The organism is Lutibaculum baratangense AMV1, assembly GCF_000496075.1.
Lineage (GTDB): Bacteria > Pseudomonadota > Alphaproteobacteria > Rhizobiales > Tepidamorphaceae > Lutibaculum > Lutibaculum baratangense.
Map to the genome: position 1 here is coordinate 53,296 of NZ_AWXZ01000014.1, position 48,237 is coordinate 101,532.

The following is a 48,237-nucleotide window of genomic DNA, read 5'->3' on the forward strand; positions in this document are numbered from 1 at the left end:
GCGACATGCCGGAGGGCAAGACCGGCATCGGCCACACGCGCTGGGCCACGCATGGCGCTCCCACGGAGCGCAACGCCCATCCGCACATGGCCGGCCGGGTCGCGCTGGTGCATAACGGGATCATCGAGAACTTCGCGGAACTCAAGCGCGAGCTCTCGTCCGTGGGGGCGGTCTTCGAGACCGATACCGACACGGAGGTGGTGGCGCATCTCCTGGCGCGGGAGCTCGATGCCGGCAAGTCACCGAAGGACGCGATGCAGTCGGCGCTCGGGCGGCTCCACGGGGCGTTCTCGCTCGCTGTCCTGATCGCCGGCGAAGAGGATCTCCTGCTCGCGGCGAGGCGCGGCAGCCCCCTTGCGATCGGCCATGGGGACGGTGAGATGTTCCTGGGATCGGATGCGCTGGCACTCTCCCCCTTCACGAGCCGTGTGACGTATCTGGAGGACGGTGATTGGGCGGTGCTGACGCGGGCGGGCGCGCGGATATTCGACGCAACCGGCGAGGCGGTCGAGCGGCCCGTGAAGCAGGCGGCGATCAGCTATTCGATGATCGACCGCGGCAACTACCGGCATTTCATGTCGAAGGAGATCCACGAGCAGCCTGAGGTCGTGTCGCACACGCTCGCCCGGTACCTCGACATGTCGACCGGTCGCGTCACGCTCCCGGAAGGCTTCGTCGAGCAGCTGGGGCGCGTCCAGCGTCTCTCCATCGCCGCCTGCGGTACGGCCTACCTGGCCGGCCTCGTCGGCAAGTACTGGATGGAGAGATACGCGAGGCTTCCCGTCGACGTCGACATCGCCTCGGAGTTTCGCTACCGCGAGCCCATCCTGGGGCCCGGCGGGCTCTCGCTGTTCATCTCGCAGTCCGGGGAAACCGCCGATACGCTCTCGAGCCTGCGCTACTGCCGGGAGGCGGAGCAGACGGTCGCCTCGATCGTGAACGTCGAGGATTCCACCATCGCGCGGGAATCCGATCTCATCCTGCCGACCCTGGCGGGACCCGAGATCGGCGTCGCCTCGACGAAGGCCTTCACCTGCCAGCTGTCGGTTCTCGCCGCCATCACGATCGCCGCCGGCCGGGTGCGGGGCGTCCTCGGAGAGGAGGACGAAGCGAAGCTCGTGCGCGCGCTGATCGAAGTGCCGCGCCTGATGACGCAGACATTGCGGCTGGAGGAGCAGATCGAAGGGATCGCGAGGGAGCTCTCCCGGGCGAAGGATGCGCTTTATCTCGGCCGGGGCATGAACTACCCGATCGCGCTCGAGGGCGCGCTGAAGCTCAAGGAGATCTCCTACATCCACGCCGAGGGATACGCGGCGGGCGAGCTGAAGCACGGGCCGATCGCGCTCGTCGACGAGAATATGCCGATCGTGGTGATAGCGCCGTCCGACATGATGTTCGAGAAGACCGTCTCGAACATGCAGGAGGTTGCGGCGCGTGGCGGACGGATCGTGCTCCTGACCGATGCCGAAGGAGCGCACGCGACCGGGGAACAGCCTTTCGCACGAGTGATCCTGCCGCGGATGTATCAGTTCGTGCAGCCGCTCATCTATGCCCTGCCGATGCAGTTGCTCGCCTATCATGCCGCCGTTTCCATCGGCACGGATGTCGATCAGCCGCGGAACCTCGCCAAATCGGTCACCGTGGAGTGATATCTCCTCTCCGTGGCCCGGCGACATGATATAAAAGGCATGGTGCTGCGTGCTGCAGCGCGGCAGTGCGGGTAGGACATGAACGAGACGCAGGCGGACCCTTCAGGCGACCCCGAGCACGGCCACGGTCCGCGACGCCACCCGCTGATGGCGCGGCTGAGGAACTACCTGCTGACGGGCATCGTCATCGCCGCCCCGTTGTCGATCACCCTCTACATCACGTGGACGCTCGTCCGATGGGTCGACGACTGGGTGAAGCCGTGGATCCCCTGGCGGTACAATCCCGACAACTATCTGCCGTTTCCGGTCCCGGGCTTCGGCCTGATCGTCGCGATCGCCGCGCTCATCTTCCTCGGCGCGGCGACGGCGAACCTGTTCGGGCGGACGATCGTGGGCTGGGGCGAGTCCATGCTCGACCGCATGCCGCTCGTGCGCAGCATCTATCGCGGGCTGAAGCAGATCTTCGAGACTGCGCTTTCGCAGTCGAACAACACGTTCCAGAAGGTCGGGCTGATCGAGTATCCCCGGAAGGGCATCTGGTCGATCGTGTTCGTCTCCACGGATGCGCGGGGCGAGGTCGCGGCGAAGGCCGGGAAGGAGCCGGGCGAGCCGCTCTACAGCATCTTCCTGCCGACCACGCCTAATCCGACGTCCGGCTTTCTCCTGTTCGTGCCGAAGGAGGACGTGATCCTGCTCGACATGACGATAGAGGAGGGGGCGAAGGCCGTCATCTCGGCGGGCCTCGTCGTCCCCGAACACCAGGCCAAGGCGTTGCCGCCCCGGCCGCTCTGGCCACAGAAGCGGCAGCAAGAGCCCGACAAGACACCGGAAACGGTCTAAGCGGCCGTCGCCCGCTCAGCCTGCGCCGAGAAGCGCCATGGCGCTGTCGCGCCGGAAGAGCTGCAGCAGGATGCGCACCGCCTGGCCGCGAGCGGTCTCCAGGCTCGGGTCCTGATCGAGAAGAAGCCGCGCATCCTGGCGGGCCTCCTCCACCAGGTCGAGATGGCTTTCGAGGCGAGCCACGCGGAACTCCGGGGTCCCGCTCTGGCGCGTGCCGAGGACCTCGCCGCCGCCGCGCAGCTTGAGGTCCTCCTCCGCGATCCGGAACCCGTCGTCGGTTTCGCGCATCGTCTGCAGGCGCGACCTTGCGTTCTCGGAGAGCTGGGCGCCGTAGAGAAGCAGGCACGCCGAGGCGCTCGTGCCGCGGCCGACACGCCCGCGGAGCTGGTGGAGCTGCGCGAGGCCGAAGCGCTCCGCGTTCTCGATCACGATGACGCTCGCCTCCGGCACGTCAACGCCCACTTCGATCACCGTCGTCGCGACCAGGATGGCCGTCCGACCCTCGACGAAGGCCTGCATGGCCGCGTCCTTGTCGGCACCCGAAAGCTGACCGTGGACGAGGCCGACCTGGCCGGGAAACGCCTTGTCGAGCGAGGCGAAGCGCTCCCCCACTGACACGACGTCCACCGTCTCGGAGTCCTCCACGAGGGGGCAGACCCAATAGACGCGGTTGCCCTGCGAGATCGTGCGGCCCAGAGCCGCGATTACTTCCGGCAGCCGCTCCTGTGACACGAGGCGTGTCTCGATCGCCTGGCGGCCCGGCGGCTTCTCCGCGATCCGGGTCACGTCCATATCGCCGTAGTGCGTCAGAAGAAGCGTGCGCGGGATCGGCGTTGCGGTCATCACCAGCATGTCGACCGCTCGCCCCTTCGCGGCGAGCGACAGGCGCTGGTGGACGCCGAATCGATGCTGCTCGTCGATCACGGCGAGCCCGAGATCCCTGAACCCCACATGCTGCTCGAACAGGGCATGCGTGCCGACGAGGATGTCGAGATAGCCCTCGGCCGCCGCAACGAGGATCTGGTCGCGTGCCCGGCCCTTCTCGCGACCCGTCAGGAGGCCGATCCTGAGCCCCGATCCGGCCGCGAGCTTCCCGAGGGTGGCGTGATGCTGGCGCGCGAGGATCTCCGTCGGCGCCATGAGCGCGCACTGCGCGCCCGTTTCGATCACCCGCGCCATCGCCAGCAGGCCGATCACCGTCTTGCCGCTGCCGACGTCGCCCTGGAGCAGGCGAAGCATGCGCTCGGGCGCGGCGAGGTCGGCCTCCACCTCCGTGAGCGCGGCCTGCTGCGCCGCCGTGAGCTCGAACGGCAGTCCCGCCAGGATCGAGCGGACGATCCGCCCGTCGCCCTTGCGCGCCATGCCCGCGACCTTGCGAAGCCGGCTGCGGGTCAGCGACAGGGCCACCTGGCCGGCCAGGATCTCGTCATAGGCGAGACGCGCGAGAGCAGGGCTTTCCGGTTCGAGGTCCTCCGCCCGCTGTGGCAGGTGCAGGGCGGTGAGCGCCGCGGAGAAACTGCGCCAGTGATGCTGGCGCAGGACGTCCGAGCGCTGCCATTCGGGAAGGGCCGGAACACGGTCGACGGCAGCGCGCACCGACTTCGACACGCCGCGCAGGGTGAGCCCGGCCGTCAGCGGGTAGACCGGCTCGACCTCCGGTAGCCTCTCCGCCTCGTCCTCCGCGACGATATGATCGGGATGGACGATCTGAAGCATGCCGTCATACATCTCGACCTTGCCGCTGACCCACACGCTCTTGCCCAGCGGCAGGACACCTGCGACCCAGCGCGGCTGGGCGTTGAAGAAGACGATCGTCATGCTGCCGCTCTCGTCCGACACGACGACCCGGTAGGGCGCGCGCGATCGGCCGGGCGGCGGTGCCCGGTGCTCCTCGACCGTGACGAGCATCGTCGCGAGGTCGCCCGCCAGTGCGTCGCGCACCTTCGGCCGGTGGCGCCGGTCGATCAGGCCCGTCGGCAGGTGGAAGAGGAGATCGACCACCGCTGGCATGTCGCCGTCTCCCTCGGGCAGGAGCCGGCGAAAGAGAGCGGCGATCTTCGGCCCGACGCCGGGCAGGGAGGTGATGGGCGCGAAGAGGGGATTGAGGGCAGGGGGGCGCATGATCAGGCGACTATTCCGCGGTCGCGGCCGCGGATGCAACTCCGGAACTGCCTCCCGCGTCTGGCGGGCGGCGGTCGCCGGAGCTATATGCAGGCCCTGCGACATCTTTCAGCCGGAACGATCTCTCTCATGCCTTCGACGGACGACCTCGACCTCGTGCGCCGCCGCCTGCTCTACCGCTGCTGGCATCGCGGCACGCGCGAGATGGACCTCCTGCTCGGCCGCTATGCCGAAGTGTATATCGCCGGCATGGACGAGGCGCAGCTCGGCGACCTCGAGACCCTAATGGAGGTCGACGAGAAGGAGCTGTTCGCCTGGCTGACCGAGACGAAGCCCATGCCGGACGGCGCGGAAGGGGAGCTTGTTCGCAGCATCCGCCGCTTCCATGCCGAGCATCCGGTGGCGCAGGACTGACGACATGAACGCACCGACCCGGGTCAAGTCTTTCGACCCCCGCATGTTGCGAGGCACCGGCCACGTCACGCTGGCCCATGTCGCAGAGGGTTTCGACGCCGTCACGGTCGCCGACGCCGCGCGCGCCCTGGCCACGGGCGACAGCCCGCTCCCGCTCGTCTTCGTCGCCCGCGATGCGCAGCGTCTCGCCGCGTTTCGGCAGACGCTTCAGTTCTTCGCGCCGGGCCATCGCTTCCTGTCGCTGCCTGCCTGGGACTGCCTGCCCTACGACCGCGTCTCGCCGGCGCCGGAGATCCTGTCGGAGCGGCTGGCGACGCTGGCGAACCTCGCGACCGCCGACTTCCAGACGCCGACGATCGTCGGCACCACGGTCAACGCGCTCATCCAGCGGGTGCCGACCCGCGACTGGATCGGCCACCAGTCGCTCGTCGTGCGGCCCGGCAACATGCTCGACATGACGTCGCTCGCCGAATGGCTCGGCCGCAACGGCTTCGAGCGCAGCGGCACGGTTCGCGAGAGGGGCGAGTTTGCGGTGCGCGGCGGCATCGTCGACCTCTTCGCGCCGGGCCACGAGGCGCCGCTGCGGCTCGACTTCTTCGGCGACACGCTCGAATCGATCCGTCCCTTCGATCCCGAGACGCAGCGCTCCACGGGCCAGCTCAGGGAGCTGTCGCTCGTGCCGATGAGCGAGCTCACGCTCGACGAGGAGTCCGTCAAGCGCTTCCGCCAGAACTTCGTCGCCCGCTTCGGCGTCGCCCGCAGCGACGACGCGCTCTACACTGCCGTCAGCGAGCGGCGGCGCCACCAGGGCATGGAGCACTGGCTGCCCTTCTTCCACGAGAGGATGGCGACCGTCTTCGACTACCTGCCGGGCGCCCCCGTCATGCTCGACGCGCTGCTCGAGGAGGCGCGGGCCGAGCGCATGTCGCAGATCCGCGACTACCACCAGGCGCGCGTCCAGGCGCAGGAGAACACGAAGGGCGAGGCGCCCTACAAGCCGCTCGATCCGCACGAGCTCTATCTGTCGGACGACGACTGGAAGGCGTGCCTCTCCGAGCGGGCGCACGTCTCTCTCACCCCGTTCGACGTGCCGGAGACGGAAGCGACCGGCCCGGTCTTCGACATGGGCTCCAAGGAGGCGCGAAGCTTCGCTGCGGAGCGCACCGCCGCCGACGCGAGCCTGTTCCAGGCGGTCATCGACCACGACCGGGCCCTCAACAGGTCGGGGAAGCGGGTGATCGTCGCCTGCTGGAGCGAGGGCTCGCGCGACCGCATGGGCGACATGCTGCGCGACCACGGCCTGACGGCGATCGAGAACGTCGACAGCTGGGACGCGGCCCAGGCGCTCGGCAAGGGCATGACGGGCCTCGCGATCTTCGGCATCGAGCGAGGCTTCGAGGCCCCGAGCCTCGCCGTCATCGGCGAGCAGGACGTCCTCGGCGAGCGCTACCTCCGCGCCAAACGCAAGAGCCGGAAGGGCGCCGACTTCCTGACGGAGGTCACGAGCCTCTCGCCCGACGACTATGTCGTCCATGTCGACCACGGCATCGGGCGCTTCGTCGGCCTCAAGACGATCGAGGTCACGGGCGCGCCGCACGACTGCCTCGAGATCCACTATCACGGCGGCGACAAGTTGTTCCTGCCCGTCGAGAACATCGAGCTCCTCTCGCGCTACGGCTCCGAGGACACCGTCGTGCAGCTCGACCGGCTGGGCGGCGGTGGCTGGCAGGCCCGCAAGGCCAAGATGAAGGAGCGCATTCGCGAGATGGCGAATGCGCTGATCAAGGTGGCTGCCGCCCGCGCCATGCGGGACGCGCCGAGGCTCGATCCGCCGGAAGGCGCCTATGACGAGTTTTGCGCCCGTTTCCCCTACGAGGAGACGGACGACCAGCTGAACGCGATCGACGCCGTGCTCGAGGATTTCCACGCGGGCAAGCCGATGGACAGGCTGATCTGCGGCGACGTCGGCTTCGGCAAGACGGAGGTCGCGCTCCGCGCGGCGTTCGTCGCCGCCATGTCCGGCCGGCAGGTCGCGGTCGTGGTGCCGACGACGCTGCTCGCCCGCCAGCACTACAAGACCTTCTCCGAACGCTTCCGCGGCTTCCCGATCAACGTTGCGCAGGTTTCGCGGATGGTGAGCCAGAAGGAGGCGGCCGCGGCGAAGAGGGGGATCGAATCGGGCGAGGTCGACATCCTCGTCGGGACGCACGCCCTCCTGTCGAAGTCGATCAAGTTCCGCGATCTCGCCCTCCTGATCGTCGACGAGGAGCAGCATTTCGGCGTTGCCCACAAGGAGCGCCTGAAGGAGTTGCGGGCCGACGTGCACGTGCTGACGCTCACGGCGACGCCGATCCCGCGGACCCTCCAGCTCTCGCTGACGGGGATCCGCGAGCTCTCGATCATCGCCACGCCGCCGGTCGACCGGCTTGCGGTGCGCACCTTCGTCACGCCCTTCGACGGCGTCGTCCTGCGGGAGGCGCTGCTGCGCGAGCACTACCGGGGCGGCCAGACATACTTCGTGGCCCCGCGCCTGAGCGACCTGCCGGACATCGAGGAGTTCCTGAAGGAGCAGGTCCCGGAGGTGAAATACGCCATCGCCCATGGACAGCTGTCCTCGAGCCGCCTCGAGGAGGTGATGACCGCCTTCTACGACGGCCAGTTCGACGTGCTCGTCTCGACGGCGATCGTCGAATCGGGGCTCGACGTCCCCACGGCGAACACGCTGATCGTGCACCGTGCCGACATGTTCGGCCTCGCCCAGCTCTACCAGATGCGCGGCCGCGTCGGCCGGTCGAAGGCGCGGGCCTACGCCTACTTCGCGGTGCCGGGCGGCAAGAAGCTGACGAAGGGAGCGGAGAAGCGGCTCAAGGTGCTTCAGTCGCTCGACACGCTCGGCGCGGGCTTCATGCTGGCGAGCCACGACCTCGACATCAGGGGCGCCGGCAACCTGCTCGGCGAGGAGCAGTCGGGGCACATCAAGGAAGTCGGCTACGAGCTCTACCAGTCCATGCTGGAGGAGGCGGTCGCGTCCCTGCGCGAGGGTGGCGGGCCCGTGGAGGAAGACGGGCAGTGGTCGCCGCAGATCGAGCTCGGCACGCCGGTGCTCATCCCGGAGCACTATGTCACCGACCTCGAGGTGCGCCTCGGCCTCTACCGCCGGCTGTCGCAGATCGAGGACGCCTCGGAGGTCGATGCCTTCGGGTCCGAGATGGCCGACCGCTTCGGGAGGCCGCCGAGCGAGGTCGAGCACCTGCTCGACATCGTGCGCATCAAGATCCTGTGCCGCGAGGCCGGCGTCGAGCGCGTCGAGGCTGGGCCGAAGGGCATGCTGTTTGCCCTGCGCAACAACCGCTTCGCCAACCCCAACGGCCTCGTGGACTTCGTGTCCAAGGAGGGCAGGCTCGCGAAGGTGCGGCCCGACCACAAGATCGTCCTTCAGCGCAGCTGGGAGTCGCCGGAGGAGAGACTGAGGGGCGCGATGCAGGTCATGCGCACGCTGGCGGGCCTGGCGCAGAAGGCAGCCGCCTGAGACTGCTGCCTTCGTTGCGGAGGTCGAGCCGGCATCCGCCGAGCGGGCGGCCGCTCCCTATTCCGCTGGCGCCTCGACGCGCGCGCGATCGATCGCTTCCGCGAGCGTTTCGGGCGACTGCGCGCCTACGACGCCGAACCGGTCGGCGAGGATGAAGCAGGGCACTCCGGTCACGCCGAGCTGCTGGGCGAGCGCGATCTCCTTCTCGACGAGGTCGCGATCCGCATCGCCCGCGAGCAACTCCGCGATCAGGTCGCCGTCGATCCCGTTCGTTTCCGCGATCGCCGTCAGAACCTGCGGGTCCTCGATGTCCCCGCCTTCGGAGAAGTAGTGGCGGAAGAGGTCCTCAACGACGTCAGACTGGCGGCCGGTTGAGGCCGCCCAGCGGATCAGGCGGTGCGAGTCGATCGTGTTCGGCGTCCGCGCGATCCGGCCGAAGTCGACCTCGAGCCCTTCCGCATCGGCCGCGGCCTCGATCCGGCCGTAGATCTCCCGGGCCCGCTCCGGGCCGCCGAACTTGTTTTCGAGGTACTGCTGCCGATCGACGCCGCCGCGTGGAATGGTCGGGTCGAGCTGGAACGGTCGCCACCTCACCTCTGCCTCCACGTCCGGGCGCATGGCGAGCGCCTGCTCGAGCCGCCTCTTGCCGATGTAGCACCAGGGGCAGATCGTGTCGGACACGACGTCGATCGTCAGCCTGCCGCCGGCCCCGGTCGCTGTTTCCGTCATGGCTTCGTGTCCTCCTCTGCCGTTCGGTCCCACCACGTCTCGAGGGCGTAGCCGTAGAGGGGCGGCGTCTCGGGATGCGCGAACCGTTCTTGGTAGGCGACCCAATGGCTCGGTCGGTGAAACAGTGGCACGACATAGTGGCCGGAGACGAGCAGCCGGTCGAGGGCACGCACGGCCGTGACGAAGTCGTCCCTGTCGTGGGCTGCGAGCAGTGCGTCGATCGTCGCGTCGATGCCGGGGCTCGTGACGCCCATGTAGTTGCGCGTCCCCGGCTGGTCGGCGGCCGCGCTGCCCCAATAGAAGCGCTGTTCGTTGCCGGGGGAGAGCGAGCTGAACCAGAAGTGGTGGGTGACGTCGAAGTCGTAGCTCTGCTTGCGGCGCTGATACTGAGCCGAGTCCACGGAGCGAACCCGCGCCTCGATGCCGGCCCGGTCGAGCGCGCGTGAGAATGCCAGCGCGAGGCGTTCGTGCTCGCGGGTGGCGACGAGGATCTCGAACGACATGCGCTCCCCCGTCTCCGCATTGACCAGGCGCCCGTCGCGAAGCTCGAAGCCGCCCGCCTTTAGCAGACGTAGCGCCTCCCGAAGGGCTCGCCGATCGTCTGCGCCGCGCCGCTGGCCGCCAAGGTCACCTTCCAGGACACGCTGGGGAACCTCGTCGATCCACGGTGCGAGCAGTTCGCGTTCGTGGTCGGTCGCCGGACGCCCCTCGGCCGAAAGCTCGGATCCGTCGAAGAAGCTGTCGGTGCGCTCGTACAGGTCCCGGTAGTAGGCGCGGTTCACCCAAGCGCCGGGGAAGAGGAGGGAGAGCCCCTCCCGCACCCGAATGTCGCCGAAGGGCGCCCGGCGTGTGTTGAAGACGAAGGCCGACATGCCGCGGGGGGCTCCGTTGGGCAGTGCCTCCTTGACGATCTCGCCGCGCCTGGCCGCCGGAAAGTCGTAGGAGAGAGCCCAGCGCGACGGGTCCTCCTCTTCGCGGAAATCGATGATTCCCTTGCGAAAGGCTTCCAGAGCGGTTTCCTGGTCGCGGAAGTACTCGTAGCGGATCGTGTCGAAGTTGTACTGGCCGCTGGTCGCCGGAAGGTCGTTGCCCCACCAGTCCTTCTGCCGGGTCAGGGTGATGGAGCGGCCCCGGGCGACGTTCGAGACGACGTAGGGTCCCGTCCCGACGGGGGGCGACAGGCCGAGCTTGTCGAAGGTCTCCACGTTGTAGACGTGCGACGGCAGGACCGGCATGAGGCCCATGATCAGTGGCATCTCGCGCTCTGCCTCGGGAGAGAACGAGAAGCGGACGCTCCGCTCGCCGGTCGCCCGTGCGGAGTCGACTAGCGCATAGTAGCTGCGATGATTCGGTCGGCCCCGGTCGCGGAGCAGGCGCCATGAGGCGATCACGTCGTCGACGGTCACCGGCTCGCCGTCCGAGAACCTGGCGCGCGCATCGATGGTGAACTCGATCCATGACCGGTCTTCCGGCATCGTGACGCTCTCCGCGATCAGCGGATAGAGCGCGAACGGCTCTCCGAGGCTGCGGGCGAGGAGCGGCTGGAAGACGTAGCCGCTGAGGTTGCGAGCTTCCTGCCCCGTCACGGTGAAGGGGTTGAGCGTGTCGAAGGACCCCACGACGGATATGCCAATCCACCCGCCCTTCGGTGCGTCCGGATTGGCATATCCGAAATGGGTAAAGTCGGGCGGTTCCTTCACATCTCCGTGCATGGCGATGCCGTGGCTCGGCTGCGGTTCGGCGGACGCCGAGGCGAGCTCCGGTGCTGCGGTCACCGCGGCCGCGAGCAGGCCCGGCAGGAGGAGGCGGACGGCGCGGTGGTGTGTTCTGCGAATCATCGGGCCAGTCTTGCTGCGCCGGCTGGAAAAACTATGGCACAAGCGTTATTCCGGGCACCCGTAGGCGCAATCATCCTGTTGCCGCATTCGGCATGGAGGTAACGCGCGACAGTTAACGCGATTTGCCGCCGCCTCGATAGGGCGGTCCCCTCTCGCAAACTTCGAGGACGTACATGGTATTCGACATCGCCAAGATTCGCCTTCGGGCGCTCGTCTCGACGGGGCTGACGGCGGCTGCCCTCATGGCGGCGGCGAGCTTCGGCCCGGCACATGCGCAGAACCAGCAGCCGGCAGCAGGCGCCGAGAACCTCGGCAACTGGATCAAGATCTGCACGAAGGATCCCCAGGCCGACAACAAGAATGTCTGCCTGGTGACCCAGGAGGTCCGTACGGACGCTGGCGAGTTCCTGGCCTCCGTCTCCGTCCGCGAGGTCGAGGGCGAGGACGGCAAGACGCTCATGGTGGCGGTGCCGCCCGGCACGCTCCTGCAGCCCGGCATCCGCGTGCAGGTCGACGAGGGCGAGCAGCAGGCCGGGAAGTACGTGATCTGCCTGCCGAATGCCTGTTACGCCGAGTTGGAGATCGCGCAGGCCTTCGTGAACAAGATGAAGGCCGGCAAGAACCTCGTCGTCTCGGTGATCAACAACCAGGGCAAGGCGGTCGGCGTCGGCCTTACCCTCGTGGGCTTCACCAAGGGTTATGACGGCGCGCCCGTCGACACCGAGGTGCTCGCGCAGCAGCGCCAGAAGCTGCAGGAAGAGCTTCAGAAGCGGGCGGAAGAGGCCCGCAAGCGCCTCGCCGATCAGAACGGCCAGCAGCAGCAGGGCGACAACGCGGGGCAGAGCCAGTAGGCGCTCGCGAGCGCCTTTGCCGGACGGGGCGCGGCAGCCTCCGCGCCCCTTCCAGGCGTCATATCGTCCGGACGCGCTGTCAGTTCAGCGAGGTCGCGGAGCTTCTGTACTGGCCGTTCTCGTGCGAGTCGAAGGTCTCCGCGACCTGCGGGTGGCGCACAGGCTCCCCGGTCTCGTCGGGCAGGAGATTCTGCTCCGAGACGTAAGCGATGTACTCTGTCTCCGCGTTTTCGGCGAACAGATGGTAGTAGGGCTGATCCTTGTCGGGGCGAATATCCTCCGGGATCGAGAGCCACCATTCCTCCGTGTTGGAGAAGATGGGATCCACGTCGAAAATGACGCCGCGGAAGGGGTAGACGCGGTGTCTGACGACCTGGCCGATCGTGTATTTTGCGGTTCGTGCCTGCATTCTTCGATAGCGTCGCTTTCGGACGCGTCCTGACGTTCCGTTCGTTGAAATGATTGTGTCATGTTGCAGCGTGTCAAGCCATGCGGGATTTCTTCGACAGGATCTTCCGCATAGGCTGCACCGCAACGCTGGTGGGTGATGGCGAAGCCGCGGCCCGCCGTCCGACATTCCTCCAGCCTCGTCCAAACCCCTTCAGCCGGAGCCCCTCTTGCAGCAGGTCATAGCGCTTGCGGCGCCGTTCTTCGGCCTGATCCTGCTCGGCTTCGTCGCCGGGAAGCTCGTCCGGCACCCGCCGGAAGGGCTCGCCTGGCTCAACACCTTCATCGTCTACCTCGCGCTTCCCGCGCTGTTCTTCCAGCTGATCGCCCAGACGCCGTTCGAGCAGCTGAAGCAGTGGTCCTTCGTGATCACCACGACCACCACGACGAGCATCATGTTCGTGGTCTCGGCCCTCGTGGGCTATGCGTTCACGCGCAGTGGCCGGGCTGCGGCGATACAGGGTGCGGCTGGCGCTTACGCGAACGTGGGCTATATGGGGCCGGGCCTGACGCTGGCGACACTCGGGCCCGCGGCGACCGTGCCGACGGCGCTGATCTTCAGCTTCGACAGCGCGCTGATGTTCACGCTGGTGCCGCTCATGATGTCCCTGGCCTCCGGGAAGCCGATGTCCGAGTGGGCGCTGGCGCTGCAGATCGCGGGGCGGATCCTCCTGCACCCCTTCATCCTGGCGACGCTCGCCGGCGTGTTGGCCGCCTATCTCCAGTGGCGCCCTCCGGAGGCGATCGACACGATGCTGACCTATCTGCGCAACGCCGCGGCGCCCTGCGCGCTCTTCGCGATGGGCGTCAGCGTCGCGCTGCGCCCGATTCGACGAATTCCCGGCGAACTGCCGCTCCTGGTGCTCTTCAAGCTCGTCGTGCACCCGGTTCTCGCGCTCGTCCTCCTCAGTTTGGTGGGGAGCTTCGATCCGGTCTGGGTGAAGACCGCCATCATGATGGCGGCGCTCCCCCCGCCTCAACGTCTTCGTGCTTGCGCAGCAATACGATGTCTACGTGGAGCGGGCATCCAGCACGGTGCTCGTGGCGACCGCGCTTTCCGTGCTCACGCTGACGACCGTCATGTATCTCGCTGCGACGGATCGTCTCCCCGTCGATCTGTTTCCCTGACCTGCCCCCAAAGGGCTACGGCCGCCTCTCTCCCCCCAGCGGTCGCCTGCGGTCGTCGCGGTCGCGCATCATCGTCGGCAGCGAAAGGTGCGGCTTGATGCCTTCACGCATCACCGCGCGGCGCAGCGGGCCGAGGCCTCTGAGGGCAGCGAGGCCCATCGCGCGCGCCGCCTGCACGGGAACGAGGCCGGCGATCAGGGACCGGTTGAGGACTTCGACACCGCCGACGCGCACCCAGACATCCGCCCGCCTGTCCCGGTCGTAGTGCGACAGGACGGAGCTGGAACCCGGATCTTCGCGGCCACAGCGGGCGATCGAATCGAGTAGCGAAGCCACGTCCCGGAGGCCGAGATTGAGGCCCTGTGCCCCAATCGGAGGCATGACATGGGCCGCCTCGCCCACCAGCGCGATGCGATTGCCGGCGAAGCTGCGGGCGACCGCCCCTCCGAGCGGGAACATGCCGCGTGGGCCGTCGACGCGCATGCGGCCGAGTATGCGGTGCGCGACCCTCTCGGCCTCACGCGCGAAGGCCTCGTCGTCCAGCGCATTGATGGCCTCGGCGCGGTCCTTCGTCTCGACCCAGACGAGGCTTGATCGGCGGCCGGGCAGGGGCACGAGCGTAAAGGGCCCCGGGGGACGGTGAAACTCGGTCGACGTGAAGCCGTGATCGCGCTCGTGCTCGAGGTTCGCCGCGATCGCTGCCTGGTCCAGTGGCCATTCACGCGTCGTGATGCGAGCAGCGGCGCGACAGCGGGAGCGCTGCCCGTCAGCGCCGATGACGAGGCGGCCCTTCACGCGCATGCCGTCGTCGGCGACGACGGCGATCCCGTCGTCGCGCAGCGATAGCGACGCGACGGACGTGTTGTGCCTGGTGATCCGCGGGTGGACCTCGAAGAGGTCGCGCAGACGGTGCGTCAGGGCGGCGTTCGGGATGTTCCACCCGAAGGCCTCCTCGCCGATCTCGCTTGCCTTGAACTCCACGGTCTCCGCGCGCAGCAGCCTGCCCGTATCATCGACGATTCGCATCGTGCAAAGAGGCGCGGCGGCGCTGGAGCAGTGCGGCCACACATCCAGACGTTCCAGGAACGAGAGCGTCGAGACCATCAGCGCCGAGGTCCGCCTGTCTTCGAAGGCCGGCTCAGGCGCCATGAAATGCACCCGCCAACCCGTCTGCGCGGCAGCCAATGCCGCGGTCAGACCGGCGGGTCCGCCGCCGACCACGATGATGTCGGTGTCGAACGGGGTATCGTGGATTTCATCGTCCATGAGTCCTCCAGTCCGCCGAAGTCTACCATCTGTGCGTGCGGAGCGCGCGGCTCGCGAAACGCTTGTCGAGGAAGCGACTTGATGATCAAAGGTGGCGCTTCGATGACGCTTGTCTAGCCGCGGATGCGTACCGTCCGATCCGCGCGGACAGGGTCGTCGAGGCACGGCGGCGCAGCGTGATGCGACGGCCAGGCGATGAGGCGCGTGCGGCAGGAGCGGGCGAGCGATGAGCGAAGTCAACATCAAGACGCAGCGGAGCGCGGGTCTCGCCGTTCATGCTTTGACGGCCTCCGGCGTCTTCTGGGCCCTGCTGGCGCTCCTTGCGGCCGGGCAGGGAGACTTCGCGAGCATGTTCGCCTGGCTCGGTGTCGCGCTCGTCGTCGATGGCATCGACGGGCCGTTGGCGCGGCGGTTCGACGTCGGCGTACATCTACCCAACTGGGACGGCGTGGTCCTCGATCTCGTCGTGGATTACCTCACTTACGTCTTCATTCCGGCCTACGCGGCCTTCGTCGCCGGGCTTTTCCCGTACGGATTCGGCCTTCTGGGCGCGGGCATCATGTGCCTCTCCTCCGCGTTCTTCTTCGGCTACCGCAACCAGAAGACCGCCGACAACTACTTCCTCGGCTTCCCAACCATCTGGAACGTCGTGGTTTTCTACGCCTTCGTGTTCCAGTGGTCGCCCTGGGTCACGCTCGCCCTGACGGTGATCTTCGCCGTCCTTACCTTCACGAAGGTGACGTTCCTTCATCCCGTGCGGGTCGTCTTCCTGCGCCCGCTGACGCTCGCCGGCTGCGCGGCGTGGCTCGCGGCCGCCTGCGTCGCCGTCTGGCAGGACCTCGAGCCGGACGCCTGGGTGCTGTGGGTGCTCGGCGCCGTCGGCCTCTACATGCTCGGCATCAGTGCCCTGCGCACCGTGCGCGGCCGCTGACGGGCCACTTCCGCCGCGCCGACATCTGCCTGTAGGCTGTCGGCTAAGCGAAGGCGCCTGACAGGGAGGAAACGCCATGAGCGAGATCCGGGCGGCGCGGCGAGCGGACGAGAGCGCGGCGACCTCCTTCGAGGTCGACGAGTTGAAGGCCATCGAGCGGAAGCTCCTGTGGCTCTCCTCGTGGACGATCCATCACGCCAACCATCTCCGACCGAACGAGGACGGGCTGAAGGTCGGGGGGCACCAGGCCTCGTCCGCCTCCCTCGCCACCGTCATGACGGCGCTCTACTTCCGGATCCTGCGGCCCGAGGACCGGGTCGCGGTGAAGCCGCACGCGAGCCCCGTCTTCCACGCGATCCAATACCTCCTCGGCAACCAGACGGCCGAGAAGCTGAAGAGCTTCCGCGGCTACGGTGGCGCCCAGTCCTACCCCTCGCGGACGAAGGACGTCGACGACGTCGACTTCTCGACCGGATCCGTCGGCCTGGGCGTCGCGGTCACCGCCTTCGCGAGCCTCGTGCAGGACTACCTGAAGGCGCGCGACTGGATGAAGGGGCGGCCGGCGGGACGGATGGTTGCGCTCCTCGGCGACGCCGAGCTCGACGAGGGCAATATCTTCGAGTGTCTGCTCGAGGGCTGGAAGCACGACCTCAGGAACTGCTGGTGGATCATCGACTACAACCGCCAGAGCCTCGATTCGGTCGTTTCGGACGCCCTCTTCCAGAAGCACGCCGACGTCTTCCGGGCGCTCGGCTGGCACGTCGTGACCATCAAGTTCGGCAGGCGACTTCAGGAGGCCGGCCGGCAGCCGGGAGGAGAGGCCCTGCTGCGCTGGGTCGACGAGTGCCCGAACGCGCTCTATTCGGCGCTCGTCTTCCAGGGCGGCGCCTCCTGGCGCAACCAGCTAAAGGCCGACCTCGCCGGGGAGCGGGAGACGCTCGAACTCATCGAGGCCCATGACGACGAGGCGCTCGCCGAACTGATGTCGGACCTCGGCGGGCACTGCATGGAGAGCGTCGTCGAGGCGTTCGAGAGCGCTCCCAGCGACGGGCCGGTCTGCTTCATCGCCTACACCGTGAAGGGCCACGGGCTGCCGTTCAAGGGCCACAAAGACAACCATGCCGGCCTGATGACGAAGGAGCAGATGGAAACGCTGCGGCGTGCCCACGGCGTGGAGCAGGGGGCGGAATGGGAGCCTTTCGCCGGGCTGCCGGACGACCTGCCGGCGAGGATCGGGAAGATACCCTTCGCCGCGAAGGGCCGGCGGCGGCACGAAGCGCCGCAGGTCAGCGTTCCCCGCCTCCAGATGCCGCCGATCCGCGGTGCGATGTCGACACAGGAGGGTTTCGGCAAGATCCTCGATCTCGTCGCGCGCTCCGACAGCGAGCTCGCCGACCGGATCGTCACGACGTCGCCCGACGTCACCGTCTCCACGAATTTAGGCCCCTGGGTGAACAGGCGGGCGATCTTCTCCCGCACCGAGCGCGGCGACGTCTTCCAAGAGCGCAAGCTGATGTCCGCCCAGCGGTGGGACATGGGCCCCTCGGGCCAGCATATCGAGCTCGGCATCGCCGAGAACAACCTGTTCCTGACGCTGGCCGCGGCCGGCATGTCGCATTCGCTGTTCGGCGAGCGGCTGCTGCCGATCGGCACGCTCTACGACCCCTTCATCGCCCGCGGCCTCGATGCCCTGAACTACGCCTGTTACCAGGACGCCCGCTTCATCCTCGTCGGCACGCCCTCGGGCGTGACGCTGGCGCCCGAGGGCGGCGCCCACCAGTCGATCGGCACGCCGCTGATCGGCATGGCGCAGGACGGGCTCGCGGCATTCGAACCCGCCTACGTCGACGAACTCGGCGTCATCCTCGAGTGGGCCTTCGGCTACATCCAGCGCAGCGGTTCCGCCGCCAAGACCGACTGGCTGCATGAGAGGGAGGGGGGCTCGGTCTATCTCCGCCTGTCCACCCGCTCCGTCGACCAGCCGATCCGCGACTTCGACGAGGACACGCGGGAGGCGATCATCGCCGGCGGCTACTGGATGCGGAAGCCGGCGAGGGGGGCGAGGCTGGCGATCGCCTATGCCGGGGCGGTGGCCCCCGAGGCGGCCTCGGCGCTCGGGCAACTTCTCGAGCGCGAGCCGGGGGCGGGGCTCCTCGCCGTCACCTCGGCCGATCGCCTGAACGCCGGATGGACCGCGGCGCAGAAGGCCCGCCGGCGAGGAGCGCCCGCCACCGCGCATGTCGAGACGCTCCTGGAACCGCTCGCGCCCGACGCGCGCATCGTGACCGTGCTCGACGGCCATCCCGCGACGCTCGCCTGGCTCGGCGGTGTGCGGGGACACCGGGTGCAGGCGCTCGGCGTCGAGCATTTCGGCCAGACGGGGACGATCCAGGATCTCTACAGGCACTTCGACATCGACGACGAGGCGATCGGCACGGCCGCTCGCGCCCGCTGAGACGACAGCCCACAAGCGAGGAGAGACGCTGAACATGCCCTACGCAATCCGCGTGCACGAGACCGGCGGGCCCGAAGCCATGCGCTGGGAGGAGGTGGCGATGCCGACCGCCGGGCCCGGCGAGGCGGTCGTCCGGCACACCGCGGTCGGCCTGAACTTCATCGACGTCTACTTCCGGACCGGCCTCTACAAGGCGCCCGAGATGCCTTTCACACCGGGGGGCGAGGCGGCGGGCGTCGTCGAGGAGATCGGAGAGGGCGTGGAGGGCCTCAAGCCCGGCGACCGCGTCGCCTATGTCTCCCCGGTGGGGAGCTACGCGGAGTATCGCACGATCAAGGCGGACCGGCTGGTGAAGGTGCCGGACGGCATCTCCGACGAAACGGCGGCCGCGATGATGCTCAAGGGAATGACGGCGCAGTACCTCCTGCGCCGCACCTTCCGGGTCGAGGCCGGCCAGACGATCCTCTTCCACGCGGCGGCCGGCGGCGTGGGGCTCATCGCGTCGCAATGGGCGGCCAGTCTCGGCGCCACCGTCATCGGCACCGTCGGCTCGGCGGAGAAGGCCGAGCTCGCACGGGCGAACGGATGCCACCACACGATCAACTACCGCGAGGAGGACTTCGCCGCCCGCGTGAAGGAGATCACCGGAGGCGAGGGGGTCGACGTCGTCTACGATTCGGTGGGCAAGGACGCGTTTCCGGCCTCGCTCGACTGCCTGAAGCCGATGGGCATGTGGGTCCTGTTCGGCCAATCCTCGGGCCCCGTCCCCCCCGTCGACCTGGCGATCCTCGCCCAGAAGGGTGCGCTCTTCTGCACCCGTCCCACGCTCTTCGTCTACGTGGCGAAGCAGGAGGATCTGCAGGCGACCGCGGCGGATCTCTTCGACACGGTGGCGAGCGGCAAGGTGACGATCCCGATCAACCAGCGCCACCCCCTGAAGGACGTGGCGCAAGCGCATCGTGACCTCGAGGGCCGCAAGACCACCGGCACGACGATCCTCATCCCCTGACTTTCGCCAAAGATCGCCTAGATCTTGCAGCGTCCCGGACGAGGCGCGACACTGCACGTCTCGTCCGGGGGCCAAGGATCGAGGAACATCGACATGACCGACCGCCTCCGTGCTGCCCGACCGTCCAGCTTCCCGCCAGCGGCCAGTCGCTCCACATGGAGCTCCGCCCGCGTCGCCGCCGCGACGTTCGCCGTGCTGCTCGCAGGCCACGCTCCCGCGCTCGGCCAGGAAGCGACGGGCGCGGCCCCGGGCGACCAGCCGTCTCTCGATGTTGGCGCGGTCACGAAGTTCTCGGGCTTCCGGGACGGTGACGCACGCCGGCCGGATCCCGCGGGGCAGGTGATGGAGATCGTCGACCTCTACGACGAACTCCCCGCGGGCGCGGGAGACCTTCCGGGCCTGTCGGCCGCCGATGTGGGGCAGGTCTTCGCCGTCGAGGCGATGACCGGGACAGACCCCGCGATCTTCCTCGGGGCGACCTCCGTCTACGGCCTTTTCCGGAACGACGGAAACGACGGGTGGGCGGACGGCATGTGGGGACCCGACGGCGGGCCCAACACGATCTGGCGCTACGACCCGGGCGAAGGCGTGCGCAAGCTCGTCGACATATCCCTCGAGGACGGCGCGGCGAACGGCGGCGCCGGCATCGGCGACATTGCCTACGACGAGGCGCACGGGCGCCTGTTCGCGTCCGATCTCTGGAGCGGCATGATCCACGCCGTCGATCCCGAGGACGGCTCGATCATCGAGACCTACGACCACGGCGTGGACGGCCGGTCGTACTTCCTCGACGCGGCGAGCGGGGAATATCGCGGGCTCGACATCACGCCGCGCGACGAGCGGGCGGGGCCGCGCTTCGAGGACTGCCGAGGCGACACCGGACAGCCCGCGGCCTTCGCTGAAGAGCCCGCCTGCTGGGGTTTCGCGGACTTCCGCCGCCGGGTCTGGGGTCTCGCACTGGCGCCCGCGCAGGATGATGGTTCGACGCGTCTCTACTATGCCGTCTGGGGCGGGGCCGCGCTCGGCGCCAGGGACTGGAACGAAGGGGGAGAAGATTCGCGCACCTCCCTCTGGTCGATTCGGCTGGATCCTCAGGGTGGCTTCGATCTCACCGATGTCCGCCGCGAGCTCGTCCTCCCGCTGCCCGACGGTGACGAAGAAGCGCCCGGCGGCAGTCCCGTGGTCGATATCGCCTTCTCCGGCGAAAAGATGCTCCTCGCCGAACGCGGGCGAGCGGCCCCCGACCCCGAGGCCACGCCCCCACAACTGACCGACCCCCGCTCGGCGCGCGTCCTCGTGGCGGAACCGGGGCAGAACGGCGTGTGGGAAATCCAAGGGAGGCTTCCCGCGGGGGCGCCCGAGCGCGAGGCCGGCGAGCCGCCCTTCATCCACGCCAATGCGGCGGGCGGCGTCGGCGTCGCCGCGGGCGACGACGAACTCGTCTGGCTGACGGCCGACCCACTCTGCGCGCCGCGCGCGCTCTGCGAGGGGCTCGACACGGGTGACGATGTGGTCGCCGGGCTTCAGGGCACGCCATCCGACATGATCGCGCCGCTCGTGGTCTCGTCGGAGGCCGACGCGCAGGCCGAAGACGACGCGCTGGCGGCCTCCGACCTGATCCTGCTCGGCCGGGACCTCCCGGTCGGCGCGATAGGCTCCCTCGCCGTCTTCGCCGCGACGGAGCGGCTGGCGGGAACGGGCGCGCCGACGCGTCCCGTCGCCACCGCCGAGGCCGACCGGGGCACGCGCGACGAGCCGCGGCGCGTGGGGCCGGTCGGGCCCACGCCCGGCGCGCGCCCGGCGCCTGCCGAAGAGCGGGAGGCGCCTCCCGCCGAAATCGCCGAGCCAGAGCCGGAGGTCGAGGCCGAGCCGCAGGTGGCATCCCCCGAGCCGCTGGCTTCGGTCGACCTCGCGCTGGCCTCGACGGCGACCGGAACCTGCAAGCCGGGCGAGGAATGCGCCGTCGAGATCACGGTGGAGAATGGCGGGCCGGACCGGTTCGAGGGGCCGCTCGTTCTGACCCAGGCGCTCGGCGGAGGCGGGGTGAGCTTCATCGGCGGCGGCGAGGCCGGCTGGCGGTGCCGCGCCGGAGGCGGCGCGGTGCTCTGCCGCAACCCGGAGCTCGCCCTCGCCGCCGGCGGGGCGGAGACCATCCGGCTGTCGCTGCGTCTGCCGGCGGGCTTCTCGTCGCCGACCTACGAGGCCTGCACCTCCATCACCTGGCTCGCGCTCCAGGGGCGGGAACGCATCCGCACCGTGCAGGCCGAGCTCGAACAGCAGGGCTTCGATCCCGGTGGCGTCGACGGGGCCATGGGACCCAACACCGAGCGTGCGATCACGAGCGCGCGCGGCGAATTCGGGCTGCCGGCGGAGGGTGGCATCGACGACAGGTTTGTGACCGCGCTGTTCGGGCCCGGTGCCGCGAGGGCAGGTGACGAGGCTTCGGGCAACGACCGGGCCTGTGCGACGGTGCAAGTCGAGCTGCCGCCCCGACCGGCCCACGAGGAGCGTCTCTCCTCGTTCCATCGGCAGTTCGAATCGCGGCTGCACGACACCGCGACGAGCCGCCCCGCGGACGTTCACGACGTCCGCCGCTCCGGCGCCGAGAGCCAGCCACCGCGCGAGCTCTTCGGCCACGACGGGCGCACCTCGCGCGGCGCGGGCGACCGACCGGCAGATCCGCTCGCCCGGTTCCACCAGCGCTACGAGTCGCGGCTCCACGACGACCGGACATCGGATCTCCTGCCGCTGCACGATCGCCCGGTCTCGTATTTCCACGAGACATACTCGTCGGAGATGCACGACCCGGGCACGAGCCGGATGCGGGAGATGCACAGGATCGACGAATCGCGCTTCCAGGAGAGATCGCCGATCCTGCGCCACGACCGGCGGACCTCGGTCGAGTTCTACGATCAGGACGGGGCCCCGCGGTCCTTCGAGCCGGACCGCGATCCCGGGCCCGGCGGCCTCTTCCACGACGGGCGGTTCTCGCGCTTCGCGCCGCCGGGCCGTTGACGGTGGGCGGTGCCGGGAGGGGGCGCGCGGGCCCCGCGCTCGCGGCGGCGGTGGCGGCCGCGGCGCTCGGTGCGGCGGGCCTGCCGGCGGGGGCCGCGTCTCTCGAGCCGGTCTTCAACGAGGCCTTCATCGAGACGGTCCGTGGGGAGGCGGCGTTCGACGTCGGCGACGAGATGGCGACCTTCGGGGCGGTCTTCGGCGCGCTGCCCGAGGCGGTGAAGGTCTATCCGACGGAGAACTACTACTACTTCTCCTTCTACGCCGGCGGGGTCGAGTATGGCGGCAATCTGCGGCTCGACGCCGCCGACCGGGACGACGGGGTGCTGCACTTCGCCTACTACCGCAAGCCGCAGCCCTGGACGGACCGCGCCGGCGCGCACTACCGCCAGCTGACCGCGGCGGACGGCGTGAGGGTCGAGCGGGAGCGCGGGCTCGCCTACCGGGTGACGTACGGGGGGAAGTCGGTGGTTTTCCGGCTGAACGACCTGTCGGACGTGACGCCGCCGGACGACGCCGTGCGGGCGGGGGAGACGTTCCTCGGCCCCGTCTTCGACGAATCCGGGCTCGCCTTCTACCTCCTCTTCGACACGGGGCGGCGCGAGTTCATGTTCGTGCTCGACGAGCGGGAGAGGGTAGCTGACGAACTCGTGCGGGTGCGCGAGGAGCATCCCGCGCTGACGGTCGGGGAGCGCACGGGCTTCGCCTTCTACGAGGACCGCCACGCGAGGAGGAAGATCCTCGTCGGGGTGGAGGCGGGGAACGTCGCGCTGAACAATTACCACGACGGGCCGTTCGACCAGCTGCCGGACAATTTCGTCCGCGGCGAGGAATTGCGCGAAGCCATCCTCGCCAAGCATCCGGACCTTCAGGGCGAGATCGACCGCTTCGGCGGCTTCGTCGGCAGCGAGGGGCGCTTCCTCGTGAACCCCTACGTGCATTACGGGCGGCGCGGCGAGCTCGAGGCCTTCCTGCGCTGCGCCGACCCGGCGCTCGACGAGGAGGGGTTCTACCGCTGCGTCACGCCACCGGCGCGCGAATAAGCCGGCGCTGCGGTCACCCGGCATTGGCGGAGCGGACCGTTTCGCCTATGAGAAGGGCTGACTTGTTTCCGTGCAGGAATCCTGCGTGCAGCCCTCCGTAGATCCATCGAGCCCGTCGCCGCCGCCGCTGATCGAGACGGTCGCCCTGACGAAGCATTTCGGGTCCGTCACCGCCAATGACGGGATCGACATCGCGGTGCGCGCGGGCGAGATCCACGCGCTCCTGGGCGAGAACGGCGCGGGCAAGTCGACGCTCGTGAAGATGCTCTTCGGCGTCCTGCAGCCGACCTCCGGCGAGATCCGGTGGGAGGGGGAGCCGGTGATCCTCGATTCGCCGGCCGGCGCGCAGGCCCTCGGCATCGGGATGGTCTTCCAGCATTTCTCCCTCTTCGAGGCGCTGACGGTGGCGGAAAACGTCGCCTTCGCCCTGCCGGACACGATGCCGCTGCGGCAGATCGCGGCCGAGGTTCGCGAGATCTCGGAGAGCTACGGCCTGCCGCTCGACCCGCATGCGCCGATGCATCGCCTGTCCGTCGGCGAGCGGCAGCGCGTCGAGATCGTGCGGTGCCTCATGCGGCAGCCGAAGCTCATCATCCTCGACGAGCCGACATCGGTCCTCACGCCGCAGGAGACGGAGGGCCTGTTCGAGACGCTGGAGCGGCTGAAGCGCGAGGGTCGGGCGGTGCTCTACATCAGCCACCGCCTCTCCGAGGTGAAGCGGCTCTGCGACACCGCGACCGTGCTGCGCCAGGGGCGGAAGGTCGCGACCTGCGATCCCCGCCAGGAAACCCCCGGCAGCCTCGCCCGCATGATGATCGGCTCGGAGGTGCGCGAGGTGAAGCCGGCTCCCGCCCACGAGCTCGGCCCCGTCCGGCTGAGCGTCGACAGGCTGTCGTGGCGGAAGCCGGAGGTGCAGTCCGTGGCGCTGCGGGACGTCTCGCTCGAGGTGAGGGGCGGCGAGATCCTCGGCGTCGCGGGCGTCGCCGGCAACGGGCAGGAGGAGCTGTTCCAGGCCCTTGCCGGCTTCTTCACGTCGGCTCCGGACGCCATCCGCATCGACGGCCGCGACGTCGGGAAACTGGACGTCAACACACGGCGCCGGCTCGGGGCCGCGTTCGTGCCGGAGCAGCGCATGGGCGAGGCGGCGGTCGGCGAGCTCCACCTGAGCGAGAACACCTTCCTGAGCCTCCACGCGAGCGAAGATCTCGCGCCCCGCGGATGGCTCGCGATGTCGCGTGCCCGCGCCATCACCCGCCGCGTGATCGAGCGGTTCGACGTGCGGGCCGGCTCCGCGGATCCGCTCGCCTCCACCCTCTCGGGAGGCAACCTCCAGAAGTACGTCGTCGGCCGCGAGCTTTCGAGGAGCCCCGGCGTGCTGGTCGTCAACCAGCCGACATGGGGCGTCGACGCGGGCGCGGCCACGATGATAAGGCAGGCGCTCATCGACCTGGCCGCGGCCGGCAGCGCCGTCGTCGTCATCTCGCAGGATCTCGACGAGATCTACGAGGTATCGGACCGTATCGCCGCGATCTCGCACGGGCGGCTCTCCGCGGCGCGCCCGGTGCGCGAGCTGACGGTCGAGACGCTGGGCCTGATGATGGCGGGCGCGGAAAGCGGGGAGGCGGCCCATGCGCCTTGAGGTGACGCGCCGCGCCGCACCCTCGAAGGCGATGGCGTTCCTGTCGCCCGTCATCGCGATCGCGCTGACCGTGTTCGCAGGCCTTCTGATCTTCGCCGCCGCCGGGCTCGACCCCCTGCGGGCAGTCCATCTCTACTTCGTGTCTCCCTTCACGAGCCTCTACTCGCTGCAGGAAGTGCTCGTGAAGGCGTCGCCGCTCGTCCTGATCGGCGTGGGGCTTTCGCTCTGCTTCCGCGCCAATGTCTGGAACATCGGCGCCGAGGGCCAGTACACGCTCGGTGCCGTGTGTGGCGGCGGCGTCGCGCTCGCGATCGGGGAGGGCAGCCCGTTCCTCGTCCTGCCGTGCGTGATCGCCGCCGGAATCCTCGGCGGGCTCGCATGGGCAGCGATACCCGCGCTCCTCAAGACGGTGTTCCGGGCGAACGAGATCCTGACGAGCCTGATGCTGACCTATGTCGCGCTCTACCTGCTCGACTACCTCGTGCGCGGCCCGTGGCGGGATCCGATGGGCTTCAACTTCCCGCAGTCGGCGCTCTTCGAGCCGGCCGCCACCCTGCCGGTGCTGACCTCCGACGGCCGCCTCCATCTCGGCGTCGCCTTCGCGGTTCTCGCTGTCGCCATCGCCGCCGTCGCCTTGCCCGCCACGCTACGCGGCTTCTCCATCCGTGTCGCGGGCAGCGCCCCGAAGGCGGCGCGCTTCGCGGGCTTCAGCCAGAGCGGCACGGTGCTCTTCGTCTTCCTGACGAGCGGCGCGCTGGCGGGCCTCGCCGGCGTCGCCGAGGTGACGGGAACGCTGCAGCAGCTCCTGCCGGAGATCTCACCGGGTTACGGGTTCACGGCGATCATCGTGGCGTTCCTCGGGCGGCTCAATCCCGTCGGCATCCTGTTCGCAGGCGTCGTCCTCTCCGCCTCCTATATCGGCGGCGAGGTGGCGCAGCTTCGGCTCGGCCTGCCGGTCGAGGTGGCGATGGTCTTCCAGGGTATCCTTCTCTTCTTCCTCCTGGCCTGCGACAGCCTCATCCATCACCGCATCGCATTCCGCCGTGCGGCGCCCCGGACGGAGGCGCGCCATGTGGGCTGAGGCGATCATCCTGACGGTGATCACGGCCGCGACGCCGCTCGCACTGGCGGCGCTCGGCGAGCTCGTGACCGAGCGCTCGGGCGTCCTCAATCTCGGCGTCGAGGGGATGATGGCGGTCGGCGCCGTGACCGCATTCGCCGTCGCGGTGACGACCGGCAGCGGCGCGGCGGGAATCCTCGCCGGCGCCATGGCCGGGGCCGCCCTCTCCCTGATCTTCGCCTTCCTGACCATCACGCTCGCGACGAACCAGGTGGCGACGGGGCTCGCCCTCACCCTGTTCGGCCTCGGCATCAGCGGCGTGATCGGCGACGGGTTCGTCGGCATCAGCCGGCCTCCGCTGCCGCAGCTCGAGATTCCGGGCCTGAGCGACCTGCCGCTGGTGGGGCGGATCCTGTTCCGGCAGGACGCGATGGTCTACCTGTCGATCGCGCTGACCGCTGGCGTCTGGTGGTTTCTCTCCCGTTCGCGCCAGGGGCTCAAGCTGAGGGCCGTCGGCGACAGTCACGCGAGTGCGCACGCCCTCGGGCTGAACGTGATGCTGACCCGCTACCTCGCCGTGATGTTCGGCGGCGCCTGCGCAGGGCTTGGCGGCGCGTATCTTTCGCTGGCCTACACGCCGATGTGGATCGACGACATGACAGCGGGGCGCGGCTGGATCGCGCTCGCCCTCGTCGTCTTCGCCACCTGGATGCCGTGGCGCCTGCTCGCCGGCGCCTATCTCTTCGGCGCGATCACGATCCTGCAGTTCCACGCACAGGGCGCGGGCATCGGGTTGCCGTCGCAGCTCATGTCGTCGCTGCCCTACCTGGCGACGATCGTGGCGCTGGTGCTGATATCCGGTCGCGGCAGGCTGGCGTTGCGGCACACGCCGCTCAGCCTCGGGAAGTCTTTCGTGCCCGAGCGGTGAGCAGCACGGCAGGACCGGCCCAAAGAAGACGAGAAGCGATGGAGGCACGCCCGTTGCGGCGGACAGGAAACGGCATGGTGTTCATGAGGGGAGTATTCGCATGAAGAGACTGATGATGGCCGCGGCGGTTCTCGCGCTGGGCCTTTCCGCCGCGAGCGCGCAGGACGAGCCGACGAAGGTGGGCTTCGTCTATGTCGGCCCAGTCGGCGATTTCGGCTGGTCCTACCAGCACGACCAGGGCCGGCTGGCCCTGGAGGAGGCCTTCGGGGACAAGGTCGAGACGACCTATGTCGAGAACGTGTCGGAGGGCCCGGACGCGGAACGCGTCATCCGCCAGCTCGCGGCGGACGGCAACGACCTCGTCTTCACGACCTCGTTCGGTTTCATGAACCCGACCGAGAAGGTCGCTCGCAGATTTCCGGACGTGAAGTTCGAGCATGCGACTGGCTACAAGCGCGCAGACAACCTCGCCACCTACGCCGCGCGCTTCTACGAAGGCCGCTACATCATCGGCAAGATCGCCGGCCGGATGACGGAGACGAACACGATCGGCTACATCGTGTCGTTCCCGATCCCGGAGGTCGTGCGCGGCATCAACGCCTTCATGCTCGGGGCGCAGTCCGTCAATCCGGACATCCAGGTCAAGATCATCTGGGTCAATTCCTGGTTCGATCCCGGCAAGGAGGCGGACGCGGCGAAGGCGCTGATCGACCAGGGCGCCGACATCCTCGTGCAGCACACGGATTCGCCGGCACCGATGCAGGTGGCCGAGCAGCGCGGGGTCTACGCCTTCGGCCAGGCCTCGGACATGAAGGAGTTCGGTCCGAACGCGCAGCTCACCTCGATCGTCGACGACTGGTCGCAGTACTACAAGGAGCGCGTACAGGCGGTGATGGACGGTACCTGGGAGTCGACGGACACCTGGGGCGGCCTCGATGCCGGCATGGTCGTCATGGCCGAGTACCGCAACATGCCGGACGACGTGAAGCAGATGGCGGAGGAGACGGAGGCCGCCATCCGCTCGGGCGAGCTGCATCCCTTCGCGGGACCGATCACGAACCAGGCCGGCGAGGTCGTCGTGGCGGAAGGCGAGGTGGTCTCCGACGAGGATCTTCTCTCGATGAACTGGTACGTCCAGGGCATCGACGACAAGCTGCCGCAGTGAAGTCCCGGTAACGGCACACAGGCGGGGCGCGACATGCGCCCCGTCTACGACTATTTCCCTAGAGGTCGCCGCTGGCGGCTCGAATGGCCGGCCTCTAATCTCTTTTCGGACGTGGCACCGGAGACGCCCTCCGGAGAACAGACCACGAGCAGAAGGGAGAAGCATGCCGATGTCGGAGCGCGTCGACGTTGCCGGCCTGCGCGTGGCCAAGGAGCTTTTCGACTTCGTGAACGAGGAGGTGCTGCCCGGCACCGGCGTGAGCACGGAGCGCTTCTGGAACGGCTTCGGCGACCTCGTTCGCGACCTCGCGCCCAGGAACCGGGCTCTCCTCGCGCGTCGTGACGAGCTTCAGGCCCGGATCGACGACTGGTGCCGGGAGCACCGCAGCCGGGGCATCGACCTCGACGCCTACGAGGCCTTCCTCCGCGAGATCGGCTATCTCGTCGACGAAGGAGAGGACTTCGCGGTCACGACCGCGAATGTGGATCCCGAGATCGCGGCCCAGGCGGGGCCGCAGCTCGTGGTGCCGGTGACGAATGCCCGCTATGCGCTGAACGCCGCGAACGCCCGCTGGGGCAGCCTCTACGACGCGCTCTACGGCACCGACGTCATTCCTGACGGGGCGGGGCTCGAGCGGGGCGGCGGCTACAATCCGAAGCGGGGCGAGGAGGTCGTCCGCCGCGCCAAGGCCTTCCTCGACGGGACCTTCCCGCTCGAGACCGGATCGCATGCCGACATCGCCGCCTACACGGTCGAGGACGGCCGGCTGATCGCCTCGACCGGCAGCGCCTCCTCGGGGCTTCGCCGGCCGGAGCAGTTCGCGGGCTATCGCGGCGAGCCTGGGGCGCCGTCGGCGGTGCTGCTCGTCAATCACGGGATCCACGTCGAGATCGTGATCGACCGCGCCCACCCGATCGGCAGGACGGACAAGGCGGGCGCCGCCGACCTTCTGGTGGAAGCCGCGCTGACGACCATCCAGGACTGCGAGGATTCCGTCGCGACCGTCGATGCCGAGGACAAGGTTCTCGCATACCGCAACTGGCTCGGTCTCATGAAGGGCGACCTGACGGCTCGCTTTCCGAAGGGTGGAGAGACGATCGAGCGGGCCCTCAGCCCGGACCGGGAGTACCAGGCGCCCGACGGCTCGACCTTCAGCCTGCCCGGCCGCAGCCTGATGCTCGTGCGCAATGTCGGGCCGCTGATGACGATCGGCGCGGTGCTCGACGGCGAGGGCAACGAGATTCCGGAAGAGCTTCTCGACGGAATGGTCACCTCCGCGATCGCGCTGCACGACGTCGGCGAGAACGGGCGACGCGGCAACAGCCGCGCCGGATCCGTCTATATCGTGAAGCCGAAGATGCACGGGCCCGAGGAGGTCGCCTACGAGGTCGAACTCTTCGGCCGCATCGAGGAGGCGCTGGGCCTGGCGCCGAACACCCTGAAGATCGGCATCATGGACGAGGAGCGCCGGACGACGGTCAACCTCAAGGCGTGCATTCGCGCCGCGAAGGACAGGGTCGTCTTCATCAACACGGGCTTCCTCGACCGGACGGGCGACGAGATCCACACCTCGATGGAGCTCGGGCCGATGATCCGCAAGGGCGACATGAAGGCCTCGACCTGGATCCAGGCCTACGAGAACTGGAACGTCGACATCGGCCTCGAGGCGGGGCTGCCGGGGCACGCCCAGATCGGCAAGGGCATGTGGGCGATGCCGGACAGGATGGCCGACATGCTGGAGCAGAAGATCGGGCATCCGAAGGCGGGCGCGAACACGGCCTGGGTGCCGTCTCCGACGGCGGCGACGCTGCACGCGCTCCACTATCACGAGGTCGACGTCCGGGCGCGCCAGGCGGAGCTGAAGAGCCGGGGGCGGGCGAGGCTGCACGACATCCTGTCGATCCCCGTCGCCGAGCGGCCGAACTGGACGCCGGAGGACATCCAGAAGGAGCTCGACAACAACGCGCAAGGGATCCTCGGCTATGTCGTGCGCTGGATCGACCAGGGCGTGGGCTGCTCGAAGGTGCCCGACATCAACGATATCGGCCTGATGGAGGACCGCGCGACGCTGAGGATCTCGAGCCAGCACATCGCCAACTGGCTGCACCACGGCGTGGTCTCAGAGGACCAGGTGATGGAGACGATGCGGCGCATGGCGAAGGTGGTGGACGGGCAGAACGCGGGCGACCCCGGCTACAGGCCGATGGCGGCGGACTATGACGGTTCGATCGCCTTCCGCGCGGCCTGCGATCTCGTCTTCGAGGGGCGCGTGCAGCCGAACGGCTACACCGAGCCGATCCTGCATGCCCGGCGCCGGGAGGCGAAGGCGCGGGCGTCCGGCTAGGTCGCGGGGCGGCCGGACATCTCCGCGAACACCCAGTCCCGGAAGGCCTGCAGCCGCGGGTCGCCGCGCCGCGTCTCGGGGTAGACGAGGTGGTAGGAGAACGACGTCGCGTCATGGCCGGAGGGCGGGAAAGGCCTGACGAGGCGGCCGGCCGCGAGATCCTCGCCGACCGACATGCCGCTGGCGAGCGCGACGCCATGCCCGGCGATCGCCGATTCGAGCGCGAGGCTCTCGATCGTGAAGCGGGGGCCGCGCTCGGCGTCGATGCCGTCGAGGCCGGCGGCCTTCAGCCACATCCGCCGGCTCGGCGCGGCGTCGTCGTCGAGCTTGCGCTGGACGTGCAGGAGCGTGTGCCCCGCGAGGTCGGCGGGCGCGCGCAGGCCCCGTTCCCCGGCGAGGAGCGCGGGGCCGCAGACCGGGAAGGCGACCTCCGCGACGATCCTCTCCGAGACCAGCCCGGGATAGTCGCCGCGCCCGTAGCGGAGCGCGACGTCGACATCGTCCGTCGAGAAGTCGACGAGGGTGTCGGTGGCGTCGAGGCGGATGTCGAAGCCCGGATCGGCGAGGCGAAAGTGGTCGAGCCGCGGCACGAGCCACTTCGCGCCGAGTGTGGGCGGCACGCTGACGGTGAGGTAGCGGAGGCGCTCGTCCGGGCGCATGGCGTCGGCGCCGGCCCGCAGCATCCGGAACGCTTCGGCCAATCGGGCGAGACCCCGCCGTCCGGCGGGCGTCAGGGCGACCTCGCGCGTCATCCGCCGGAAGAGCGGCTGCCCGAGCTCCGCCTCGAGCGCGCGCACGTGCTGGCTCACGGCGGCCGGCGACACGTTCAGCTCCTCCGCCGCCTTCTTGAAGCCGAGGTGCCGGGCGGCCGCCTCGAAGGCGCGCAGGCTGTTGAGGGGCGGCAGGCGTTTCATGCGCTTCAGCCGCCCCGCCGACCTTGATGGAGGTCGCGGAACGTCAGGCGCCGCGCGGGCCGACTTCGTCGCGCCTGCGCGCGTGCGCCCTCAGCTCGCGGTAGAAATCGTAGATCACCGCCAGGACGACGATCCCCGTGACGATGATGAGATCCGGCCGCGGCACCCAGATGACGACGATGCTCAGGAACCCGCAGACCAGGATCAGGGCGAAGGCGGCGAACAGGCGGTCGAGGATCATTCTGGGAACTCCATCGCGTTGGCCGGCTTCAGGCGACCGCGCGCCCTGCGGACTGGTTCAGATGCTCGACGAGCCAGCGGCCGGTCCTGAGCAGACGACCGTCGCGGCCCCGCGCGCCCACGAGTTGAACGCCGATCGGCATGCCGTGGCTCCCGCTGAGGAGCGGAATCGTCAGGGCGGGAACGCCGCAATAGGTCCACAGCGTGCTGAAGACGGGACTGCCGGTCGACTCGAGGCCGACCGGCGCCTCGCCGACGGCGGCCGGGGTGACGATCGCGTCGAACCGCTCGAAGACCTGCTCGAGACCGGCATAGAGGATCTTGATCCAGTCGCGCGCGAGCATGTGATCCACCGCGAGGACGCGGCGCCCTTCCTCGATCAGGCCCTGCATGGTCGGGCTGAGCTGCTCCCTGCCCCGGTCGTAGTAGGGCCCGTAGTGGCGGGCGATCTCCGCCATCTGGATCACCCGCTGCAGTTCGACCGCGCGCTGGAACGGGGAGGGGAGCTCGACTTCCTCGATGCAGTCTCCGAGTTCGGCGACGAGCTCTTCGAACCCCTGATGGACATCGGCCTCCGCCTGATCCCACACGGGTGTCCTGACGAAGGCCAGGACCGGACGGAGCGGCGGGCGAGACGTGGCCGTGGCGCGCAATTGAGGCGCGGCGACGAGCCGCATGGCCGTATCGTCCTCGTCGAAGCCGCACATCGCGTCGGTCAGAAGCGCCACGTCCTCGATCGTCCGGGAAAAGCCGCCGATCGTGTCCAGCGTGGGGGATTGCGTCAGCACGCCCGCGCGCGAGATGAGCCCGTAGCTGGGCTTGAATCCGACGACCCCGCAGTAGGAGGCCGGCCGGATGACCGAGCCGTGGGTCTGGGTGCCGACCGACAAGGGCGCCATGTGAGCGGCCACGGCGGCTGCGGAGCCCTGCGAGGAACCGCCGGGCGTTCTCGTCGCGTCGTGGGGATTCGTCGTTCGGTTCGGGGCGAAGACCGCGAGTTCGGTCGTCACCGTCTTGCCGAGGATGACCGCGCCCGACTGCCTCAGCCGGGAGACGAGATGGGCATCCTTCGCCGGGCGCCGCCCGGCGTCGAGCGGTGTGCCGTGCTCGCACGGCAGCCCCTCCACGTCGATGATGTCCTTGATGCCGACCGGCACCCCGTGAAGCGGCCCGATCGCAGCCCCGCTCGCGCGGTGCTTGTCGAGCATCGCCGCCTGCCTGAGCGCGAACTCCCGGTCGAGATGCTCCCAGGCGCCGATCTCGCCATCGCACTCGTCGATCCGGTCGAGATGCGCCTTCGTGGCCTCGACCGCCGTGACCGTGCCCTTTGCGATGAGTTCGGCGAGAGCCGTGGCCGACATCGCGGTGAGTTCTCTGTCGCGTGCGCGCAACGTCGCGTCTCCTTCGCTCTAGCGTCCGTAAACGAGGCTCGGAAGCCAGAATGCGATCTGCGGGAAGGTGTAGAGCAGGATCATGCAGATCAGGATCATGCCGAGATAGGGGAACACGCCCTTGAAGATCGCGACCAGCTGCACGTGAGGCGGCGATATGCCCTTCAGGTAGTAGGCCGCCATCGCCATGGGCGGCGTCAGGAACGACGTCTGCAGGTTGAGCGCGATCAGGATGCCGAAGAACAGCGGGTCGATGCCGAAATGGGGAAGCAGCGGCAGGAAGATCGGCACGAAGATGATGATGATCTCGCTCCACTCGAGCGGCCAGCCGAGCAGGAAGATGATGATCTGCGCCATGATCAGGAACGTGATCGGAGACAGGTCGAGACCGATCACGAACTCGCTGATGACATGCTCGCCGCCGAGGTAGGAGAAGACCGACGAGAAGGTCCAGGAACCGACGAAGAGCCAGCAGACCATGGCCGTGGTGCGCACCGTCAGGTAGACCGACTCCTTCAGCCGGTCCCACGTGAGCGCGCGGTAGGCGGCCGCCAGCACGAGGCCGCCGAGCGCGCCGATCGCGGCGGCCTCCGACGGCGTCGCCAGACCGAACAGGATCGCGCCGAGGACCGAGAGGATCAGGATTGCGAGAGGGAAGAACGAGGTCAGGAGCATGACGACGAGCTTGCCGAACGGGACCTCGCCCACCTCCTCCTTCGTGGGCTTCGGCGCGAGGTGCGGCTGCATCCAGGCCCGGGCCAGCACGTAGATGATGTAGAGGGAGGCGAGCAGGAACCCCGGCACCAGAGCGCCGGCGTAGAGCCGGACGATCGAGACCCCGGAGGTCGCCGCGTAGACGATCAGCATGATCGACGGCGGGATCAGGATGCCGAGGCAGCCACCGGCGCAGATGACGCCCGAGGCGAAGCTCGTGTCGTAGCGGGCGCGCAGCATGGCCGGGAAGGCGAGGAGGCCCATCAGCGTGACGACCGCGCCGACGATGCCGGTCGCCGTCGCGAACAGAGCGCAGGTGACGAGCGCGGCGATCGCCATCGAACCCGGCAGGTTCTTCGCCGCGATGTTGAGGGTCGAGAAGAGGCGCGAAACGATGTTCGCCCGCTCGACGATATAGCCCATGAACAGGAAGAGCGGCACGGCCGTGAGCACGTCGTTCGCCATGACCGAGTAGGTCTGGTTCACGAACAGATCGAAGATCCGGTTGTTCAGGAACGCCCCGAACCACGCCTGCGTCTGGTCGAACCAGTCGCCGCCGCTCTCGACGATCCGGTTGTAGGGCAGCCACATGCGCCGCTCGTCGTAATAGGCGTAGTAGCCGAACCCGACCGCCATGCCCATCAGCGTGAAGGCTACGGGGAAGCCCAGCATGATGAGGAAGATGAACACTCCCAGCATCGAGACCGCGATTACCGGATCAGACATTGCGGTCGCCCCTCTGCGAGATGATCTTGTTGTCGTCCTTTTCCGGCTGCCCGCCCCGGAGTTCGGCCGCGGCGGTGCTCGAGCCGCTGAGTGCTTCCTGACCTTCCGCGAGAAGGATCTTCTCCATCTCCTCCACGTCCTCGGACTGCCTCGGCCAGCTGCCGGTCCTGATGCAGACGATGCAGCGGCAGACCTGGGCGATTCCCTGGATGAAGAGCAGGATGCCGGCGGCGACGATCACCGACTTGAAGTGGAAAATCGGGATCCCGGCCGGACTGAAGACGCTCACTTCGTAGTAGCGCCAGGCACGTTCAGCGTAGCGCCAGCCCGCGAAGATCAGCGCCAGAACGCCGGGGAAGAAAAAGAGAAAGTAGAGGACCAGCTCCACCCTGGCCTGCGTCTGCGGCCGCCAGAGGCGGTAGACGAAGTCGCCGCGGACGTGGCCGTCGCGCGACAGCGTATATGCGCCCCCCATCATGAAGAGCGTGCCGTACATCATGTAGGTGATGTCGAACGCCCACGGCGTCGGACGCCCCATGACGTAGCGAACGAAGACTTCGTAACTGACCGCGAGCGTCATGAGCAGGATCAGCCAGGCGAATGCCTTGCCGATCCAGGCCGACAGCTTGTCGACGGATGCGATGAAGCCGAGCATGCCCGATCCCCTGAGGCGTGTGCGCACGATGACGGGGGCGGTGCCGACACCGCCCCCCGCGTTCTCAGCAGCTAGCCTGCGATCAGAGCTCGACCTTGCCCGGGAAATAGTGCTCGTAGGCCAGAGCGTAGTCGGGATCGTTCATGAGCTGGTAGTAGACCGTCCGCTCCACCCACTCGCGCTGGCTGTCCATCACCCGCTTGTTGAACTCGTCTCCCTCGAGGTCGGAGATAAGCTGATCCCAGGCCTCGAGCTGAGCCTCGAGAATCTCGGTCGGGGTGCGGATGACGTTCACGCCGTGCTCGTCCTGCAGGGCCTGGAGGTCGTTCGAGTACTGGTTGAGGGCCCAGGCCGAGTTCGCCGTGCTCGTGGCCTCCACCGCGTGGCGGATGATCGCCTGGAGATCCTCGTCGAGGCTCTCGTAGACGTCGCGGTTGAAGATGAACTCGAAGCACTCGCTCGCCTGATGGTAGGAGGAGAGCATGTAGTTCTTCGCCACGTCCTGGGCGCCGAAGCGCATGTCCGAGGTCGGGTTGTTGAACTCGAACGCGTCGATGACGCCGCGCTCCATCGCCGGCACGATCTCGCCGCCCGGAAGCTGGGTGACGCTCATGCCCATGGCCTGCATCAGGTCGGCGGCGAGGCCCACGGTACGGTATTTCAGGCCGTTGAGCTGGCTCGCGTTCTCGACGGGCTGCTTGAACCAGCCGAAAGGCTGCGCGGGCATCGGGAAGCCGAAGAAGGCGACGACGTTCAGCCCCAGCACGTCCTGGGTCAGCTCGCGGTAGAACTCCGCGCCGCCGCCGGCATGCATCCACGCCAGCATGTTCGCCGCGCTGCCGCCCCACACAGGGCCGGTGCCGAAGAACGAGGCCGCCTTGTGCTTGCCGTACCAGTAGACGGGCACGGAATGGGCCGCGTCGATGATGCCGTCGTGGCAGGCATCCATAACCTGGAAGGCGCCGACGATCGCGCCGGCCGGGGTGAGGTCGATCCGGATGCGGCCGCCGGACATCGCGTGCACGCGCTCGACGAACTGTTGTGCCATCTCATGGAAGGCATCCGAAGACGGCCAGGACGACTGCATGCGCAGCGTCACCGTTTCCTGGGCGCGCGCGACGTGCGGCATGGCCAGCGTGGCGGCGCCTGCGCCCGCGGCGATCGCACCGCCCGTCAAGAAGCGGCGGCGGGATACGGGTGAGTTGTCGGTCATGTGCTTCCTCCCGAAATGTTCTCGATCGACCTGATGGCTTCTTCGGCTCATCGAGGTCGGCGCTGGTCGCGCGGCGGCTAGTATACGTGCCACTTTTCGACCGCAGCAACGCCACTTTAGGCCAAGAAGAGGTTTTTTCTCTCCGCTCGGCCGGTTTCGCTGCCGGGAGGGAAGTCACGAGGTTCGGGCGCAAGGCTCGCGACCGCGCGTTGCTGCGGTCGCGAAGAAGAGTTCAAATCTGCGGCAAGAAGAGCCCGCAGGTCGAGGCGTCACCCCGTCCGGGCGAACCTGTTCAGCGGCGCCGCATCATCACCGCTGCGAGGCCCGCCCCGGCCGCCGCCAGCGCCAGACCGACCGCTGCGCCCGTGGTCCGGCGGTGTTCCGTCGCCCAGAGGGCCGGCGAGAAATCGCTCGCCTGGTCGTCGAAGCGGCCGTGGGCGGCGTAGGGCCCCTTCACCGGCTCGAAGAGATTGTCGGCGCGGACCTCGGCCCGCTCCTGCGTCTGCTGCCCGTCCCAGGTGCCGGCCAGCATCCGGTCGAGATAGCCGGCCATCACCTGCTGCCCCAGGATGGCCTGGTAGGTGGAGCCGCCGACCCAGACCTCCCGCCTGGGGTGGAGCGAGGCGAAGTGAATGGCCTCCGCGGCGACCTCCGGCTGGAAGACGGGCGGAACGGGCTGGGCACGCCCCGGCATCTTGTTGCGGGCCCAGTCGAACTGCGGCGTGTTGACGGCGGGCAGGTGCACCATGGTGACCGCGACGTTCGCGCCCTGGTGGATGAGCTCGCTCCGCAGCGAATCGGTGAAGCCGACGATGGCGTGCTTCGCGGCGCAATAGGCCGCCTGGAGGGGGATCGAGCGATAGGCGAGGGCGGATCCGACCTGGATGATCGTCCCCCACTTCTGGTAGCGCATCCGCTTGAGCGCAGACTGCGTGCCGTGGACGACGCCGAGATAAGTCACCTCCGTCACGCGGCGGAACTCCTCGGCCGTCGTGTCCTCGACCGGCGCCAGCACGGTGACCATCGCGGAGTTGACCCAGACGTCGATCGGGCCGAAGGCGCGCTCGGTCTCGACCGCCGCGCGCTCGACGGCTGCGGCGTCGGCGACGTCGCAGGGGAGGGCGATCGCGTTGCCTCCGAGCGCGCGGACCTCGTCGGCTGCGTCCTCCAGCCGCTCCGGGTCCCGGGCGATGAGCCCGACATTGGCGCCCTCGTGGGCGAACTCGCGCGCGACCGCACGGCCGACGCCCGCGGAGGCCCCGGTGATGACGACGGTTCTCGGCATGCTTCTCGTCCTTTCGTGTCGTGCCAGACGAAGGAACACGTGGCAGGCGCGAAGGTTCGCCTCCCCCTGCCGAGGGGCGTGGAAGCGCGTGGAACAGTTGAAGCGGCCACGACTTCCATCTGGGAACCCGCCGCACGGCGGCCGCCATCCACCACCGAGACGACCGCCATCGGCATGCTGCAGTGGATCAACTCCAACTCGGGCGCCCTCGACGTCATCGCCAATATCGGCATGCTGCTGATATGGCTCGTCTACCTGCCGCTGTTCCTCGCCAGCTACGGGCGGCAACGCAAGGCGAAGATCCTCGTGAACCGCGGCGTCGGCAGCTGATCGGGGCCGAGCGCAGCTTCGAGATCGTGCCCGGCGGTGTGGCCCGGCGCGTCCGACCCTCGAGCATCCTCTCGAGGCAGCTCGGCGGGCGCCGCGACCGCCGGCGACTGAACCGGCTCATCGAGCGCACCTACCTGCAATAGGCCGCAGAGCTTGCCTCTGGCTCGGGATCGGGGCTCAGGAGCCCTGCCGCGGCACCTCGTCCGGCGGTATCACCGGCGTGGTGCCCTGCTCCGGAGGATCGATCGTGAGGTCCCCGTCGCCGGTGCGCGGCGGCTCGATCACCTCGTCCTCGCAGCCGGCAAGCTCGGCGGCGCGCTCCTCGTCGACGCCGGGCGGGGGCTCGTAGCCGCCGGGATCGCAGGGAAAGACCTGCTCGGGAATGGTCGTTTCGGGCGCGGGCTGGGCGGGGGAGGTCTCGGGCGCAGTCGCCTGGGCGTGAGCGGCGGACACGAGCCCGACAAGCGGCAGCGCCAGCGCGAGGCGGACCGCGGATCTGCGAATGGCCATCGTTGAACTCCTTCGCAGCGAAACGTCGGCGCGCGTCGAACGGATCCGGCGCGACGGCAGGGGAACGAGCGACGGCCGCGCCGCCGTCAGGTGCCCACCCTGAGGGGGCTCACCAGGCCGCGCAGCGCGGCGACGACGCTGAGGGCGGTGATGCGGCCCGTGCGCGGGTTCGCGTCGGACGGCACGCTCTCGACGAGGCCGATGGAGGAAAGCAGGGCGCCGGCGGACCGCGATCGGTCCGCGATAAAGCCCCAGGCGAGACGGCCCGTGACGCCGGCTATCTGAACCGTCGCCAGCAGCCAGCCGCCCCGGATCAGGTCGTAGGAGAGGTCGGCGACCGCGAAAGCCACGACGAACGTCATCAGGCAGATCTGCGTCGCGGAGAAGAAGAAGCCGCACAGGCCCAGCCAGCGCAGGCCCGGATGCCGATCGGGGGATCAGTCGGGACGTGCGACCGCATCGTCGGCAAAGCTCATATTTATAACCTCCGCATAGTCGAGCGTCCTCGTCACCAGCCCCGCCGAAAGCAGGCCGTCCATCTGGCGCTCGAAACCGAGGGGAGGCAGAAGCGGGCTCGTGCTCCAGAGGACGAGGCTCTGGTACCGTGCGACGGACCTGGCGAGGCTCAAGTTTCTGCCCACGAGGAAGAAGGGATCGCGGGTGACCACCTCGGCGAAGCAGACGAGGTCGCTGCCGTGAACCTTGTCGTGGTCTACGATGACCCGCATCGGTCCGCCGAGAACGACATGCGCCGCCCCCGAGCGCAGCAACTGCCCCACGTCCTCACCCGGCGGCACCGCCCCGTAGTCGAGATCGAGCTCCTCCTGCGAGAAGGCTCCGATCTCGAAGGCAGCGTAGACGGGCATATAGAAGACCGCCCTGAAGGCTTCCCGGAACGCACACTTCACACTCGGCCCTCGCGGTCAGTTCATGTACACGCCGCCGTTCACGTGCACGGTCTGGCCCGTCACATAGCCTGCTCCAGGGAGGCAGAAGGACGCGATCACGTGGGCTACCTCTTCGACCGTGCCCTCCCGACCGAGCAGGATGTCCTCGCTGCCCTTCGACATCTGCGGCACGGCGCCGGCGGTGGCCGATCGCCGCCCCCCGATGGAGCCGGGGACGATGCAGTTGACCCTCACCCCATGCGGCGCGAACTCCACGGCGAGGGTACGGGTGAGGCCTCCGAGCGCGGCCTTGGCGGTGGCGACATGCGCCCGGCGGGCGGCGCCGATATGGGCGGTGACACCGCCGATGTTCACGATGGATCCGCCACCCCGGGCGACCATCGATCGCAGCGCCTCGCGGCTGCACAGGAAGGTGCCGTCGACGATCACGGCCATGGTCTGGCGCCACTCCGCCAGCGACATTTCCAGCAACGGCTTCTCGCCGCGGATGGCGGCGTTGTTGACGAGGATGTCGACGCCGCCCGCCTCGGCCTCGATCCGCCGGAACATCCCTTCGACCGCGGCTTCGTCGGTGATGTCGGCCATCACCACGAGCGCGCGCCGACCGATCGCTTCGACTTCGGCCGCAACGGCTTCGACCTCGTCTCGGGCCCGGTGGCCGTGCAGCACGACGTCCGCCCCCGCCCGCGCGAGCCTGAGAGCGGTGGCCCGGCCGATCCTGCGCGACGCTCCCGTCACGACGGCGACATTGCCAGAGAGATCGGTGTCCGACTCAGGCGCTTCCATCGATGCCGACTTTCTCATGATCTGTGTGCGTGAGCCGCCGCCGCGGAAACGATCGGTTCGTAAGGAGGGCGCGGCACGGCATGACGGCCGGCTAGACCCGCTCTTCCATCCACTTCGCACACTCGAACAGCTGCAGGTCGGCGCCTCGCGGCGTCACGATCTGCAGGCCGAGCGGCATGTCCTCGAGCCGCTCGGAGATCGGGATCGTGAGGGACGGCACGTGCAGCGCCGTCCACAGGATGCAGAATTCCGAGGGTCCGGTGGACGTGATGCCCCGGGGGGCTATCCCGGCGGCGCTCGGGCAGATCAGGCAGTCATGGGCGCCGAGAAAGGACCTGGCCGCCTTCCGTGCCTGCTCCAGCGCTTCGACCGCCTCGACATACTGGGCGGCCTCGATGCGGCACCCGTCCTTCAGCCGTCCCTCGCGCAGGAGGACGCTCAACTGGTCGAAATGCTCGCGCCGCTCGGCCGCCAGCGAACGCGCGAGCTCGTAGCTCGAGATGCATCTGTGGGCGGCGGCGGCCGCCGCCACCTCCGAGGGAGCGCCGAGCATGACCGCTCCTCGCGCTGGCTGGATTCGGACTACCGGAGGCGCGTCTTCAGCGGCGTGGCGGTGCTGCTGCTCGCCATCCTGCTCGTCGTCTTCTTCCAGACGCTCGGATACGCACTCGGTTTTCTGCTTTTCATGGTCGCGACGCTCCTGATCCTGCGGGTGCGTTCGCCGCTCGTGGTCGTCGGGGTGCCGCTCGCGACCGTCATCGTCGTCCATTTCATGTTCGTCGGATGGTTCGGCCTCCCGCTGCCGGCCGGCCTGCTGCGGGGCATCCTCTAGCCTCGTCTTCTCGACCTCGCCCCGGAGGAACGGACGACAATAACGGAAGCGCATAGGGCTCCATGGAACACGCCATTCAGGGACTGCTTCTCCTGCTTCCTGCGGCATGGGCCGTCCCGGCCGGCCTGATGGCAGGGATGTTCATCGGTGCGATACCCGGCCTCAGCGGCAGCGGCATGCTCGCGGTTCTGCTCCCGGTGCTGGTGACGCTGCCCCCGGAAATCGGACTGATCTTCTCGATCAGCCTCTATGCCGGCGGCGAGGTCGGCAATTCCTACCCTTCCATCATTCTGAACATGCCGGGGGACGCCTCGGGCGCGATCACCGCCACCGAAGGGCATCCGCTGATGCTGCGCGGGCAGGGCGGGCAGGCGCTCGGGATGGCGGTCACCGCCTCGATGTTCGGCGCCATGCTGGCGGGCGTCGCCACGCTGTCGGCGACGCCGATGCTCGCTCAGGTGGCGCTGAAGTTCTCCTCCGTCGAGATCTGCATCATCGTGCTCTTCGGCATCACGGCGATCGCCCAGATCTCCGGCGGCGGCCTCCTGAAGGGGCTGCTCTTCGGCTTCCTCGGCCTGTTGATCGCCACCACCGGAACCGACCCGATGTGGGGCTCGTTCCGCGGCACGTTCGACATCGTCTATCTCTATGACGGCATTCCGGTCATTCCGGTCCTGATCGGGCTTCTCGCCTTCTCCGAGGTTCTTCTCGCGATGGAGGCGGGCGTCGAGAACCCCAAGGTCGACCGCAGCATCAGGATCACGCTGGCCTCCCTCTGGGAAGGCTTCGTCACGACGATCAAGCTGCCCTTCGTCGTGCTGCGCTCCGCGATCACGGGCATTCTCGTCGGAGTCGTGCCGGGGGCGGGGACCACGATCGCGTCCTTCCTCTCCTACCAGCAGGCCATCTCGCTCGCGCCGCCGGAGGAGCGAAAGGAGTTCGGCAAAGGCTCGAAGCGGGGTCTCGTCGCGACCGACTGCGCCAACAATGCCTGCGTCGGCGGCACGCTCGTGCCGCTCCTGACGCTCGGAATCCCCGGCAGCTCCGCCGGCGCCGTGATGCTGGTCATCATGGCCTACCACAACCTGGAGGTCGGCCCGCGTCTCTTCGCCCGCCACGGCGACATCGCCTATGCCGTCCTGTGGTCGCAGTTCCTCGCGGCGACGCTGATGTTCGTGATCGGCTCGGTGATCGCCTGGTTCGCCTACCGGCTCGCCCTCATTCCGGTGAAGGTGCTGATCCCGGTCGTCGCCGTGTTCTGTCTGATCGGCTCCTTCGCGACGAACCAGTACGTGTTCGACATGGGGATCATGCTGCTCTTCGCGGTCATCGGCTACGTCGCGAAGAAGCAAGGCTACTCCGTCGTGGCGCTGCTGCTCGGCGTGATCCTCGGCTCAGTCTTCGAGGCGCATCTCAACCGGGGCCTGCGAATGGGCTTCGGCTCGCCCGAAATCTTCTTCACACGGCCGCTCGCCCTGTTCCTTTGGGCACTGCTTCTCGCGATGCTGTTCGGCCCGCTCATCTGGAACCAGGTGAAGAAGCGGCGGGCCGCCGCCGGCGGGAGGCATCCGGCACCGTGAGCGCCTCCTCCACACAACCAGAACCCCATGGAGACCCCAGAATGAACGTGAATGTCGAGCCGGTATCGCCGGTGATGGAGAGGCTGAGCGCCTACATCTTCGAGGCGCTGCGGGCCGAGCCGCCGGCCGAGGTCGTGGAGAAGGGCAAGCACCACCTGCTCGACACGGTGGCCGCCATGGTCTCGGGGGCGAGGCTGAAGCCCGGCCGCATCGCCATCTCCTACGTCGACTCCCTCGGCGGGGCGCCGCAGTGCACGGTGATCGGCTCCAAGACCCTCAACAATCCGGTCAACGCCGCCCTCGCGAACGGCATGCACGGCCATGCCGACGAAACCGACGACTCCCACCTCGGCGCCCGCTTCCATCCGGGCTGCGGCGTCGTCCCTGGCGCCCTGGCGGCGGCCGAGCTGAAGGGCCGCAGCGGCGCCGATCTCCTCAAGGCGGTCATCCTCGGCTACGACGTCGGCGTCCGCTTCAACTACTCGATGGGTCCGCGCAAGGTCTATTCCGGCGGTCACAGCACGCACAGCGTCGGCACGCTCTTCGGGGCGTCGGCCGCCGCCGCCGCTCTCATGCAGGAGACGCAGCTGCAGGTGCAGCACCAGCTCTCCTACACGGTGCAACAGGCGTCGGGCGTCCAGTGCTGGATCCGCGATGACCAGCACATCGAGAAGGCGTTCGACTTCGGCGGCATGACGGCGCGGAACGCCCTGTCGGCGGCGACGATGGTCGCCCACGGATGCACCGGCGTCGACGATGCGCTGTCGGGCTACCTCAACTTCTTCTCCGCTTTCGCAGACGACCCCCAGCCCGACGCGCTGATCGACGGGCTCGGCTCGCGCTGGGAGATCCTGGAGGCGAGCATCAAGAAGTGGTGCGTCGGCTCGCCCTGCCAGGCCGTGCTCGACGCGGTGACGATCCTGATGGAAACCGAGGGCCTCAGCGCCGACGATGTCGAGGCGATCACGCTCGAGATGCCGGACGATCGAGCCCACCTCGTCGACAACCGGCCGATGCCGAACGTCAACGTTCAGCAGCTCGTCTCCCTCGCCCTCGTCGACCGCGGGCTGACCTTCGAGGCCGCGCACGATTACGACCGGATGAACGACCCCGCGGTGCAGGAGATCCGCCGCCGCATCGACCTCGTCTACAGTCCGGAGCTGACCGAGGCGCGGCCGGCGCGGCAGGCCATCATGAGCGTCAGGACGAAGAGCGGCCGCGAGCTTCGCCATCACACGATCGCCGTGAAAGGTACGCCGGCCAACAGGATGACGCGCGACGAGGTCGTCGCCAAGGCGCGCGACCTGATGGAGCCACATGTCGGCCAGGAGACGAGCGACCGGCTCATCGACTCGCTCCTGAATATCGAGACGCTGAAGGATCTCTCCAGCTTGCGGCCGCTCCTGCAGGCGTAAGCGCAAGATGGCCGTCGACCTCTCTTTTGGTCGACGGCCTCGCCGGTCTCGGATATTGCGGGATCTCCCACCGATCCGCGGCTTCGAATCAGGGTCCTCCGATGGACAATTCAGGGATCCCCCGCGCCGACCTCGTCTACAACTGGATCAAGACCAGGATCCGGGAGGGCAGCCTGCGGCCCGGCACCAGGCTTCGCGAGGCGGAACTCGCGGAGGTCGTCGGCGTCAGCCGCACGCCCGTGCGCGAGGCCATCAACCGGCTGATCTCGGAAGGCCAGCTCGTCATGGGCCCGGGTCGCGGCTTCACCGTCGCGAAGCTCGACCGCCAGCAGGTCATCGAGCTCTACGCGCTCCGCGAGTTCCTGGAGGCAGCCTCCGCGCGCTTCGCCGCCCAGCACGCTTCGGAACCGGAGATCGAGTCCCTGCGCGAGCTCCTCGACGGCAGCCGGGTTCTCTTCGACGACCCGCCACAGCTCGCCATCCTCAACAAGCGCTTCCACCTGGCGATCAGCAGCGCCGGCCACAACCGCTATTCGGAGCAGGCACTGACGCGGCTTGCCGACTTCCTCGGCCTCGTGCCCGGCACGACCTTCCAGATGGAGGGCCGACCGGCGGCAGTGTACGAGGAGCATAAGGCCATTCTCGATGCGATCGCCGATCGCGATGCCGACCGCGCGGAGGCCGCGGCGCGCTATCACATCCACCACGCCGGAAAGGCGCGGCTCAAGCTCCTGTTCGACCAGATCTAGGTCACGGACTCACCGCGTTACCACAATCGACGAGCTCTCTTTCGAATCCGGTGATCGTTTCCCCGGCTTGGGCCGGAGCGAGGGGATGGCGGTGACGCGGCTGCGGGAGGCGGACGACAGTTCTAGCTCGGCCATGAACTTCGGCATCGGCTCGGGGTTCTTGTTGGCGATGGCGAGCCGGGCGGCGGCGGGACGTAGCCGGCCGGCGTCTTCAGGGGGGTGGGCATCTCCTTGAGGTTCTTCTCGGTCTCCGCCCATCGCCCATAGGCCGAAGCCCATCCACCTGGTGCTTACGGGAGTCCCTGGGAAGCTACGGGTGGATGGAGCGTCCGCTCATGCCACATCCCTCCGGGCCGGATTATTCTCCTGCGGCAGGCGCATACCGGGTTGATAAGCGCCGCGGGCAGAGCGAACGGTGCTGTCACGGACGATCGCAAGGGAAGCCGGACATGACCCGCCGCGCCACGGACGACGCCGGGGCACTCGCCTCCTTCCTCGCGAAGAAGGCCGAGATCGACGCGATGCTCGCAAGGCTCCAGGCGCTCAGCGACGACCATCGCCACGAGCCCGGAGGAGGTCGGCTGGGCCCATGTCGGCACGTTCGAGCAATACGCAAGCTTCTTGAAGGGGATCACCGGCAGCGCCTTCCGGGAGGGCGAGTACGCCGAGTGAGGGAGGCCTCCCGGGGTCCAGCCCGCGCGCTCGCGGGCTCATCCCCGTAGAAGGGCCAGCACCGTGCGGGTCCCCGACATGGAGACGACGATGACACGGCTTTCCGACACACAGGCTCTGATCCTCAGTGCTGCGGTTCAGCGGGACGACCGGATCGCCCTGCCGCTCCCCGCAAGCCGGCCGCCGCCATGTGCAGATGGATCATCTGCAGGTTCCACGGCGAGATAGCCACCCCGCGCGCCGTGGCCAGCGCATGGATGCGGAGTCAGTCGGTGATGCCGCCGGTCGGCGCCGCGTTCGGCTGGATCATGTCGACGCCGGCTTCGTCGATCAGTCGCTCGAACTCCATCAAACCGATATTCTGCTCGCCGCTATCCCGCGCCACCGGGCCGGGCCAGGCTTCGGCAAACACTGGTCATCGTGTCCAGAAGCGTCGTCGGGAGCGGCCGCGAGCACGTGGTGCACGGCGATCTCTGCCCGGCCGAGCGGCCTCTCGCACCTCATGCGTGCGATGGGGCGCCCAACGCCTCCTTCAGGATGATCTCGTATTGCTCCCGGCCGAGAGGCCGGGCGTTGGTCGCATGGGAATGGTCCTGCATCGCGGCGTCCGGGATCGTGGCGAGGATCGCCTCGTCGACGCCCATGCTGCGAAGGTCCGCGGGCAGGCCCAGGCGGGCGTTCAGCTGCGTCACGAAGTCGGCGAGGTCGGCGTCCGGTGCGAGGTCGAGCGTCCGGCGGATGGCGGCGTACTTCGTCTTCGCCGCAGGCTCGTTCATGCGCAGGACGGGCGGCAGCAGCACCGCGTTCAGCGTCCCGTGATGAAGCGAGGGCTCCTTCAGACCGCCGAGGGGATGCGAAAGGGCATGGACCGCTCCCAACCCCTTCTGGAAGGTCAGTCCTCCCTCGAGGGCAGCCATCATCATCTCGTGGCGGGCCTCGCGGTTGCTGCCGTCGCTGCAGGCCCTCTCGATATGACCGATCGCCCGCCGCAGTCCGTCGAGCGCGATCGCCTCTGCCGGCGGATTGATGCGCGGGCTGAGATAGGTCTCGAGGCAGTGCGTCACCGCGTCCATGCCGGTCGCGGCGGTCAGGCCGCGCGGCAGGCCCAGCGTCAGTTCGGGGTCGCAGATGGCGCGCTTCGGAATGAGATAAGGCGAGATGAAGCCGAGCTTCCGCCCTTCGCGAAGCGTGATGAGCGCGGCCCGGCCGACCTCGCTGCCCGTTCCCGCGGTGGTCGGCACGGCGATCAGCGGGGGCATGTCGGGCCCGATCCGGCCGACGCCGCCAGCATTGGCGGCATATTGCGACAGCGGCGCGGGATGCGCCGCAAGGAGCGCCACCGCCTTCGCCAGATCGATCGGCGAGCCGCCGCCGATCGCCACCAGGCCGTCGCATCGTTCTTCGCGATACGTCGCGAGCGCCAGCTCGACCGCTTCCTCGGTCGGGTTCGCCGGCGTTCCGGTGAACGTGGGAAGATCCCGCAGGCCCGTTGCCGCCGCCACCTGCGCAGCAATGCCCGCCGCCGCGACGCCGGCGTCGGTCACGACGAGAGGGCGGCGAAGCTTCAGTTCGCGCACATCGTCGGCGATGGCGGCGGTCGCGCCGAACTCGAAGCGGATGGTGGTCAGATACTGGATGATCGACATCTCGGCGGTGCCTTCAGGTCGGACAGGAGGCGGTCGCCTGACCGCACGGGTGCCGACCGGCAACCACCCGTCTCGTGCTCAGTCTGCGGTACCGGATGTCTACGAAAAATCGGCCGCTCATCCAACCGGAGAACGCGGAGCTCGACCGCCATGGCCTCGTGAGCCAGGCCCGCAGGAGGAACCGGGCGAAGGCTGGGGGCACCCCGCTCACCCAAGCCGTCCGTCCCAACGATCTCTGGTGCGCCGACTTCAAGGGCGAGTTCAAGCTCGGCAATGGCCGCTACTGTTACCCCCTGACGGTCACCGACCAGGCTTCGCGCTACCTGCTCCTCGCCGAAGCGCTCGAATCGGTCCGCGAGGCGCCGGTCATCGAAGCCTTCGCGCGGCTGTTCAGGGACCGTGGCTTGCCTCACGGGATCAGGAGCGACAACGGGGTTCCCTTCGCCAGCCCGAACGGGCTCTACAACCTCTCGCGGCTTTCCGTCTGGTGGCTGAGGCTGGGCATCACCATCGAGCGCATCGAGCCGGGCCATCCGCAACAGAACGGCCGGCACGAGCGCATGCATCTGACGCTGAAGAAGGAGGCGACCCGCCCACCGGGCGTCAACATCCTGCAGCAACAGGCTCGATCCGATGCGTTCCTGAGCGAATTCAACGAGGAGCGGCCGCACGAAGCGCTCGCCATGAAGACGCCGGCCGAGATCCATTCGCCCTCGTCACGCCCCTGCCAGGGCCTGCCGGAGCTGACCTATCCCTTGCACGACAAGGACATCATGGTCACCGCCTGCGGCCGCATCTGCATGATGAAGAAGAAAATCAACGTCTCGACCGTGCTCGCCGGCCAGAGGCTCGGAATCAAGGAAGTCGACGACGGCATCTGGCTCGTCAGCTTCATGCGCTACGATCTGAGATATATCGAAACTTGCCGCGAGTCCGATCGTGATCCGACTTATAACCCTTCTCCACTGACAGCTCCGCGCCCAAACCGGTCGTACATTCGAGCGAGCCTCGTTGCGAAAGCAGTCGCAGCTTTTCGACGGGGAAGCCGAGCGCGCCACTTTAGTAGTTGGTCGAACTCGAGCTTGAAAACGGCGTGCTCAGCCGGGGCACGCAGCTCGCCCACCCGTCGATGATCCTGACGGCGAGCTGCGTGTCGTAAAGCCCGCTCAGCGCTTCCGCGGTGAGCGTTTCCGCCGTGCGGCCGAAGGCGGTGAGCTCGCCGTGCTTGATGAGAGCGGCGAGGTGGGTGCAGGCGAAGGCATGCTCGGGATGG

Annotated in this window: 41 protein-coding genes and 1 pseudogene (1 of these 42 only partly in view); 22 read left to right on the top strand and 20 right to left on the bottom strand. The window is 68.4% G+C overall.

The genetic code is table 11. The annotated features are described in order from the left end of the window. Window positions 1-1,649, top strand: the 3' portion of a protein-coding gene (gene glmS, locus N177_RS03970; RefSeq protein WP_023430945.1) for a glutamine--fructose-6-phosphate transaminase (isomerizing). 178 nt of this gene lie to the left of the window's left edge; the window shows 1,649 of its 1,827 coding nt (coding positions 179-1,827); the start codon falls outside the window, past its left edge; it ends in the stop codon at window positions 1,647-1,649. A 147-nt stretch (window positions 1,650-1,796) separates the two neighbouring features. Further along, a complete protein-coding gene (locus tag N177_RS03975; RefSeq protein ID WP_040485111.1) occupies window positions 1,797-2,489 on the top strand; it encodes a DUF502 domain-containing protein in 693 nt (230 codons plus the stop codon). A 15-nt stretch (window positions 2,490-2,504) separates the two neighbouring features. On the opposite strand, the gene recG is transcribed toward N177_RS03975, so the two are convergent. Next, window positions 2,505-4,610, bottom strand: a complete 2,106-nt coding sequence (gene recG / locus N177_RS03980) for an ATP-dependent DNA helicase RecG (RefSeq protein ID WP_023430947.1) — start codon at window positions 4,608-4,610, stop codon at window positions 2,505-2,507. A 129-nt stretch (window positions 4,611-4,739) separates the two neighbouring features. Between recG and N177_RS03985 the strand changes: the two genes are divergently transcribed. Beyond that, the gene (locus tag N177_RS03985; protein ID WP_040485112.1) at window positions 4,740-5,024 is read left to right on the top strand and encodes a succinate dehydrogenase assembly factor 2; all 285 of its coding nucleotides are present in this window, start codon (window positions 4,740-4,742) and stop codon (window positions 5,022-5,024) included. Window positions 5,025-5,028: 4 nt separating this feature from the next. Continuing rightward, a complete protein-coding gene (gene mfd / locus N177_RS03990) occupies window positions 5,029-8,553 on the top strand; it encodes a transcription-repair coupling factor (protein WP_023430949.1) in 3,525 nt (1,174 codons plus the stop codon). A gap of 57 nt (window positions 8,554-8,610) precedes the next feature. Here the strand turns inward: mfd and N177_RS03995 are convergent, their stop codons facing one another. Both N177_RS03995 and N177_RS04000 read right to left on the bottom strand, forming a co-directional pair. Continuing rightward, window positions 8,611-9,282 (bottom strand): DsbA family oxidoreductase, encoded by a 672-nt coding sequence (locus tag N177_RS03995; RefSeq protein ID WP_023430950.1) that lies wholly within the window; start codon window positions 9,280-9,282, stop codon window positions 8,611-8,613. Continuing rightward, window positions 9,279-11,120, bottom strand: a complete 1,842-nt coding sequence (locus tag N177_RS04000; protein WP_023430951.1) for an extracellular solute-binding protein — start codon at window positions 11,118-11,120, stop codon at window positions 9,279-9,281. The genes N177_RS03995 and N177_RS04000 overlap by 4 nt, the downstream gene beginning before the upstream one ends. A gap of 173 nt (window positions 11,121-11,293) precedes the next feature. Here N177_RS04000 and N177_RS04005 point away from each other — a divergent pair, with 173 nt between their 5' ends. After that, the gene (locus tag N177_RS04005; RefSeq protein ID WP_023430952.1) at window positions 11,294-11,971 is read left to right on the top strand and encodes an invasion associated locus B family protein; all 678 of its coding nucleotides are present in this window, start codon (window positions 11,294-11,296) and stop codon (window positions 11,969-11,971) included. 79 nt (window positions 11,972-12,050) lie between these two features. On the opposite strand, the gene hspQ is transcribed toward N177_RS04005, so the two are convergent. Then, the gene (hspQ, locus tag N177_RS04010; RefSeq protein ID WP_023430953.1) at window positions 12,051-12,380 is read right to left on the bottom strand and encodes a heat shock protein HspQ; all 330 of its coding nucleotides are present in this window, start codon (window positions 12,378-12,380) and stop codon (window positions 12,051-12,053) included. Window positions 12,381-12,588: 208 nt separating this feature from the next. On the opposite strand from hspQ, the gene N177_RS04015 reads away from it, so the two are divergent. Beyond that, complete coding sequence (locus N177_RS04015) at window positions 12,589-13,644, top strand: AEC family transporter (protein WP_425280789.1); 1,056 nt, start codon at window positions 12,589-12,591, stop codon at window positions 13,642-13,644. On the opposite strand, the gene N177_RS04020 is transcribed toward N177_RS04015, so the two are convergent. Continuing rightward, window positions 13,562-14,812, bottom strand: a complete 1,251-nt coding sequence (locus N177_RS04020; protein WP_023430956.1) for a UbiH/UbiF family hydroxylase — start codon at window positions 14,810-14,812, stop codon at window positions 13,562-13,564. The two genes, N177_RS04015 and N177_RS04020, sit on opposite strands and share 83 nt — an antisense overlap. 226 nt (window positions 14,813-15,038) lie before the next feature. Here N177_RS04020 and N177_RS04025 point away from each other — a divergent pair, with 226 nt between their 5' ends. The 10 genes from N177_RS04025 to N177_RS04070 all read left to right on the top strand — a co-directional run bounded on the left by N177_RS04025 (window position 15,039) and on the right by N177_RS04070 (window position 30,398). Further along, window positions 15,039-15,743, top strand: coding sequence for a CDP-alcohol phosphatidyltransferase family protein (locus tag N177_RS04025; RefSeq protein ID WP_023430957.1), 705 nt, complete (start codon window positions 15,039-15,041; stop codon window positions 15,741-15,743). A gap of 76 nt (window positions 15,744-15,819) precedes the next feature. Beyond that, window positions 15,820-18,198, top strand: a complete 2,379-nt coding sequence (locus N177_RS04030; RefSeq protein WP_023430958.1) for a pyruvate dehydrogenase E1 component — start codon at window positions 15,820-15,822, stop codon at window positions 18,196-18,198. 34 nt (window positions 18,199-18,232) lie between these two features. Then, window positions 18,233-19,207, top strand: coding sequence for a quinone oxidoreductase family protein (locus tag N177_RS04035; protein ID WP_023430959.1), 975 nt, complete (start codon window positions 18,233-18,235; stop codon window positions 19,205-19,207). Between the two features lie 93 nt (window positions 19,208-19,300). Next, window positions 19,301-22,222 (top strand): peptidoglycan-binding domain-containing protein, encoded by a 2,922-nt coding sequence (locus N177_RS04040; RefSeq protein WP_023430960.1) that lies wholly within the window; start codon window positions 19,301-19,303, stop codon window positions 22,220-22,222. 2 nt (window positions 22,223-22,224) lie between these two features. Beyond that, a complete protein-coding gene (locus N177_RS04045) occupies window positions 22,225-23,262 on the top strand; it encodes a hypothetical protein (protein ID WP_152527830.1) in 1,038 nt (345 codons plus the stop codon). Window positions 23,263-23,347: 85 nt separating this feature from the next. Continuing rightward, window positions 23,348-24,901, top strand: a complete 1,554-nt coding sequence (locus N177_RS04050; RefSeq protein ID WP_023430962.1) for an ABC transporter ATP-binding protein — start codon at window positions 23,348-23,350, stop codon at window positions 24,899-24,901. Further along, window positions 24,891-25,982 (top strand): ABC transporter permease, encoded by a 1,092-nt coding sequence (locus N177_RS04055; protein WP_023430963.1) that lies wholly within the window; start codon window positions 24,891-24,893, stop codon window positions 25,980-25,982. The genes N177_RS04050 and N177_RS04055 overlap by 11 nt, the downstream gene beginning before the upstream one ends. Next, window positions 25,972-26,889 (top strand): ABC transporter permease, encoded by a 918-nt coding sequence (locus N177_RS04060; protein ID WP_023430964.1) that lies wholly within the window; start codon window positions 25,972-25,974, stop codon window positions 26,887-26,889. Before N177_RS04055 ends, N177_RS04060 begins: the two co-directional genes overlap by 11 nt. A gap of 100 nt (window positions 26,890-26,989) precedes the next feature. Further along, complete coding sequence (locus tag N177_RS04065) at window positions 26,990-28,054, top strand: BMP family ABC transporter substrate-binding protein (protein ID WP_023430966.1); 1,065 nt, start codon at window positions 26,990-26,992, stop codon at window positions 28,052-28,054. A 169-nt stretch (window positions 28,055-28,223) separates the two neighbouring features. Then, window positions 28,224-30,398: a malate synthase G gene (locus N177_RS04070; RefSeq protein ID WP_040485128.1), complete on the top strand. Its 2,175-nt coding sequence runs from the start codon at window positions 28,224-28,226 to the stop codon at window positions 30,396-30,398. Here the strand turns inward: N177_RS04070 and gcvA are convergent. From gcvA to N177_RS04105, 7 genes are all read right to left on the bottom strand, one after another. Further along, window positions 30,395-31,312, bottom strand: coding sequence for a transcriptional regulator GcvA (gene gcvA / locus N177_RS04075; RefSeq protein WP_023430968.1), 918 nt, complete (start codon window positions 31,310-31,312; stop codon window positions 30,395-30,397). The two genes, N177_RS04070 and gcvA, sit on opposite strands and share 4 nt — an antisense overlap. Before the next feature lie 43 nt (window positions 31,313-31,355). Continuing rightward, window positions 31,356-31,553 (bottom strand): hypothetical protein, encoded by a 198-nt coding sequence (locus tag N177_RS04080; RefSeq protein WP_023430969.1) that lies wholly within the window; start codon window positions 31,551-31,553, stop codon window positions 31,356-31,358. Window positions 31,554-31,581: 28 nt separating this feature from the next. Then, window positions 31,582-32,943 (bottom strand): amidase, encoded by a 1,362-nt coding sequence (locus N177_RS04085; protein WP_023430970.1) that lies wholly within the window; start codon window positions 32,941-32,943, stop codon window positions 31,582-31,584. 18 nt (window positions 32,944-32,961) lie between these two features. After that, window positions 32,962-34,383 carry a TRAP transporter large permease gene (locus N177_RS04090; protein WP_040485114.1) on the bottom strand — a complete coding sequence of 474 codons (1,422 nt, stop codon included), beginning with the start codon at window positions 34,381-34,383 and terminating at the stop codon, window positions 32,962-32,964. Continuing rightward, a complete protein-coding gene (locus N177_RS04095; protein ID WP_023430972.1) occupies window positions 34,376-35,038 on the bottom strand; it encodes a TRAP transporter small permease subunit in 663 nt (220 codons plus the stop codon). Before N177_RS04095 ends, N177_RS04090 begins: the two co-directional genes overlap by 8 nt. An 82-nt stretch (window positions 35,039-35,120) precedes the next feature. Then, window positions 35,121-36,251 (bottom strand): TRAP transporter substrate-binding protein, encoded by a 1,131-nt coding sequence (locus N177_RS04100; protein ID WP_040485115.1) that lies wholly within the window; start codon window positions 36,249-36,251, stop codon window positions 35,121-35,123. Window positions 36,252-36,543: 292 nt separating this feature from the next. Continuing rightward, complete coding sequence (locus N177_RS04105; RefSeq protein WP_023430974.1) at window positions 36,544-37,536, bottom strand: SDR family oxidoreductase; 993 nt, start codon at window positions 37,534-37,536, stop codon at window positions 36,544-36,546. A 174-nt stretch (window positions 37,537-37,710) separates the two neighbouring features. On the opposite strand from N177_RS04105, the gene N177_RS21565 reads away from it, so the two are divergent. Then, on the top strand, window positions 37,711-37,866 hold the full coding sequence (locus N177_RS21565) for a hypothetical protein (RefSeq protein WP_023430975.1): 156 nt from the start codon (window positions 37,711-37,713) through the stop codon (window positions 37,864-37,866). A gap of 177 nt (window positions 37,867-38,043) precedes the next feature. Here N177_RS21565 and N177_RS04110 read toward each other — a convergent pair whose 3' ends face one another. The 5 genes from N177_RS04110 to N177_RS21280 form a co-directional block, all read right to left on the bottom strand. After that, window positions 38,044-38,376 (bottom strand): hypothetical protein, encoded by a 333-nt coding sequence (locus N177_RS04110; RefSeq protein ID WP_023430977.1) that lies wholly within the window; start codon window positions 38,374-38,376, stop codon window positions 38,044-38,046. Window positions 38,377-38,462: 86 nt separating this feature from the next. Then, window positions 38,463-38,738: a hypothetical protein gene (locus N177_RS04115; protein ID WP_023430978.1), complete on the bottom strand. Its 276-nt coding sequence runs from the start codon at window positions 38,736-38,738 to the stop codon at window positions 38,463-38,465. A gap of 75 nt (window positions 38,739-38,813) precedes the next feature. Beyond that, window positions 38,814-39,242, bottom strand: coding sequence for an ABC transporter substrate-binding protein (locus N177_RS04120; RefSeq protein WP_152527831.1), 429 nt, complete (start codon window positions 39,240-39,242; stop codon window positions 38,814-38,816). Window positions 39,243-39,299: 57 nt separating this feature from the next. Continuing rightward, a complete protein-coding gene (locus N177_RS04125; RefSeq protein WP_023430980.1) occupies window positions 39,300-40,070 on the bottom strand; it encodes an SDR family NAD(P)-dependent oxidoreductase in 771 nt (256 codons plus the stop codon). 91 nt (window positions 40,071-40,161) lie between these two features. Further along, complete coding sequence (locus tag N177_RS21280; RefSeq protein WP_023430981.1) at window positions 40,162-40,623, bottom strand: amidase family protein; 462 nt, start codon at window positions 40,621-40,623, stop codon at window positions 40,162-40,164. Between N177_RS21280 and N177_RS22230 the strand changes: the two genes are divergently transcribed. The 4 genes from N177_RS22230 to N177_RS04150 all read left to right on the top strand — a co-directional run bounded on the left by N177_RS22230 (window position 40,522) and on the right by N177_RS04150 (window position 44,646). Further along, on the top strand, window positions 40,522-40,902 hold the full coding sequence (locus tag N177_RS22230) for a tripartite tricarboxylate transporter TctB family protein (RefSeq protein WP_152527832.1): 381 nt from the start codon (window positions 40,522-40,524) through the stop codon (window positions 40,900-40,902). The genes N177_RS21280 and N177_RS22230 overlap by 102 nt on opposite strands. Before the next feature lie 62 nt (window positions 40,903-40,964). Further along, entirely contained in the window at window positions 40,965-42,482 is a 1,518-nt protein-coding gene (locus N177_RS04140) for a tripartite tricarboxylate transporter permease (RefSeq protein WP_023430983.1), read from the top strand. A 41-nt stretch (window positions 42,483-42,523) separates the two neighbouring features. Further along, complete coding sequence (locus N177_RS04145; protein WP_023430984.1) at window positions 42,524-43,897, top strand: MmgE/PrpD family protein; 1,374 nt, start codon at window positions 42,524-42,526, stop codon at window positions 43,895-43,897. 101 nt (window positions 43,898-43,998) lie between these two features. Continuing rightward, on the top strand, window positions 43,999-44,646 hold the full coding sequence (locus N177_RS04150) for a GntR family transcriptional regulator (protein ID WP_023430985.1): 648 nt from the start codon (window positions 43,999-44,001) through the stop codon (window positions 44,644-44,646). 937 nt (window positions 44,647-45,583) lie between these two features. Here the strand turns inward: N177_RS04150 and N177_RS21575 are convergent. Then, window positions 45,584-45,730, bottom strand: a complete 147-nt coding sequence (locus tag N177_RS21575) for a hypothetical protein (protein WP_023430986.1) — start codon at window positions 45,728-45,730, stop codon at window positions 45,584-45,586. Window positions 45,731-45,818: 88 nt separating this feature from the next. Then, window positions 45,819-46,964 carry an iron-containing alcohol dehydrogenase gene (locus N177_RS04155; protein WP_023430987.1) on the bottom strand — a complete coding sequence of 382 codons (1,146 nt, stop codon included), beginning with the start codon at window positions 46,962-46,964 and terminating at the stop codon, window positions 45,819-45,821. A gap of 131 nt (window positions 46,965-47,095) precedes the next feature. On the opposite strand from N177_RS04155, the pseudogene N177_RS04160 reads away from it, so the two are divergent. Continuing rightward, window positions 47,096-47,884, top strand: a pseudogene (locus N177_RS04160) (integrase core domain-containing protein); the annotation flags it as partial. A 139-nt stretch (window positions 47,885-48,023) separates the two neighbouring features. Here the strand turns inward: N177_RS04160 and N177_RS21950 are convergent. Beyond that, window positions 48,024-48,237 (bottom strand): hypothetical protein (locus N177_RS21950; RefSeq protein ID WP_210163425.1); only part of this gene is annotated, 214 nt, incomplete at its 5' end.

Bases quoted from the DNA above. Each gene is read 5' to 3' on its own strand.
- N177_RS04095 (WP_023430972.1), bottom strand. From the start codon at position 35,038: ATGCTCGGCTTCATCGCATCCGTCGACAAGCTGTCGGCCTGGATCGGC.
- N177_RS03995 (WP_023430950.1), bottom strand. From the start codon at position 9,282: ATGACGGAAACAGCGACCGGGGCCGGCGGCAGGCTGACGATCGACGTC.
- N177_RS04145 (WP_023430984.1), top strand. From the start codon at position 42,524: ATGAACGTGAATGTCGAGCCGGTATCGCCGGTGATGGAGAGGCTGAGC.
- N177_RS04120 (WP_152527831.1), bottom strand. From the start codon at position 39,242: ATGCCCGTCTACGCTGCCTTCGAGATCGGAGCCTTCTCGCAGGAGGAG.
- N177_RS21565 (WP_023430975.1), top strand. From the start codon at position 37,711: ATGCTGCAGTGGATCAACTCCAACTCGGGCGCCCTCGACGTCATCGCC.
- gcvA (WP_023430968.1), bottom strand. From the start codon at position 31,312: ATGAAACGCCTGCCGCCCCTCAACAGCCTGCGCGCCTTCGAGGCGGCC.
- N177_RS04115 (WP_023430978.1), bottom strand. From the start codon at position 38,738: ATGACGTTCGTCGTGGCTTTCGCGGTCGCCGACCTCTCCTACGACCTG.
- recG (WP_023430947.1), bottom strand. From the start codon at position 4,610: ATGCGCCCCCCTGCCCTCAATCCCCTCTTCGCGCCCATCACCTCCCTG.
- N177_RS04100 (WP_040485115.1), bottom strand. From the start codon at position 36,251: ATGACCGACAACTCACCCGTATCCCGCCGCCGCTTCTTGACGGGCGGT.
- N177_RS04035 (WP_023430959.1), top strand. From the start codon at position 18,233: ATGCCCTACGCAATCCGCGTGCACGAGACCGGCGGGCCCGAAGCCATG.
- N177_RS04030 (WP_023430958.1), top strand. From the start codon at position 15,820: ATGAGCGAGATCCGGGCGGCGCGGCGAGCGGACGAGAGCGCGGCGACC.
- N177_RS04080 (WP_023430969.1), bottom strand. From the start codon at position 31,553: ATGATCCTCGACCGCCTGTTCGCCGCCTTCGCCCTGATCCTGGTCTGC.
- N177_RS04005 (WP_023430952.1), top strand. From the start codon at position 11,294: ATGGTATTCGACATCGCCAAGATTCGCCTTCGGGCGCTCGTCTCGACG.
- N177_RS04155 (WP_023430987.1), bottom strand. From the start codon at position 46,964: ATGTCGATCATCCAGTATCTGACCACCATCCGCTTCGAGTTCGGCGCG.
- N177_RS04105 (WP_023430974.1), bottom strand. From the start codon at position 37,536: ATGCCGAGAACCGTCGTCATCACCGGGGCCTCCGCGGGCGTCGGCCGT.
- N177_RS04110 (WP_023430977.1), bottom strand. From the start codon at position 38,376: ATGGCCATTCGCAGATCCGCGGTCCGCCTCGCGCTGGCGCTGCCGCTT.
- N177_RS03985 (WP_040485112.1), top strand. From the start codon at position 4,740: ATGCCTTCGACGGACGACCTCGACCTCGTGCGCCGCCGCCTGCTCTAC.
- N177_RS04000 (WP_023430951.1), bottom strand. From the start codon at position 11,120: ATGATTCGCAGAACACACCACCGCGCCGTCCGCCTCCTCCTGCCGGGC.
- N177_RS04060 (WP_023430964.1), top strand. From the start codon at position 25,972: ATGTGGGCTGAGGCGATCATCCTGACGGTGATCACGGCCGCGACGCCG.
- hspQ (WP_023430953.1), bottom strand. From the start codon at position 12,380: ATGCAGGCACGAACCGCAAAATACACGATCGGCCAGGTCGTCAGACAC.
- N177_RS04090 (WP_040485114.1), bottom strand. From the start codon at position 34,383: ATGTCTGATCCGGTAATCGCGGTCTCGATGCTGGGAGTGTTCATCTTC.
- N177_RS04040 (WP_023430960.1), top strand. From the start codon at position 19,301: ATGACCGACCGCCTCCGTGCTGCCCGACCGTCCAGCTTCCCGCCAGCG.
- N177_RS04025 (WP_023430957.1), top strand. From the start codon at position 15,039: ATGAGCGAAGTCAACATCAAGACGCAGCGGAGCGCGGGTCTCGCCGTT.
- N177_RS04070 (WP_040485128.1), top strand. From the start codon at position 28,224: ATGTCGGAGCGCGTCGACGTTGCCGGCCTGCGCGTGGCCAAGGAGCTT.
- N177_RS04150 (WP_023430985.1), top strand. From the start codon at position 43,999: ATGGACAATTCAGGGATCCCCCGCGCCGACCTCGTCTACAACTGGATC.
- N177_RS04065 (WP_023430966.1), top strand. From the start codon at position 26,990: ATGAAGAGACTGATGATGGCCGCGGCGGTTCTCGCGCTGGGCCTTTCC.
- N177_RS21280 (WP_023430981.1), bottom strand. From the start codon at position 40,623: ATGCTCGGCGCTCCCTCGGAGGTGGCGGCGGCCGCCGCCGCCCACAGA.
- N177_RS04020 (WP_023430956.1), bottom strand. From the start codon at position 14,812: ATGGACGATGAAATCCACGATACCCCGTTCGACACCGACATCATCGTG.
- mfd (WP_023430949.1), top strand. From the start codon at position 5,029: ATGAACGCACCGACCCGGGTCAAGTCTTTCGACCCCCGCATGTTGCGA.
- N177_RS04140 (WP_023430983.1), top strand. From the start codon at position 40,965: ATGGAACACGCCATTCAGGGACTGCTTCTCCTGCTTCCTGCGGCATGG.
- N177_RS04125 (WP_023430980.1), bottom strand. From the start codon at position 40,070: ATGGAAGCGCCTGAGTCGGACACCGATCTCTCTGGCAATGTCGCCGTC.
- N177_RS04055 (WP_023430963.1), top strand. From the start codon at position 24,891: ATGCGCCTTGAGGTGACGCGCCGCGCCGCACCCTCGAAGGCGATGGCG.
- N177_RS22230 (WP_152527832.1), top strand. From the start codon at position 40,522: ATGCTCGCGCCGCTCGGCCGCCAGCGAACGCGCGAGCTCGTAGCTCGA.
- N177_RS03975 (WP_040485111.1), top strand. From the start codon at position 1,797: ATGGCGCGGCTGAGGAACTACCTGCTGACGGGCATCGTCATCGCCGCC.